The sequence below is a fragment of the Saccharothrix sp. NBAS 001 genome (assembly GCF_056640475.1).
Genome location: NZ_CM153251.1, coordinates 9,932,501 through 9,990,171, shown reverse-complemented (window position 1 = coordinate 9,990,171; position 57,671 = coordinate 9,932,501). Strand labels below are relative to the sequence as shown.

At 71.2% G+C, this 57,671-nt stretch carries 47 protein-coding genes and 2 rRNA genes (2 of these 49 running past the window's edge); 36 read left to right on the top strand and 13 right to left on the bottom strand.

The window, feature by feature from the left end; genetic code table 11:
- Together AC0HI0_RS45295 and AC0HI0_RS45290 are read left to right on the top strand one after the other, a co-directional pair.
- A protein-coding gene (locus AC0HI0_RS45295) for a S8 family serine peptidase (protein ID WP_480929623.1) crosses the window boundary here: on the top strand, positions 1-1,609 show its 3' portion. It extends 1,589 nt beyond the left edge of the window; only the last 1,609 of its 3,198 coding nucleotides appear in the window; the start codon falls outside the window, past its left edge; it ends in the stop codon at positions 1,607-1,609.
- A 244-nt stretch (positions 1,610-1,853) separates the two neighbouring features.
- The gene (locus AC0HI0_RS45290; protein WP_480929622.1) at positions 1,854-5,096 is read left to right on the top strand and encodes a S8 family serine peptidase; all 3,243 of its coding nucleotides are present in this window, start codon (positions 1,854-1,856) and stop codon (positions 5,094-5,096) included.
- 39 nt (positions 5,097-5,135) lie between these two features.
- Here AC0HI0_RS45290 and hemQ read toward each other — a convergent pair whose 3' ends face one another.
- The 3 genes from hemQ to hemE are packed head-to-tail and all read right to left on the bottom strand — an operon-like array spanning position 5,136 to position 8,317.
- Positions 5,136-5,828 carry a hydrogen peroxide-dependent heme synthase gene (hemQ, locus tag AC0HI0_RS45285; protein ID WP_480929621.1) on the bottom strand — a complete coding sequence of 231 codons (693 nt, stop codon included), beginning with the start codon at positions 5,826-5,828 and terminating at the stop codon, positions 5,136-5,138.
- A 12-nt stretch (positions 5,829-5,840) separates the two neighbouring features.
- Positions 5,841-7,268 carry a protoporphyrinogen oxidase gene (gene hemG / locus AC0HI0_RS45280; protein ID WP_480929620.1) on the bottom strand — a complete coding sequence of 476 codons (1,428 nt, stop codon included), beginning with the start codon at positions 7,266-7,268 and terminating at the stop codon, positions 5,841-5,843.
- A complete protein-coding gene (gene hemE, locus AC0HI0_RS45275) occupies positions 7,265-8,317 on the bottom strand; it encodes a uroporphyrinogen decarboxylase (protein ID WP_480929619.1) in 1,053 nt (350 codons plus the stop codon). The genes hemG and hemE overlap by 4 nt, the downstream gene beginning before the upstream one ends.
- Before the next feature lie 85 nt (positions 8,318-8,402).
- Between hemE and AC0HI0_RS45270 the strand changes: the two genes are divergently transcribed.
- The gene (locus AC0HI0_RS45270) at positions 8,403-8,951 is read left to right on the top strand and encodes a DUF3000 domain-containing protein (protein ID WP_480929618.1); all 549 of its coding nucleotides are present in this window, start codon (positions 8,403-8,405) and stop codon (positions 8,949-8,951) included.
- A gap of 46 nt (positions 8,952-8,997) precedes the next feature.
- On the opposite strand, the gene AC0HI0_RS45265 is transcribed toward AC0HI0_RS45270, so the two are convergent.
- Positions 8,998-10,170, bottom strand: coding sequence for a dipeptidase (locus AC0HI0_RS45265; protein ID WP_480929617.1), 1,173 nt, complete (start codon positions 10,168-10,170; stop codon positions 8,998-9,000).
- 254 nt (positions 10,171-10,424) lie between these two features.
- Here AC0HI0_RS45265 and AC0HI0_RS45260 point away from each other — a divergent pair, with 254 nt between their 5' ends.
- On the top strand, positions 10,425-11,141 hold the full coding sequence (locus tag AC0HI0_RS45260; RefSeq protein WP_015099292.1) for a response regulator: 717 nt from the start codon (positions 10,425-10,427) through the stop codon (positions 11,139-11,141).
- A gap of 67 nt (positions 11,142-11,208) precedes the next feature.
- A complete protein-coding gene (locus AC0HI0_RS45255) occupies positions 11,209-12,459 on the top strand; it encodes an HRDC domain-containing protein (protein WP_480929616.1) in 1,251 nt (416 codons plus the stop codon).
- A 37-nt stretch (positions 12,460-12,496) separates the two neighbouring features.
- Here the strand turns inward: AC0HI0_RS45255 and AC0HI0_RS45250 are convergent, their stop codons facing one another.
- Positions 12,497-13,159: a MerR family transcriptional regulator gene (locus tag AC0HI0_RS45250; RefSeq protein ID WP_480929615.1), complete on the bottom strand. Its 663-nt coding sequence runs from the start codon at positions 13,157-13,159 to the stop codon at positions 12,497-12,499.
- Positions 13,160-13,244: 85 nt separating this feature from the next.
- Here AC0HI0_RS45250 and AC0HI0_RS45245 point away from each other — a divergent pair, with 85 nt between their 5' ends.
- From AC0HI0_RS45245 to AC0HI0_RS45225, 5 genes are all read left to right on the top strand, one after another.
- Positions 13,245-14,144 (top strand): hypothetical protein, encoded by a 900-nt coding sequence (locus AC0HI0_RS45245; RefSeq protein WP_480929614.1) that lies wholly within the window; start codon positions 13,245-13,247, stop codon positions 14,142-14,144.
- A complete protein-coding gene (locus AC0HI0_RS45240) occupies positions 14,141-14,590 on the top strand; it encodes an ABA4-like family protein (protein ID WP_480929613.1) in 450 nt (149 codons plus the stop codon). Before AC0HI0_RS45245 ends, AC0HI0_RS45240 begins: the two co-directional genes overlap by 4 nt.
- A gap of 87 nt (positions 14,591-14,677) precedes the next feature.
- Complete coding sequence (locus tag AC0HI0_RS45235) at positions 14,678-15,898, top strand: thiolase family protein (protein ID WP_480929612.1); 1,221 nt, start codon at positions 14,678-14,680, stop codon at positions 15,896-15,898.
- The gene (locus AC0HI0_RS45230) at positions 15,895-18,006 is read left to right on the top strand and encodes a 3-hydroxyacyl-CoA dehydrogenase NAD-binding domain-containing protein (protein ID WP_480929611.1); all 2,112 of its coding nucleotides are present in this window, start codon (positions 15,895-15,897) and stop codon (positions 18,004-18,006) included. The genes AC0HI0_RS45235 and AC0HI0_RS45230 overlap by 4 nt, the downstream gene beginning before the upstream one ends.
- A 147-nt stretch (positions 18,007-18,153) precedes the next feature.
- Positions 18,154-18,606 (top strand): hypothetical protein, encoded by a 453-nt coding sequence (locus AC0HI0_RS45225; protein ID WP_480929610.1) that lies wholly within the window; start codon positions 18,154-18,156, stop codon positions 18,604-18,606.
- 145 nt (positions 18,607-18,751) lie between these two features.
- Here the strand turns inward: AC0HI0_RS45225 and AC0HI0_RS45220 are convergent, their stop codons facing one another.
- Both AC0HI0_RS45220 and AC0HI0_RS45215 read right to left on the bottom strand, forming a co-directional pair.
- Complete coding sequence (locus AC0HI0_RS45220; RefSeq protein ID WP_480929609.1) at positions 18,752-19,156, bottom strand: PIN domain-containing protein; 405 nt, start codon at positions 19,154-19,156, stop codon at positions 18,752-18,754.
- Entirely contained in the window at positions 19,144-19,428 is a 285-nt protein-coding gene (locus AC0HI0_RS45215) for a type II toxin-antitoxin system Phd/YefM family antitoxin (protein WP_480929608.1), read from the bottom strand. The genes AC0HI0_RS45220 and AC0HI0_RS45215 overlap by 13 nt, the downstream gene beginning before the upstream one ends.
- A 66-nt stretch (positions 19,429-19,494) precedes the next feature.
- On the opposite strand from AC0HI0_RS45215, the gene AC0HI0_RS45210 reads away from it, so the two are divergent.
- Positions 19,495-20,235, top strand: coding sequence for a DUF72 domain-containing protein (locus AC0HI0_RS45210; RefSeq protein WP_480929607.1), 741 nt, complete (start codon positions 19,495-19,497; stop codon positions 20,233-20,235).
- Positions 20,236-20,243: 8 nt separating this feature from the next.
- Here AC0HI0_RS45210 and AC0HI0_RS45205 read toward each other — a convergent pair whose 3' ends face one another.
- Positions 20,244-20,990: an arylamine N-acetyltransferase family protein gene (locus tag AC0HI0_RS45205; RefSeq protein WP_480929606.1), complete on the bottom strand. Its 747-nt coding sequence runs from the start codon at positions 20,988-20,990 to the stop codon at positions 20,244-20,246.
- Between AC0HI0_RS45205 and AC0HI0_RS45200 the strand changes: the two genes are divergently transcribed.
- Positions 20,989-21,777, top strand: a complete 789-nt coding sequence (locus tag AC0HI0_RS45200) for a DUF72 domain-containing protein (protein WP_480929605.1) — start codon at positions 20,989-20,991, stop codon at positions 21,775-21,777. The two genes, AC0HI0_RS45205 and AC0HI0_RS45200, sit on opposite strands and share 2 nt — an antisense overlap.
- Before the next feature lie 49 nt (positions 21,778-21,826).
- Positions 21,827-22,192: a peptidase inhibitor family I36 protein gene (locus tag AC0HI0_RS45195; protein ID WP_480929604.1), complete on the top strand. Its 366-nt coding sequence runs from the start codon at positions 21,827-21,829 to the stop codon at positions 22,190-22,192.
- Between the two features lie 7 nt (positions 22,193-22,199).
- Here AC0HI0_RS45195 and AC0HI0_RS45190 read toward each other — a convergent pair whose 3' ends face one another.
- Complete coding sequence (locus AC0HI0_RS45190) at positions 22,200-25,835, bottom strand: caspase, EACC1-associated type (protein WP_480929603.1); 3,636 nt, start codon at positions 25,833-25,835, stop codon at positions 22,200-22,202.
- A 151-nt stretch (positions 25,836-25,986) separates the two neighbouring features.
- On the opposite strand from AC0HI0_RS45190, the gene AC0HI0_RS45185 reads away from it, so the two are divergent.
- The 7 genes from AC0HI0_RS45185 (at position 25,987) to AC0HI0_RS45155 (ending at position 34,500) form a co-directional block, all read left to right on the top strand.
- Positions 25,987-26,139: a hypothetical protein gene (locus tag AC0HI0_RS45185; RefSeq protein WP_480929602.1), complete on the top strand. Its 153-nt coding sequence runs from the start codon at positions 25,987-25,989 to the stop codon at positions 26,137-26,139.
- Positions 26,140-26,144: 5 nt separating this feature from the next.
- Positions 26,145-26,975, top strand: coding sequence for a DUF6338 family protein (locus tag AC0HI0_RS45180; RefSeq protein ID WP_480929601.1), 831 nt, complete (start codon positions 26,145-26,147; stop codon positions 26,973-26,975).
- A gap of 210 nt (positions 26,976-27,185) precedes the next feature.
- Entirely contained in the window at positions 27,186-31,388 is a 4,203-nt protein-coding gene (gene pglW, locus AC0HI0_RS45175) for a BREX system serine/threonine kinase PglW (protein WP_480929600.1), read from the top strand.
- A 101-nt stretch (positions 31,389-31,489) separates the two neighbouring features.
- A complete protein-coding gene (locus AC0HI0_RS45170) occupies positions 31,490-31,858 on the top strand; it encodes a PE family protein (RefSeq protein ID WP_480929599.1) in 369 nt (122 codons plus the stop codon).
- A gap of 5 nt (positions 31,859-31,863) precedes the next feature.
- Positions 31,864-32,436, top strand: a complete 573-nt coding sequence (locus AC0HI0_RS45165) for a DUF3558 domain-containing protein (RefSeq protein ID WP_480929598.1) — start codon at positions 31,864-31,866, stop codon at positions 32,434-32,436.
- Between the two features lie 13 nt (positions 32,437-32,449).
- Entirely contained in the window at positions 32,450-33,724 is a 1,275-nt protein-coding gene (locus AC0HI0_RS45160; RefSeq protein WP_480929597.1) for a PPE family protein, read from the top strand.
- 8 nt (positions 33,725-33,732) lie between these two features.
- Positions 33,733-34,500, top strand: a complete 768-nt coding sequence (locus AC0HI0_RS45155; RefSeq protein WP_480929596.1) for an ESX secretion-associated protein EspG — start codon at positions 33,733-33,735, stop codon at positions 34,498-34,500.
- Between the two features lie 72 nt (positions 34,501-34,572).
- On the opposite strand, the gene AC0HI0_RS45150 is transcribed toward AC0HI0_RS45155, so the two are convergent.
- The gene (locus AC0HI0_RS45150) at positions 34,573-34,887 is read right to left on the bottom strand and encodes a hypothetical protein (RefSeq protein WP_480929595.1); all 315 of its coding nucleotides are present in this window, start codon (positions 34,885-34,887) and stop codon (positions 34,573-34,575) included.
- Between the two features lie 127 nt (positions 34,888-35,014).
- On the opposite strand from AC0HI0_RS45150, the gene AC0HI0_RS45145 reads away from it, so the two are divergent.
- From AC0HI0_RS45145 to AC0HI0_RS45090, 12 genes are all read left to right on the top strand, one after another.
- Entirely contained in the window at positions 35,015-35,875 is an 861-nt protein-coding gene (locus AC0HI0_RS45145) for a helix-turn-helix domain-containing protein (RefSeq protein WP_480929594.1), read from the top strand.
- Positions 35,872-36,045, top strand: a complete 174-nt coding sequence (locus AC0HI0_RS45140) for a DUF397 domain-containing protein (RefSeq protein WP_480929593.1) — start codon at positions 35,872-35,874, stop codon at positions 36,043-36,045. The genes AC0HI0_RS45145 and AC0HI0_RS45140 overlap by 4 nt, the downstream gene beginning before the upstream one ends.
- A gap of 58 nt (positions 36,046-36,103) precedes the next feature.
- The gene (pglX, locus tag AC0HI0_RS45135) at positions 36,104-39,976 is read left to right on the top strand and encodes a BREX-2 system adenine-specific DNA-methyltransferase PglX (protein WP_480929592.1); all 3,873 of its coding nucleotides are present in this window, start codon (positions 36,104-36,106) and stop codon (positions 39,974-39,976) included.
- A gap of 73 nt (positions 39,977-40,049) precedes the next feature.
- The gene (locus tag AC0HI0_RS45130; RefSeq protein ID WP_480929591.1) at positions 40,050-40,718 is read left to right on the top strand and encodes a hypothetical protein; all 669 of its coding nucleotides are present in this window, start codon (positions 40,050-40,052) and stop codon (positions 40,716-40,718) included.
- Positions 40,715-41,026, top strand: coding sequence for a hypothetical protein (locus AC0HI0_RS45125; protein ID WP_480929590.1), 312 nt, complete (start codon positions 40,715-40,717; stop codon positions 41,024-41,026). The genes AC0HI0_RS45130 and AC0HI0_RS45125 overlap by 4 nt, the downstream gene beginning before the upstream one ends.
- A 7-nt stretch (positions 41,027-41,033) precedes the next feature.
- Entirely contained in the window at positions 41,034-41,798 is a 765-nt protein-coding gene (locus tag AC0HI0_RS45120) for a hypothetical protein (protein WP_480929589.1), read from the top strand.
- Positions 41,795-42,301 (top strand): hypothetical protein, encoded by a 507-nt coding sequence (locus tag AC0HI0_RS45115; protein WP_480929588.1) that lies wholly within the window; start codon positions 41,795-41,797, stop codon positions 42,299-42,301. Before AC0HI0_RS45120 ends, AC0HI0_RS45115 begins: the two co-directional genes overlap by 4 nt.
- Positions 42,302-42,428: 127 nt before the next feature.
- On the top strand, positions 42,429-46,088 hold the full coding sequence (locus AC0HI0_RS45110; protein ID WP_480929587.1) for a BREX-2 system ATPase PglY family protein: 3,660 nt from the start codon (positions 42,429-42,431) through the stop codon (positions 46,086-46,088).
- Complete coding sequence (gene pglZ / locus AC0HI0_RS45105; RefSeq protein WP_480929586.1) at positions 46,085-48,712, top strand: BREX-2 system phosphatase PglZ; 2,628 nt, start codon at positions 46,085-46,087, stop codon at positions 48,710-48,712. Before AC0HI0_RS45110 ends, pglZ begins: the two co-directional genes overlap by 4 nt.
- Complete coding sequence (gene brxD, locus AC0HI0_RS45100; RefSeq protein WP_480929585.1) at positions 48,712-50,031, top strand: BREX system ATP-binding protein BrxD; 1,320 nt, start codon at positions 48,712-48,714, stop codon at positions 50,029-50,031. The genes pglZ and brxD overlap by 1 nt, the downstream gene beginning before the upstream one ends.
- Positions 50,024-52,132, top strand: a complete 2,109-nt coding sequence (locus AC0HI0_RS45095) for a DEAD/DEAH box helicase (protein ID WP_480929584.1) — start codon at positions 50,024-50,026, stop codon at positions 52,130-52,132. Before brxD ends, AC0HI0_RS45095 begins: the two co-directional genes overlap by 8 nt.
- A 44-nt stretch (positions 52,133-52,176) precedes the next feature.
- On the top strand, positions 52,177-52,824 hold the full coding sequence (locus tag AC0HI0_RS45090) for a class I SAM-dependent methyltransferase (protein ID WP_480929583.1): 648 nt from the start codon (positions 52,177-52,179) through the stop codon (positions 52,822-52,824).
- On the opposite strand, the gene AC0HI0_RS45085 is transcribed toward AC0HI0_RS45090, so the two are convergent.
- A complete protein-coding gene (locus AC0HI0_RS45085; protein ID WP_480929582.1) occupies positions 52,790-53,584 on the bottom strand; it encodes an NAD(P)H-binding protein in 795 nt (264 codons plus the stop codon). The genes AC0HI0_RS45090 and AC0HI0_RS45085 overlap by 35 nt on opposite strands.
- A gap of 71 nt (positions 53,585-53,655) precedes the next feature.
- Between AC0HI0_RS45085 and AC0HI0_RS45080 the strand changes: the two genes are divergently transcribed.
- The 4 genes from AC0HI0_RS45080 to AC0HI0_RS45065 all read left to right on the top strand — a co-directional run bounded on the left by AC0HI0_RS45080 (position 53,656) and on the right by AC0HI0_RS45065 (position 56,740).
- On the top strand, positions 53,656-54,561 hold the full coding sequence (locus AC0HI0_RS45080) for an AraC family transcriptional regulator (RefSeq protein ID WP_480929581.1): 906 nt from the start codon (positions 53,656-53,658) through the stop codon (positions 54,559-54,561).
- Positions 54,558-54,896 (top strand): nucleotide pyrophosphohydrolase, encoded by a 339-nt coding sequence (locus AC0HI0_RS45075; RefSeq protein ID WP_480929580.1) that lies wholly within the window; start codon positions 54,558-54,560, stop codon positions 54,894-54,896. Before AC0HI0_RS45080 ends, AC0HI0_RS45075 begins: the two co-directional genes overlap by 4 nt.
- A gap of 7 nt (positions 54,897-54,903) precedes the next feature.
- Positions 54,904-55,494, top strand: coding sequence for an LURP-one-related family protein (locus AC0HI0_RS45070; protein WP_480929579.1), 591 nt, complete (start codon positions 54,904-54,906; stop codon positions 55,492-55,494).
- Between the two features lie 310 nt (positions 55,495-55,804).
- Positions 55,805-56,740 (top strand): NAD(P)/FAD-dependent oxidoreductase, encoded by a 936-nt coding sequence (locus AC0HI0_RS45065; protein WP_480929578.1) that lies wholly within the window; start codon positions 55,805-55,807, stop codon positions 56,738-56,740.
- A 112-nt stretch (positions 56,741-56,852) separates the two neighbouring features.
- Here AC0HI0_RS45065 and rrf read toward each other — a convergent pair.
- Positions 56,853-56,969 (bottom strand): 5S ribosomal RNA (rrf, locus tag AC0HI0_RS45060).
- Positions 56,970-57,082: 113 nt separating this feature from the next.
- Positions 57,083-57,671 (bottom strand): 23S ribosomal RNA (locus AC0HI0_RS45055) (it continues 2,490 nt past the right edge of the window).

Below are 57,671 nucleotides of genomic sequence, written 5' to 3'. Positions count from 1 at the left end.
GGAGTTCACGGTGCCGGCGGGCGGTGAGGCGACGGTCGTGGTCACCGCCGACACGCGGCACGCGGCGACCGACGGCGTGTACGCGGGCGCGATCGTGGCGACCGGCGGTGCGACGCCGCTGCGCACCCCGGTGAGCGTGAACCGGGAGGTGGAGAGCTACGACGTGACGTTCCGGTTCGTGGACGCGGTGGGTCGTCCGGCGAAGGACTACTACGCCTCGGTCATCGGCTTGGAGAACGACACGTTCGTCTTCCTGTTCAGCGCGGACGGCAAGGTCTCGACGCGCGTCCCCAGGGGCGACTACTTCGTGGGCGCGGACGTCACCACCGACCGCAAGATCGCGCTGCTGCCCCACCCCGACCTGTCGGTCACGGCGGACACGACGGTGGTGCTGGACGCCCGGACCGCGCTGCCGGTGCGGATCACCGCGCCCGACACGGCGGCGGAGGAGGTGCTGGGCGACATCACCACGGCGCGGCGGCGCGGCGCCCGGTCGGCGAGCGTGACGACGGCGTTCCTGGGCGGGTTCGGCCCGGACGTGTCGATCGCCCACAACGGCCCGGTCCTGCCCGACGACCAGCTGACCGTGATGGTCGCCGCGCAGCAGAAGGGCACCCCGGTCGGGACGACACCGGTCTCCTACCGGTTCGCGTGGGCGCAGTACGGCCGGCTGCCGACCGGGTTCGCCCGCGCGGTGCCGGCCGCCGACCTGGCCGAGGTGCGCACGAGCTACGGCGCGGGCGCGGCGGGCTCGAAGTACGGGCACGTCGGCAACGCGTCCGCGCCGGACGGCGTCAACGGCTGGGGCTGGATGGCGGACGTGGCGGGCTCCTCGATCGACCGGGTGAGCGCCGAGGGCGTCGGCTGGAGCTGGGGTTTCCAGCAGACCGCCGCCGACGGCTCGACCGCGCTGTCGCTCAACGGCCCGCAGCGCGCCTACCGCGCGGGTTCCGCCGTCGAGGAGCGGTTCAACGACCCGGTGTTCTCGCCGGTGCTGCCGGCGGGCCGGGCGACCTGGCTGGCGCGCCGGGGCGACGAGATCGGGTTCGGGCTGCCGCTGTTCGGCGACGGCGCGGGCAACGGCGGCAGTTCGGCCGTGTCCTCGGCGCGCACCGCGCTGCTGCGCGACGGGGTGCTGGTCGGCGAGAACGGCCACCCGGCCAACGGCCTGTTCACGGTCCCCGGCGGCGCGGCCGGCTACCGGGTGGAGACCGAGGCGGCGCGGCCGGCGGGCGTGTCGGAGTTCGCGACCAAGGTCCGCGCGGCGTGGACGTTCCGCTCGGACACCGTGCCGGGCACCGAGTTCCGGCCGCTGCCGCTGACCGTCGTCCGGTTCGCGCCCGCGCTGTCGGCCGGCACCGCGCCGCGCGGCCGGGAGCTGCCGGTGCCGCTGGTGGTGCAGCGGCAGGCGGCGGACGGGCCGGTGCGGCTCGACGTCGAGGTGTCGTTCGACGACGGGTGGACGTGGTCGCCGGTGCCCGTCTCGGATGGCGTCGCGCGGGTCGCGAACCCGGACGCGGCCGGGTTCGCCTCGCTGCGGGTGACCGCGTCCGACCGGGACGGGAACACCGCCGAGCACACCGTGATCCGCGCGTACAAGATCGGCTGACGCGAGGGGTGCCCGGCTCGCCGGGCACTCTTCCGCACCAATCACACACCGTGCGTAACCCCCAAAACCCCCGATCCGGGGGGCAAAACATCCCTCAATGAGACGCTGATCTCACTCTGAGGGGTGGATAGCGTCGATGAGGTTGGGGGGCTTCGTCACTTCCGGTTAACCGCCGCCACCGGGTGTCGGGCGGCCTCCCGATCGCGCGTTCCACAGCGCGCACAACCAGATTCGGGAGGTATCTGTGTTGAGATCCGGAAAGCGTGGCGCGTGGGGGGCTGCCGCTCTGGCGGCCGGCCTGCTCGCCTCGGGGACGGCCGCGGCCACCGCCGCGCCCGGCCCGCACGACGCCGGCGCCCCGCCCGCCACCGCGGCGACGTCCACGGCCGTCACCCTCGTCACCGGAGACCGGGTCCTGTTCCGCGGCGACCGGCTGGAGTCGGTCGTCCCGGGCGAGGGCCGCGCGAACGCCCGGTTCCAGACCTACCGGCGCGACGGGCGGCTGCACGTCGTCCCGGTCGACGCCCTCGGTCCGCTCGGGCAGGGCAGGCTCGACCCGCGCCTGTTCGACGTGACCGGTCTCGCCGAGGCCGGCTACGACGACGCCCGGCGCGACGACGTGCCGCTGATCGTGACCGGCGACGCGGCCCGGCTGCGCGCCGCGTCCGGCCTGCGGGTCACCCACGACCTGCCGGCCGCCGGCGCGTTCGCCGCCCGCGCCGCCAAGGTCGGCGCGGCCGGCCTGTTCGACGCCCTCGTCGCCGACCCCGGCGTGGGCAAGGTGTGGCTGGACGGCATCCGGCGGACCAGCCTGGACCGCAGCGCCGCCCAGATCGGCGCGCCGACCGCCTGGAACGCCGGGTACACCGGCAAGGGCGTCAAGGTCGCCGTGCTGGACACCGGCGTGGACGCCGCGCACCCCGACCTCGCGGGCGTGGTGACCGGCAAGTCCAACTTCACCGAGGACCCCGACAACACCGACAACGTCGGCCACGGCACGCACGTCGCCGCCACCATCGCGAGCCGGCACGCCAAGTACCGGGGCATCGCGCCGGACGCCCAGATCCTCGACGGCAAGGTCTGCATCACCGGCGGCTGCGCCGAGTCCTGGATCCTCGCGGGCATCCAGTGGGCCGCCGACCAGGGCGCGAACGTGGTCAACCTGAGCCTGGGCGGCGGCGACACCCCGGAGGTCGACCCGCTGGAGGCGGCGATCAACCGGCTCTCCGCCGAGAAGGGCACCCTGTTCGTGGTGGCCGCGGGCAACGCCGGGCAGGCCGGCACCGTCTCCTCGCCGAGCACCGCGGACGCCGCGCTCAGCGTCGGCGCGGTCGAGCGGGACGACCGGCTCGCCCCGTTCTCCAGCAAGGGCCCGCGCGCCGGCGACGGCGGCATCAAGCCCGACATCACCGCGCCCGGCGTGGACATCGCCGCCGCCAAGTCCTCCACCGGCAGCATCGGCGCCCCGGTGGACGCCACGCACGTCGCGGTCTCCGGCACCTCGATGGCCACCCCGCACGTCGCGGGCGCCGCCGCCGTCCTGGCGCAGCAGCACCCGGACTGGACCGGCGCGCGGATCAAGGCGGCGCTCACCGCCTCCGCCAAGCACAACCCCGACCTGGGCGCGTTCGACCAGGGCTCCGGCCGGGTCGACCTGGCCAAGGCGATCACCACGTCGGTCACCACCGACCCGGTCAGCCTCGGCTTCGGGCTCCAGCAGTGGCCGCACGACGACGACGTGCCGGTCACCCGCGACCTCGTCTACCGCAACGCCGGCACCACCCCGGTCACCCTCGACCTCAAGGTGGAGGCGACCGGCCCGGACGGCAAGCCCGCCCCGGCCGGCGTGTTCAAGGTGAGCCGGAACCAGGTCACCGTCGCGGCCGGCGGCACCGCCGAGGTCACCGTCACCGGCGATTCGCGGGCGGGCACCCTCGACGGCGCCTACTCGGGCGCGGTCGTCGCGTCCAACGGCCTGCGCACCACGCTCGGCATCACCCGCGAGGTGGAGAGCTACGACGTGGTGCTGACCTACACCGACGCCGACGGCAAGCCCGCCGAGCTGGTCAGCAGCCTGCTCGCGGGCCTGGACAACAACACCTTCGCGTTCCCGACGCCGACCGCCGGCGTCGCGAAGGTCCGGGTGCCCAAGGGCGACTACTTCCTCTACAACAACGTGATCACCGGCACCGCCAAGTCCGCGCTGGTCGTGCAGCCGCTGCTCAAGGTGGCCGGCAACACCACGATCAACGCCGACGCCCGCACCGCCAAGCCGGTGCGGATCACCTACCCCGACCCGGCCACCGTCGAGCAGATCGGCGACATCGGGTTCAACCGCAGCTACGGCGGGCAGGCGCGGCTCGGCGTCGGCAGCATCTACTTCGGCGGGCTGGGTTCGGTGGGGCTGACCCACCTCGGCCCGCAGCTGCCCGCCGAGGAGTTCCACACCAGCGTCCACGCCGACGCCCAGGGCACGCCGGTCGGCGAGACCCCGGTCAACTACCGGGTCGCCTGGATCGAGTACGGCAAGGTGCCGGACGGGTTCACCCGCGTGCTCGGCAAGCGCGACCTGGCCAAGGTGGAGCAGCGGATCTTCCGGACCGCGCAGGGCCGGACCTACCGGTACGGCGGCATCCCGCTCGCGCCCGAGGGCGGCTCCGGCGGCACCCTGCTCACCGCGCCCGGACCGGACGGCCGGGCGATCGACTACATCACCACCCGGGGCCTGGTGTGGGACTGGATCGCGTTCCAGCTCGACGACGCGGGCCGGCTCCAAGGCAGGCAGTCCTCCGACGGGCACGAGTACCGCGCGGGCCGCGACTACCGGCAGCGCTACTTCCAGCCGGTGCTGTCCCCCCGCCTGTCCCCCACCGGGCAGCACGCGGCCCGGCTGGGCGACCAGATCGGGTTCGGCCTGTCGCTGTGGAGCGACCACGACGGCAACAGCGGTGACTTCACCGTGGCCTCCGCCCGCACCACCCTCTACCGCGACGGCGTGCAGGTCGGCGAGACCAAGAACCCCGCCAACGGCCTGTTCAAGGTCCCGCCGGGCAAGGCCGCGTTCAAGGTGGAGACCGAGGCGGTCCCGGTCGCGGGCGCGACCGCGTTCTCCACCAAGGTCTCGGGCGCGTGGACGTTCCGCTCGGACACCGTGCCGGGCACCAAGTACCAGCCCGTCGCGCTGACCGTGGTCAGGTTCGCGCCCGAGCTGGACGAGACGGGCGGCGCGCCCGCCGACAAGGTGCTGCGGGTGCCGCTGGAGGTGCGGCAGCAGGCGGGCGGCCCCGACGGCAAGGTCCGCAAGCTCGACGTCCAGGTGTCCTTCGACGACGGCAAGACGTGGAAGGACGTCCCGGTGACCGGGCGCGCCGCGCTGGTGCGCAACGGTGCCGCGGGCGGCTTCGCGTCGCTGCGGGTCAAGGGCTCGGACAGCGCCGGCAACACGTTCGAGCACACCGTGATCCGCGCTTACCGGATCGGGAAGTGAGCGGAGGGGGCGTCCCGCGCGGGACGCCCCCTCCCGGCGTCACGGCAGGTTGGTGACCAGCTCCGAGGCCGGGACCCGGGTCCCGGTGTAGAACGGGATCTCCTCGCGCACGTGCCGGCGCGCCTCGGTGCCGCGCAGGTGGCGCATCAGGTCCACGATCCGGTGCAGCTCGTCGGCCTCGAACGCCAGGATCCACTCGTAGTCGCCCAGCGCGAACGACGCCACCGTGTTCGCCCGCACGTCGGGGTAGTCGCGGGCTTCCTTGCCGTGGTCGGCGAGCATCTTGCGGCGGTCCTCGTCGGGCAGCAGGTACCACTCGTAGGACCGCACGAACGGGTACACGCAGATGTACTTGCGCGGCTCCTCGCCGGCCAGGAACGCCGGGATGTGGCTGCGGTTGAACTCCGCCGGCCGGTGCAGCGCGACCTGGCTCCACACCGGCACCGACGCGCGGCCCAGCGCGGTCCGCCGCAACCCCGTGTAGGCGGCCTGGACCTGCTCGATCTCCTCGGCGTGCCACCAGATCATGAAGTCGGCGTCGGCCCGCAGCCCCGCCACGTCGTACACCCCGCGCACCACCACGCCCTTGGCCGCCAGGCCGTCGAGGTACTCCTGCGCCTCGGCGGCGGCCGGGCCGCGGTCGTCGGGCAGCCGGCCGGGCTCGACCCGGAACACGGACCACATGGTGTAGCGGATGGTGTCGTTCAGCTCGGTGAAGTTCAGGCGGGCCATGCCCCCATCCTCTCACCCGGCGTCGCGCACCCGGCCGAGCACGTGTGCGGCGACACGGGCCGCCGCGGCGTCCCCGGTGGCGATGCACGCCGGGATGCCCACGCCGTGCAGGGTCGCGCCGGCGACCGCCAGGCCGGGCGCCCCGGCCACCGCGTCCTCGATGCCGCGCACCAGGTCGAGGTGGCCCACGCCGTACTGCGGCAGGCCGCCGCCCCAGCGGGTCACCGCGACGTCGACCGGCGCGGCGGTCACCCCGGTCAGCTCGGCCAGGTCGGCCCGGACCGCGGCGACCAGGTCTTCGTCGTCGCGTTGCAGCGACTCGACCTCGCCGTGCCGGCCGACGCTGCCGCGCACCAGCACCGGGCCGCCCGCCAGGTGCGCCCACTTGAGGCTGGAGAAGGTGAACGCCTTCGCGGTGAACGGGGTGCCGTCGGCGAACCGCTCGCCCTCGGCCAGCAGCACGCCGGAGCGCTGCGGCAGCACCGTGCCCGGCGGCAGCGCCAGCGCCACCACGGCCATCGAGGCCACCTCGACCTCGGCGAACCCCTTCGACGCGGCGGGCACCGCGGCGGCCAGCAGCTTGCGCGCGGCCGGCGCGGGCACGGCCAGCACGACGCCGTCCACGTCCAGGTGGGCGGGCGCGGAGGCGGAGCCGATCTCCAGCCGCCAGCCCTGCTCGCGGCGGGCCAGCCCGCGCACCGGCTGCCCCAGCCGGATCTGCGCGGCGGCCACCTCGGCCAGCCGCGCGACCAGCGTGGACAGCCCGCCGGTCAGGGTGCCGAACACGGGCGGCCGGCGGCCGTGCGGCTGCGGCGGCGCGGGCATGGTGGTCGCGGCGGCGGCGAGCAACGACCCGACGCCGGAGTCCAGCGCGCCGGCCAGCTGCGGCATGGTGGCGCGCAGCCCCAGCGCGTCCGGGCGGCCCGCGTAGACCCCGCCCAGCAGCGGCCCGACCAGCCGGTCGCCCACCTCGGGCCCGAACCGCTCGCGCAGCAGCGCGCCCACCGCGACGTCCGCGCCGTCGAGTTCGATCGGCGGCAGCGCCGGTTCGGCGGCCACCCGGCGCAGCCCCTCGGCGCTGAGCACCTGGCGGACCGCCTCCACCGACGCGGGCACGCCCAGCACGGTGTGCGCGGGCACCGGGCGGACCTGTCCGCCGGCCCGGATCGTCGCGGGCACGCCGGTCGGGTGCACCAGCCGGTCGGCCAGGCCCAGTTCGGCGACCAGCTCGGCGGCTTCCGGCCGGCGGTGCAGGAACGCCTCCGCGCCCACGTCGTAGGCCGACCCGCCGACCTCGCCGGTGCGCAGCTTGCCGCCCAGCCGGGAGGTCTGCTCCAGGACCGTGATCCGGGCCCGCGCGCCGAGCAGGCAGCGCAGCCGGTGCGCGGCGACCAGGCCGGAGATCCCGCCCCCGACCACCGCGACGTGGAGCGGTCTCATCGTGCCCGGTGCACCCACTCGACGGCCCGGGTGATCGCGTCCGGATCGGTGTCCGGCAGCACGCCGTGGCCGAGGTTGAAGATGTGCCCGGCCGCGGCCCGGCCCTCCTCGACGATGCGGTCGATCTCGCGGCGCAGCGCGGTGTCGCCCGCGAACAGCAGCGCCGGGTCCAGGTTGCCCTGCACGACCGGCTTGGGCAGGTGCGGCGCGGCGGCCTCCAGCCGGCGCACGGCCACGTCCAGCGGGGTGCGCCAGTCGACGCCGACGACGTCCGCGCCCGCCTCGCGCATCGCGGGCAGCAGCTCGCCGGTGCCCACGCCGAAGTGGATGCGCGGCACGGTGGTCACGCTCTCCAGCACGCGGGTGGAGTGCGGCAGCACGAACTCGCGGTAGTCGCGCTCGGACAGCGCGCCCGCCCACGAGTCGAACAGCTGCACCGCCTTGACCCCCGCCGCCACCTGCACCCGCAGGAACTCGGCGGTCAGGTCGGCGACCCGGCCCAGCAGCGCGTGCCACAGCTCCGGGTCGGCGTGCATGAGCGCCTTGGTGCGCTCGTGGTTCTTGCTCGGCCCGCCCTCGACCAGGTAGGACGCCAGCGTGAAGGGCGCGCCCGCGAACCCGATCAGCGGCACGTCGCCCAGCCGGTCGTCGAGCAGCGCGATCGCGTCCGCGACCGGCTGGAGCTGCTCGGCCCGCAGCACGGGCAGCGCGTCCACGTCGGCGCGGCCGGCGATCGGCTTGGCCACGACCGGGCCGGTGCCGGGCACGATGTCGAGGTCGACACCGGCCGCCTTGAGCGGCACCACGATGTCGGAGAACAGGATCGCGCCGTCCACGTCGTGCCGGCGGACGGGCTGGAGCGTGATCTCGCAGACCATCTCCGGGTCCAGGCACGCGTCGAGCATCGAGGTGCCCTCGCGCAGCTTGCGGTACTCCGGCAGGGACCGCCCCGCCTGCCGCATGAACCAGACCGGGGTGCGCGCCGGGACGCCGCCGCGCGCGGCGACCAGCAGAGGTGCGGTGGTGTTGTCGCTCATCTCGCTTTCCATGCTCCCACGACGAGTCGGCCGCCCGGTGCCCGGTCCCGGCGCGCCGCGCTCACTTAACGAGGTTTAGGGGCATACAGTCCGTGGTGTGACCGGACTGGCGGCGGAGCCCGAACTGTTCCGGCGGGCGGTGGCGACGCTCAAGTCGGTGCGAACCCGACCCGAGCTGGAGCCGACCGAGGTGCGCCCGCCACAGCGCTTGGCGCCCTGGGCGTTCGCGCTGACCGCGGAGGCCACCGGCCCGTCGGACGAGCTGTCGACCGGGCGGCTGGTGCTGCTGCACGACCCGGACGGCGTCGAGGCGTGGTCCGGGGTGTTCCGGCTGGTGGCCTACGTGCGGGTGGAGCTGGACCCGGAGCTGGCCGCCGACCCGCTGCTGCCCGAGGTCGGGTGGTCGTGGCTGGTCGAGGCGCTGGAGCTGGCCGGCGCGGGGTTCCTGGCGCTGGGCGGCACGGTGACCCAGACCTCGTCCGCGCGGTTCGGCGACATCGCGGGCCCGGCCCGCACCGACGACCTGGAGCTGCGCGCCTCGTGGACCGCGCGCGACGCCGAACTGGCCGCGCACGGCACGGCGTTCTACGAGGTCATGGCCACCGCCGTCGGCCTGCCGCCGGTCGGCGTGAGCACCCTGCGCTAGCCGCGACCCCGCCGGGGCCGGTGCCCGACGCGGTCGCGGCGGTCGATCAGCCGTCCCGGTCGCCGTCGTTGTCGCGCAGCACGCGCAGCGCGTTCGCCCCGGCGAGCTTGGTGCAGTCCGCTTCGCTCCACCCGCGTTCCAGCAGCGCCCCGATCAGGTTCGGGTAGGTGGAGACGTCGGCCAGGCCCTCGGGCTGGGACGGCACGCCGTCGTAGTCGCCGCCGAGCCCGATGTGGTCGATCCCGGCGACCTCGCGCGCGTGCTCGACGTGCGCGACGACGTCGTCCAGCGTCGCCGTGGGCGCCTCGACCTCCCACGTGCGCGCGAACCGCTCGCGCTCCCGCAGGTCGTTGTGCGGCTTCCCGGCGGCGGCCATGGCGTCCCTGAGCCGCCGGTCCCACGCCACGTGGGCGGCCGAGACGAACGACGGCACGAAGGTCACCATGCACACGCCGCCGTTGCCCGCCAGGCGCTCCAGCACGGCGTCGGGCACGTTGCGCGGGTGGTCGGAGACCGCGCGGCAGGACGAGTGGGTGAACAGCACCGGCCTGGTCGACGCGTCCAGCGCGGCGTTCATGGTGGTCTCGGCGACGTGCGAGAGGTCGACGATCATCCCGACCCGGTTCATCTCCCGCACGACCTCGACGCCGAACGGCGTGAGCCCGCCGTGCTCGGGGGTGTCGGTGGCCGAATCGGCCCACGGCGTGTTCTCGTTGTGAGTGAGCGTCATATAACGGACGCCGAGCCGGCGCAGCGCCCGCAGCGCGCCCAGCGACGAGTTGATGCTGTGCCCGCCCTCGGCCCCCAGCAGGGAGGCCGTCCGGCCGGACCGGAACACCTCCTCGGCCTCGTCGGCGGTCGTGGCGAAGCCCAGGACGTCCGGGTAGGCGGCGCACAGCTCCCGGACCAACTCCACCTGCTCCAGCACGGCGGTCACGGCTGCGTCGCCCGCGAGGGCGCACGGGACCCACACGGACCAGAACTGCATCCCCAACCGGCCCTGCCGAGACCGCAAAAAGTCGGTTTGGAGCGCGGGCTGGAGTACCCGGAGGTCCACCTGTCGGGCACCTGAAGACCAGTCGACGGGCGTTGACTTTTCACCGATTTGGGAGGCGAGGAGGAGTTCCCGGAGGGCCCAGGGGAGGTCGTTGTGACCGTCGACGAGGGGCACGCGGGCCAGCAGATCCTCGGCCCGGCCTCGAAGTGTGGTGCTCGCCACCGGCAACTCCTATGTGTCGTCGTGAGAGGAACTCGCGTTACGCCCACTATCCAGTTGTCAGCCGATCGTGTGACAACAGGGGCCATCAGTGACAACTCATTCGGGATAGATACCCGATTGATCGTCCCGTAGACCCGCTTGGGCGGCTACGCTGCCCCAGACGACACCACTTTCGGTCGATCAGTGGCGCGGCTGATTGGACGAAAGTCCCGGTGCCGGTCGGGGGGCACGACCGACTCCAGGGAGGTAGTGACGTGGCTGCCGTCGGCTTAGGTCAGGCCGTTCGTACCACGCCAGCCGGCTCGTTGCCGGCGAACATGGTCCCGCACCCGCGGGAGGAGCTTTTTTCAGTGCTGGTGGTCGACGACCACCCACTGCTGAGGGAGGCGATATCGGCTCGGCTCACCCAGATGGGAGCCGGGACAGTGCATGAGGCGGCTTCGGTCGCGGAGGCTCGGGCGCGGGCACTCGCAACCGGACCGTGCGATCTCGCGATCCTCGATCTGGGTCTGCCGGATGGCACCGGCATCGACCTGGTCACGGAACTCCGTGCCCAGGGCTGGCCCCGCATCGTGGTCCTCGCATCCTCCGACGACCCCTACGCGGTCAGGTCGGCCTTCCAGGCGGGCGCCCAGGCGTACCTCCTGAAGTCCGCCTCGCCGATGGTGGTCACCGACGGGGTGCGCAGGGTTCTCGACGGCGGCGTCTACGCAGATCCGAGCGTCGCGCCCGTGCTTGCCGCGGGCACCCGCGTGCCGGGCACCGACAACACGCCGCGGGAGCTTTCCGCGCGTGAGGTCGAGGTCCTCCAGCTGGTCGCCGATGGCCAGAGCAACAAGGAGATCGGCGAAGCGCTCAGCCTTTCCGCGCTGACGGTGAAGTCTCACCTGTCGCGGATCGGGCGCAAGCTGGGCACCGGGGATCGGGCTCAGATGGTCGCGCTGGCCATGCGTGCCGGCGTGATCCGCTGACCGGGTCGCCACACTGAACGGGCCGAACACACCCGCGAGTGGTGCGTTCGTCGTAGGGTCTTCCGCCGTGGACGTACCCTCCGACGAGCCAACCGAACCAACCGGAGCTGATCCGGTCCCGCTGACGGAACCCGCTGATGGGGTTCCGCCGGTGGTGGCCGACGCTCAGGCGCTCCGGCGTGCCGCTGACGCGCTCGCCGGAGCGACCGGTCCGGTTGCGGTGGACACCGAGCGAGCCTCGGGATACCGCTACTCGCAACGCGCTTACCTGGTGCAACTGCGCCGGGCAGGTGCCGGGACCGTGCTGGTCGACCCGATCGCCCTGGGCGGTCGGCTCGACCCGCTGGTCGCGGCGCTGGACGGGACAGAGTGGGTGTTGCACGCGGCGTCCCAGGACCTGCCGTGCCTCGCCGAACTCGACCTGCGTCCGAGCGTGCTGTTCGACACCGAGCTGGCGGGCAGGCTGGCCGGTTTCGAGCGGGTGGCGCTGGGCACGCTCGTGGAGCGTTTGCTCGGCTATCGGCTGGAGAAGGGGCACGGTGCGGCCGACTGGTCGCGCCGTCCCCTTCCCGCAGACTGGTTGAACTACGCCGCCTTGGACGTCGAGCTGCTCGTGGAGCTGCGCGACGTGCTGGAGGCGGAGCTGAAGAAGCAGGGCAAGCTCGAATGGGCCCTGGAGGAGTTCGAGGCGGCCCGCACGGCCCCGCTGCCCAAACCGAGGGCCGAGCCGTGGCGGCGCACCTCGGGCATCCACCGCATCCGCAGCCCGCGCCAGCTCGCCGCCGTGCGCTCCCTCTGGGAGACCCGCGATGCGCTGGCCCGGGAACGCGACATCGCGCCCGGCCGGGTGCTGCCGGACAGCGCGCTGGTCGAGGCCGCCGTCCGCAACCCGCCCGACGAGGCAGGCCTGCTGGCCCTGCCGGTGTTCCGGGGCCGGGCGCAGCGGCGCATGGTCGCCGTCTGGCTGGGCGCGCTGCAACGCGCCGCCGCCCTGCCGCGCGCCGAACTGCCGGAGTCCGCCCAGCAGCACGACGGGCCGCCGCCGGCGAACCGGTGGTCGGACAAGGACCCGGCCGCGGCCGCCCGGCTGGCCGCCGCCCGCACCGCGCTGACCGCCGTGGCCGAGGCGAACACCCTGCCGGTGGAGAACCTGCTGCTGCCCGACCTGGTCCGGCGCACGTGCTGGCAGCCGCCGGCGGACACCTCGACCGGGTCGGTGGCCGCCGTGCTGCGCGAGGGCGGTGCCCGCAACTGGCAGGTCGAACTCACCGCGCGGCCGCTGTCCGAGGCGCTGTCCGCGCCGACCCCCCCGAACTGATCAACGCGGGCCGCCCGATCCGGGCGGCCCGCCCGGTTCAGTCGTCCTCGACGCACTCCTGCCCGGCCCGGCCCGGCTCGCGCTCGAACGGGTCGCGGCGCATCGACAGCTCGCGGCGGGCCAGCCGGCGCACGGCGGCCAGCGCCGCGTCGCCCAGCACGGTCCCGACGGCGACGATCTCCATCGCGGCGTCCTTGGTGGGCGCGGTCATCACGTAGTCGAGGTCCTGCGCGGCCAGCGGCTCGCACGCCCGCGCGTAGCCGTCGAGCTGGTCGGGGAACGACGCCATCCCGATGTCCCGCGCGCTGGCCAGCACGGCCACCAGCGACTGGAACGCGTCCGAGCGGGGCCGGTAGCCCCACCCCTGCCGGGCGACGAACTCCCGCGCCTGCTCGTGCGCCACCTCGTCGTCGGAGGACACGCCGGTCCCGACGACGGCGGTCTCCACCGTCCCCATCGCCTTGTGCAGGGACTTCTCCGGGTCCTCCAGCGCGCCCAGCACGTCGCGCACGGCCGCGATGGACAGCCCGCCGACCTCCACCAGCGCGCGCACCAGCCGCAGCCGGTGCAGGTGCGCCTCGCCGTAGCGGGCCTGGTTGGGACTGGTCAGCTCGCCGGCCGGGAGCAGACCCTCCCGCAGGTAGTACTTGATCGTCGGCACGGGCACGCCGGTCCGGCGGCTCAACTCGGCGATGCGCATGGCCCTCTTCCCTGGACGGCCCCCAGTATGGATACTGTGCCTATCCGATAGTAGAAAGTGTTGCTATCCATCCTAGGAGACGCCCGTGCCCCGCTTCCTCAAGTGGCACCCGCCACTGGCCGTGTTCACCCTGCTCATGTCCGCCGTCACCCTCGTCTCGCTGGCGGGTCTGGTCCTGGACGACCGCATTCTGGTGGGATCCCCGATCTGGCTCAAGCCGCTCAAGTTCGGCATCTCGCTCGCGCTCTACGGCGCCACCCTGGCCTGGATGCTGACCTTCGCCACCCGGCTGCGGCGCACCGCGTGGTGGGCCGGCACCGCCGTCGCGGTCGGCGGCACCGTCGAGATGACGATCATGGTCGGCCAGGTGCTGCGCGGCAAGCAGAGCCACTTCAACGGCACCACCCCGTTCGACGCGGCGCTCTACCAGGCCATGGCGGTCACCATCGCCGCGGTCTGGGTCATGCACGCGGTGATCTCGGTGGCCCTGCTGCGCTCGAAGTTCGCCGACCGCACGGCCGGCCTGGCGGTCCGCCTGGGCCTGCTGCTCGGCCTGGCCGGGCTCGCCCTGGGCATGCTGATGACCAGCCGGAGCACCGGCATCGCGGGCGTCGTCGGCGCGCACACCGTCGGCCTGCCCGACGGCGGCCCGTACCTGCCGGTCACCGGCTGGAGCACGGCCGGCGGCGACCTGCGGGTGCCGCACTTCGTCGGCATCCACGCCCTGCAGGTGATCCCGCTGCTCACCCTGGCCTTCGGCCGGCGGGCGACCCCGAGACTGGTGTGGGTGCTGACGCTGTCCTACGCGGGCCTGGTGGCGCTGGTGCTGTGGCAGGCGCTGCGCGCCCAGCCGCTGTTCCGCCCGGACGCGACCACGCTGATCGCACTGCTGGGCCTCGCCGTGGCGACCGTCGCCGCGACGGGGTGGGCGCTGCGCGGACGTCCCGCGCCGTCCGAGCCCGTCAAGGAGGCCGTGGCCGCATGACCGAGTCCCTGTTCGAGATCACGTTCTGGCTGACCGTCCCGTTCTGGGCCCTGATGGTCTTCGCGCCGAAGTGGCGTGCGACGTCGCGGATCATGTCGTCGCCGTTGATCGCCTTACCGCCTCTCGTGGTGTACACGGCGCTGGTCGTCGGGCACCTGCCACGACTGTGGGCCACCATGAGCAGTCCGGACCTGGACACGTTGAGGGAGTTCCTGAACACGACATGGGGCGCGTCGGCGGTGTGGGCGCAGGTGATCGCGTGGGACCTGCTGATCGGCGCCTGGATGTACCGGGAGAGCCGGCGACTGGGCCTGCACCCGCTGCTGATGGGGCCGCTGCTGGTGTTCACGATCATCCTCTCCCCGTTCGGGTTCGCGCTGTTCCTGGCCATCAGGGCGTTCTGTGACACACCCGACAGGGCGACCACGGTGGTTACCGATGAGTAACATGGGCTAGAGTTGTGGTTACCGATCGGTAGGAGTCGCGACCCCCGGCCGGTGGATCGAAACGTCACCACAAGTGGAGGAGACGCCGTGGCCGCACCAGTAGCGCCGGCACGCGTTCGAAACGTGGTCTTCGTGGACGGCGTGCGCACGCCGTTCGGCAAGGCCGGCCCCAAGGGAATCTTCGCGGAGACGCGTGCCGACGACCTGGTGGTCAAGGTGATCCGCGAACTGCTGCGGCGCCACCCCGAACTGCCGCCGGAGCGGGTGGACGAGGTCGCCATCGCGGCCACCACCCAGATCGGCGACCAGGGCCTGACCATCGGCCGCACCGCGGCGCTGCTGGCGGGCCTGCCCAAGTCCGTGCCCGGCTACTCCGTCGACCGGATGTGCGCGGGCGCCATGACCGCCGTGACCACGGCCGCGAGCGGCATCGCGTTCGGCGCGTACGACGTGGTCATCGCGGGCGGCGTCGAGCACATGGGCCGGCACCCGATGGGCGAGGGCGTCGACCCCAACCCGAGGTTCCTGTCCGACAAGATCGTCGACCCGTCCGCGCTGGTCATGGGCTCCACGGCGGAGAACCTGCACGACCGGTTCCCGGCCATCACCAAGGACCGCACCGACGCCTACGCGGCGGCGTCGCAGGCCAAGTACGCCGACGCGGTGAAGAACGGCAAGATCGGCCCGGAGTTCGTGCCGGTCGCCACCCGCTCGGCCGAGCACGGCTGGGGCCTGGCCACCGCCGACGAGCCGCCCCGCCCCGGCACCACCGTCGAGGACCTGGCCAAGCTCAAGACGCCGTTCCGCCCGCACGGCCGGGTCACCGCGGGCAACGCGGCCGGCCTCAACGACGGCGCGACCGGCTGCATCCTGGCCGACGAGCAGACCGCGGGCGAACTCGGCCTGCCGGTCGGCATGCGCCTGGTCGGCTACTCGTTCCTGGGCGTCGAGCCCGAGGTGATGGGCATCGGCCCGGTGCCCGCGACGGAGAAGGCCCTCAAGCGCGCCGGCCTGACCATCGACGACATCGGCCTGTTCGAGATCAACGAGGCGTTCGCCGTGCAGGTGCTCGCCTTCCTCGACCACTTCGGCATCGCCGACGACGACCCCCGGGTCAACCAGTGGGGCGGCGCGATCGCCACCGGCCACCCGCTCGCCTCGTCCGGCGTGCGGCTGATGACCCAGCTGTCCCGGCAGTTCGCCGAGCGCCCGGACGTGCGCTACGGCATCACCACCATGTGCATCGGCATCGGCATGGGCGGCACGGTCATCTGGGAGAACCCCCACTGGAACGGAGACGCCAAGTGACCACGTTGACCGCCGACGAGGCCAAGGCCCTCTTTCCCGACGAGGTCGTCACGGTCGCGCGCACGCGGCTGATCACCGTGCCGGGCGTGACCGGGCAGGTCGCCCTGATCACCCTGGACAACGGCCACGACCACACCCGCCCGTCCACGTTCGGCCCGCAGTCGCTGGTCAGCCTGGACGCGGCGTTCGACGAGGCCGTCGCGGCGGTGCCGGCCGCGATCGCGGTGACCGGCAAGCCGTTCGTCTTCGCGGTGGGCGCGGACCTGACCGCCGTGGAGAACGCGTCCGGCCGCGACCAGGCGCTGGCCATCGGCAGGCTCGGCCACGACGTGTTCCGCCGGTTCACCGAGTCGACCGTGCCGACCTTCGCCTTCGTCAACGGCGCGGTCATGGGCGGCGGCCTGGAACTGGCGCTGTCCTGCCACTACCGGACCCTGGCGTCCAACGCGGCGGCCATCGCGCTGCCCGAGGTGTTCCTGGGCCTGTTCCCGGCCTGGGGCGGCACCCAGCTGCTGCCGAACCTGATCGGCGCGCACGACGCGGTCACCGTGATCTTCGAGAACGCGCTGAACCAGAACCGGATGCTCAAGCCGGAGCAGGCGCTGGCCCTGGGCATCGCGGACGTGCTGTTCGACTCGGCGGACTACCTGGAGCAGTCGCTGCTGTGGCTGGCCTCGGTGGTGCGCGGCGACGTCACGCCGGCCCGCCGCGAGATCGACCGCGGCGAGGCGTGGGACGCGGCCGTGGCCCGTGCCCGCGCGATCGTGGACGGCAAGACCAAGGGTGCCGCGCCGGGCGCCCTGCGGGCCCTGGAGATGCTGGAACTGGCCCGCGCCGACGACCTCGACGCGGGCTACGCGGCCGAGACCGAGGCGCTGGCCGACGTCGTGATGAGCGACGAGCTGCGGGCCGGGCTGTACTCGTTCAACCTGGTGCAGAAGCGGGCCAAGCGGCCGGCGGGCGCGCCGGACAAGTCGTTGGCGCGCAAGGTCACCAAGGTCGGCATCGTCGGCGCGGGCCTGATGGCCTCGCAGATGGCGCTGCTGTTCGCGCGGCGGCTGGAGGTGCCGGTCGTGCTGACCGACGTCGACCAGGCCCGGCTGGACAAGGGCGTCGGCTACGTGCACGGCGAGGTCGACAAGCTGCTGGCCAAGGGCCGTGTGTCGGCGGACCAGGCGAACCGGCTCAAGGCGCTGGTGACCGGGTCGCTGGACAAGGCGGCGTTCGCCGACGCGGACTTCGTGATCGAGGCCGTGTTCGAGGACCTGGACGTCAAGCGGAAGGTGTTCGCCGAGGTCGAGGAGTTCGTCTCGGCCGAGGCGGTGCTGGCCACCAACACCTCCTCGCTGTCGATCACCGACATGGCGGCGGGCCTCAAGCACCCCGAGCGGGTCGTGGGCTTCCACTTCTTCAACCCGGTGGCGGTCATGCCGCTGCTGGAGATCGTCCGCGCCGGGCAGACCGACGACGCGACGCTGGCCACCGCGTTCGCCGTGGGCAAGCAGCTCAAGAAGTCGTCCGTGCTGGTCAAGGACGCGCCCGCGTTCGTGGTCAACCGGCTGCTGACCCGGTTCATGGGCGAGGTCGTCAAGTCCGTCGACGAGGGCACCCCGTTCGAGGTGGCCGACAAGGCGACCGAGCCGCTGGGCCTGCCGATGTCGCCGCTGGTGCTGCTGCAGCTGGTCGGCGCGCCGGTCGCGCTGCACGTCGCGGAGACCATGCACGGCGCGTTCCCGGACCGGTTCGCCGTGTCGGAGAACATGAAGGCGTTCGTCGCGGCGGGCAAGAACGCCGTGTGGCAGTGGGACAGCACCGGCAAGCAGACGGTGGACCCCGAGGTGCAGGCGCTGTGGCGGTTCGGCGACCGGCCGTTGACCGGTGAAGAGGTCAAGGCGCGCGCGCTGGAGGCGCTGGCCGAGGAGATCCGGCTGATGCTCGACGAGGGCGTGGTGGCCGAGGCGCAGGACATCGACCTGTGCATGATCCTCGGCGCCGGCTGGCCGTTCTGGCTGGGCGGCATCACCCCGTACCTCGACCGGTCGGGCATCTCCGAGAAGGTGACGGGCAGGCGGTTCCTCGCCCCGGGCGTGGCCTCCGTGCCCGCCTGACCCCGCGTTCGGCCCGCGGCGCGCCCGGTTTCCCCCAGGGGAGGCCGGGCGCGCTGCGTCACGGGCGGGTAACCCGAGCGTGTGCTCTCACTGGCGCACCCGGGTGAGCAATGCTCATACCAGTGGGTCGTGGTCGATCTTGGAACCATGACGCCGCACCGCCGGAGAGCCCGTGCCCGACGTCCGCTGCCGGACCCGCTGCGGGTGGAGGAACTGGTCGCCTACCTGCGCGCCGACCGCGCGTGGCGCGACGAGGTGGCGCGCCGGCTGGTCGCCCGGCTGGACCAGCGCCTGGTGCGGTCCGCGAAGGCGTGCGGCTGCCGCCCGCTGGCCCACGTGGCGGAGGAACTCGACAGCCAGGCGTGCGTCGACCCGGGCCCCGGAGCCCCCTACCAGCTGGCGAAGGCCGTCTACGGCCAGGTCCGCCTGCGCGGCGCGGCCCGCCTGCGCCAGACCGCCCGCAGCCTCCGCGTGCTCGGCGTCTACCTGTGCGGCAACGACCTGGCCCTGTGCCCCTGCACCGCCGCCCTGGCCCGCGACCCGCAGCAGGACCAGGTCGACCGCGTCGTGACCGGCGCGCTCGACCGCGCGGGGTTCTGAGATCGGCACCGATCGCACAGGTGCGCGGACTTCCCGATGGACGGGAAGGACGCCCGGCCGCCGGGAGGCCGGGCAGTCGGGAGGTCGCCCCGGTGGTGTCCGGCGCCGCCGGGGCGACTGCCCCCGTCCACCCGCCGGATCCGGCTCACACCCCGACGACCTCGACCACGCGGTCCAGGCCGGTGAAGTCGCGCGGGTTCGTGGTGAGCACCGGCAGGCCGTGCGCGGCGGCCGTGGCGGCGACCTGGAGGTCCATGCGGCGCGGGCGGGGGCTGCGGCCGGCGCGGCGGACCAGCGCCGCCAGCGTGCCGTAGACCTTGGCCGCCGCCAGGGTGAACGGCAGCACCTCGAACCGGTCGAGGGCCGCGTAGTAGCGCTCGGTGCGGGCGAAGCGCTCCACCGGGTCGTCCACGTCCAGGCCGTAGGCCAGCTCGGCCACCGTCACCGTGCTGATCGCGGGCTCCGCGCGGGCCAGGTCGCCGAAGTCGACCTCCTCCAGCCGGATCACCACGCCGGTGTCCAGCAGGACCCGCCGGGTCACCGCAGCCACGGGTCCTGCGCCGGGTCGTCCGCGCCGAAGACCTCGTCGTCGGCGCGGCGGTCGGCGGCCCAGCGCTGCGCGTCGACCGGCGGCAGCCGGCGGAACTCGGCCTGGGTCTCGGCGAGCGTGCGCCGGGGCCGGCCGCCCTCGACGTGCGGCACCAGGTCGGCCACCGGCCGGCCGTTGCGGGTCACCACGAAGCTCTCCCCCGCCTCGACCCGCCGCATGATCTCGGCGTTGTCGTTGCGGAGTTCGCGCTGGCCGATCGATGCGACACCCATGACACAACTCTACCGAATGTGCTACAGACGTGCTACACGTTTCGCGAATCACCCGGGAGGGCACAATTGACTACCATGGGTGATATCCGGATCGGCACCTCGGGCTGGCGGTACCCGCACTGGCGGGGCGACTTCTACCCCCGCGGCCTCCAGCAGCGGCTGGAGCTGGAGTTCCTCTCGCGGATGCTCAACACCGTCGAGCTGAACGGCCCGTTCTACGGCCTGCACGAACCCGCCCACTACCGGTCGTGGTACGACCGCACGCCGGACGACTTCGTGTTCGCCGTCAAGGCGCACAAGGAGATCACGCACTTCCGCCGATTACGCGACGCCGACGAGGCAATCGACGAGTTCTTCGACTCCGGCGTCCTGGAGCTGCGCGACAAGCTCGGCCCGATCCTCTGGCAGCTCCCGCCCACCCTGCACTACCAGCCCGACCGGCTGGCCGCCTTCCTCGCCCACCTGCCCGGACCGCCGGTCCGGCACGCGCTGGAGATCCGCCACCCCACGTTCGCCGCCGCCGAGGTGACCGACCTGCTCACCGCGCACGGCGTGGCCCTCGTCGCGGCCGAGTCCGCGGGCCGCTTCCCGGAACCCGACGAGCCCACCGCCGACTTCGCCTACGCCCGCCTGCACGGCGACCGCGAGCTGTACGTCAGCGAGTACACCGACGTGGCGCTGCGCCGGTGGGCCGACAAGATCCGCACCTGGTCGGCGGACCGCGACGTGTTCGTCTACTTCGACAACACGATGCACGGCGCGGCCCCGCACGACGCCCGCGCCCTGGCCGAACTGCTCGGCCCGTAGCCACCGGCTCACGGTGCGGCCGGCAGCCGCGGCACGCGGTCCAGCACCACCCCGAAGTACTCCGCGTGCGCCGCGACGATCCCGTCGTCGTCCAACTCCTCCTCACGCCGCACGTCACCCTCGGTGACGATCAACCTGTTCCCCGCCACCGTCACCCGGCCGCCCGGCGTCGCCAGCGAACACGTCGCCACCTGCCGGAACTTCGACTCCGGCCACGTCTGCTGGTACCAGCAGGTCGCCCGGAACTCCTCCAGCGCGCGGGGCCGGGGCTCCAGCCGGTACTGCACCACCCCGTCGCGCAGCACGTCGAGATCGCCCCCGGGCGCGTCGGCCAACCGGAACACCCCGGCGGGGTCGACCTGGTCGGCGCGGCTGGTCAGGTCGAGCGGCCCCGACGCGAACCGCCCGAACCCCACGTCCACCAGGAGGTCGCCGACGCGCAGCGCCATGTGGTCGAACGGCGGCCCGAACACGCCGTCGGCGAACACCTTGGCGGCCAGCAGCTCCACCGGGTGCCCGAGCGCCCGGAGCAGCGCCGCGAACGCCCCGTTGAGCTCGTAGCAGAACCCGCCGCGCCGGCGGCGGACGATCTTGTCCACCAGCCGGTCGTCGGTGAGCGTGATGACCTCCCCCAGGTGGATGCTCAGGTTCTCGAACGGGACCGTGCTCAGGTGCCGTTCGAGCAGCTCGACGAGACCGCTGGAGCGCGTCGCGCCGATCCGGTCGAGGTAGGCGTCGACGGTGCTGGTGTCCATGAGGGACAAACTTGCACCCTGGACCCGGGTGGAGGTCAATGGTTCTGTGATCCGCATCGGCACTTCCGGCTGGACCTACCCGCCGTGGCGAGGCGTGTTCTACCCGGAGGGCCTGCCGCACCGGCGCGAGCTGGAGCACCTGGCGGGCGAGCTGAACTCGGTCGAGGTCAACGGCACGTTCTACGCCCTCCAGAAACCGGAGAGCTTCCGGTCGTGGGCCGCCCAGACCCCCGACGACTTCGTCTTCGCCATCAAGGGCAGCCGCTTCATCACCCACATGAAACGCCTGCGGGACCCCCACGACGCCCTGGGCAGGTTCCTGGACTCCGGAATGCTCACCCTGGGCCCCAAACTCGGCCCGTTCCTCTGGCAGCTCCCCCCGACCCTGCCCTACGACCGGGACCTGCTCACGGACTTCTTCGCCGCCCTGCCCCGATCCCACGAGGACGGACCGCTGCGGCACGCCCTGGAAGTCCGCCACGAGTCCTTCCGCGACCCGACGTTCCTCCCGCTGCTGGAGGAGCACGGCGTGGCCGTGGTCATCGCCGACACGGCGAACACGTTCGTCGAACTGGAAGCCGTCACCGCCGACTTCGTCTACCTGCGCCTGCACGGCGAGCAGGAGCTGTACGCCGGCGGCTACACCGACGAGTCCCTGGACCGCTGGGCCGCCAAGATCGAGACCTGGGCCCGGTCGCGGGACGTCTACGCGTACTTCGACAACGACACGAAGGTCATGGCCCCGCGCGACGCCAAAGCCCTCACCACCCGCCTGAACATCAAGTAGCCGATCGGGAGGCACCCCCGCACAATTCGACCTGGAGGTGCCCCCGGCGATGACGACGAAAAGCCTGCTGACCGCCCTGACGATCACCACGGCCGCCCTGGTCTCCAGCGGCACCGCGACCGCCCAGCAACCGTCCCCCACCTGCGACCGAGGCGAGTTCTGCGCCTGGTCCGGCACGAACTACACCGGCACCCTCCGACGCCTGGACCTGGAAACCGCCAACCCGAACGAGTGCATCCCGCTGGGCAACGACCTGGTGGCCCGCTCGTTCGTGAACAACCTGACCAGGGACACCTCGGTCTTCCAGGGAGCCACCTGCTCGACCGAAGCGGAGTTCACCACCTACCCGGGCAAGGGCACCTACGTCCCCGACGCCCCCTTCGTGGTCCGCGCCATCCAGGTCTGGGGCCCGTGACGCCCGTTCAGCAAAGCCACTGGCTGGGATGGACCTCCCGGTCGTAGAGACGCCACAAAGGCACCCGGACCGCCGAACGCCGGTCGGCCGGATCACCGAGCAGGCGGGTTCTGGCCAACGCGCGCCGCAACCGTGCTGCCGGGTCACCGCCCTCCGACCGGTCCAGGAAAACGGCCCGCCGCGCGTCGCCCGCGTCGAGCACGCCGTCGGCCAGGTAGCCGTTCACCGGCACCGCGAGCGCGGCGGTCATGTGCTCGACGGCGGACATGGCGTCGTACAGCCGTTGGGCCGACGGCCCGTCGACAACGCCGGCACCGTCCTCGGGGTTCGCGTCGACCGCCTCCGACAACGCGGCCCCGATCCCCCCTTGTGCCGTCCACAAAGCACGATCACCGACCACGACGAGGTGGGCGCGTGCCCTCGTCACCGCCACGTTCCAGAGGAAGCTCTGCCGTTGCAGCCACCCGATTGCCCCGGACGACATCCCGGGGGAGGCGACGAGCGAGAACACGATCGCGTCGCGCTCGCCGCCCTGGAACGTGTGCACCGTGCCCACCCGGACGTCGTCGACGCCGTCGAATCGGCGTTGCAGGGCGTCCTTCTGCGCTGCGAACGGAGTCACCACGCCGATACCGGCCCCTGCCGGGAGGACGGAGCGGAGGTGGCCGACGCAGCGCACCACCTCCTCGACCTCCTGGTCGTTGCGCCAGGACTTGCCGGAGGCGCGCCTGACGTCACCTCGGACGTCGTGCCAGGCGAGCGCGGGCAGGGATGCGCGTCGCTGCGCGGCCACGTCGGTGAGGACGGTGAGCCCCCGGTCGTAGAACCTCCGGTTGGACACGCCCGCGATGTCGGGGTGGCACCGGTAGTGCTCGTCCAGCAGGAGGCTGTCGCCGGCTGCACGTTCGGCGATGTGGAATGCGGAATGCCGGCGGTAGGTGGCCGCCACGTCCTCCAACCAAGCCGCGTTCACCCCGGACGCGCGCAGCGCGCCCTTCTCCGCCGAGACCGCCAGCCGCTGGACCGGCGGCAGTTGCATCGGGTCGCCGATGATCAACGCCCGCTTGGCCCGGTAGAGCAGCGGCAGGACGTGCGGGATGAGGCATTGGCTGGCCTCGTCGACGATCACCAGGTCGAACAGCCCTGGGTCGGTCGGGAACCTCCGCACGCTGAGGCTGGTGACGGCCCAGCCCCGCACGTGCGGCAGCACGCGCTTGACCTCCGCCCAGTCCGAGCGGGTGGCCTGCAACAGCGCGTTGATCGCCCGGGAGCCGCGCCGCGCGCCATCGGTCACCGCTGCAGTCAAGTCCGCCGTCGCGGCGGCCTGGACGGCACGGTCCGCGTGGTCGGCGGCGGCCGCCAGTTCGTCGTCGGTGCGCTGCCGCTCGGCGTGCGCCCTGCTGTCACGCCACGACAGTTCGGCGGCAACCCGCTCCGCAGCGCGCACGCACACTTCCCCGGCCGCGTTGCCGGTCCACCCGATGCCGCGCAGCAGACGGGCTCGTCGCATCCGGCCGAAGAACCGCGCACCGGCCAGCTTGCGGGCGCGTGCCACCCATTGGCCCCACGGCGTGTCGACTGGCAGCGACACGGTGTCGCCGCCGATCTCCACCCATCTCTCCAGCGCGGCCTCGCGCTCGCGCGCGATCCTCAGCAGGTGCTCTTCGAATCGCGCCTTCGCCCCGAATTCGGCCCGGACGGCCTCCTGCGCCGCCAGGGCCTGGTTGAGCTGTGCCCGGGTGGTGGCGGCGTTGCCCGGAGCCGGCCCCAGGGCAGCGAGGTCGGCCAGCGTGTTCGCTTCCCCCCGCCGGTAGTCGGAGCTGCCGGTGCGGACGACCGCCCCCGCGACCATCGCCCCGACCCGCTGCGACACCTCGTTGACCGCCTGGTTGTTCGTCGAGGCGACGAGCACCGTCTGGCCGTTGGCCACGGCGGTCGCGACGAGGTTCGCGACGAGTTGGCTCTTGCCGGTTCCGGGCGGCCCCGTCGCGACGGTCAGCCGACGGCCCATCGCCGAGGCGATCACCTCGCGCTGCCGGTCGTTCAGCGCGATCGGTGCCACCAGCTGCCACGCCGATGCGGTGCCAGACTGTCCCGGGTGGAGCAGCTCGGCCAACGCGGTGCCGGCGATCGTCCGGCTCTGCTGCCGGATGCGGTCGAGGTCTTTGAGCAGCCCTTTGGTGGCGTCGATGTCCCGGGGAGCCGCGAACAGCAACGCGGCGTTGCGCGCACCGCTGAGCGGGGTCTTGAGGTCGAGCCGGGGGTCGAGCGCGGACGGCTGGAGCTTGTGCACGTCACGGAGCTGATAGGGGTCGCCGAGGTGGAAGTTGATGTCCTTGACGAGCTGGCTGTGCGAACCCGCGTGCCACGTCGGTTCGTACTCGTCCGCGAAGGTCTGGGCCTCTTCCTCGCCGAGGAGCTTGTGGGCGAGCTTGCGATGGGGTTCGACCGGGCCGTACGGCTCCAGCCTCGGTCCTGTCGGGCCTTCGACGAGGGCGACGCGGCGGACGAACAGGGGTGCGACGTCCGCGACCCGGTCGGTGCCGCTGAGCAGCACGATCGCCGGGTACCCGTACCAGAGTTCGCAATCGTCCTCGGCCACTTTGCGGACCAGCCGCTCGGCACCGGGCGGTAGCTCGCAGGTTCCGTCGTCGTCCAGGAGCCCGGTCAGGACGCGCTCGGGACCCGGCACGCACACGAACGAGGTGCCCACCTGGTCCGTGCGCATCAGCATCGGCTCGGCGGCATCGGCGAGCATGCACCACCGGTAGTAGTCGATGAGCGCTTGCCACGGGTCCTCCGGCGCGCTCGCCGCCACGGCCCGCTTGCGGGGTGCACCCGCTGCGGTGGAGCGCGGGCCGATCGGCGCGAGCCGCAGCGTCGGGCCCCGCCACGTCTTCGCGATGATGATCTCGTCGTTCACCCCGAGCGCGGACTTCTCCGGGGTCTGCCTCGGGTGCTTGGCCCGGACCTGCTCGGATACGTGCCGGAACAGCTCGTCGACGCCGATGACCCCGTCTCCGTCCCGATCGGCCTGCCCGGTGGCCAGCGCCCGTACCAGCTCGCCGGTGAACAGCGACGGAGCAGGCAACCCCGCCGAGTCGACACCGCCGGTGAAGGACTCCTCCTCGGCGCTGGAGGACGACAGCACGTAGACCCCTCGGCTGCGCAGCAGCGAACCACGTGCGCCCTTGCTCACGCGGGTGGTGAAGCCCCTGGTGAAGCCACCGCTCTCGCAACAGTCCAAGACCGCGATCTTCTGCGCTGCGGCGCATTGTTCGAGCTGGTCGTTGACGTATTCGGAGCTGACCGCCGTGTCTTCCAACCTGCCGGGATCGGTGTCGGTCGTGGCGAAGAAGAACCTCCCGTCGCCGCTGATCGAGGCGTTGCCGTGGCCGGTGAGGAACACCACCACCTGCTCGCGGTTGCCGGCCGCGCCCAGGAACTCGGCGAGCCGGTGCCGAACCGTGCTGGAATCGGCGTCCTGGACGATCTCGACCTCGTCGAAGGCGCCGAGCGACGGGTGTTCCAGCACTTGGGCGAGCAACTGGGTGTCCGCGCGGGTGCAAGGCAGCGGGGAAAGCCTGGGGTCGCTGTAGTTCTCCGTGCCGATCAGCAGGGCTCGCTTGGTCAGCGCGGTCACGTAAGGTCTCCATGGTCTCGACGTGCAGACACCTGCGGAACACGATGGCCATACGATTCGACCGCGTCCCGAATTCCTTCGATCATCACCCGATCGAACCAATCACCATGCCATCATCAGGCACAACTCCTATCGAACACCGGGAAGACTCATGACCGATCCGCAATTCGGCGGAAAAGACCCTCAGGTCGACCGCCAGGGCAAGGGGATGGTGATCGACTCCTCGCAGCCCGTCGGACTCTCCGAGCCGGTGGAGCCACGACCACCCGCCCAACCCGAGCCCGCCGGTCCCGAGGAGTCCTGAGCCCGATGCCGACGACCCCGGTCGCCATCGGGATCTTCCTTCTCATGGTCGTCCCCGGCATCGCCTTGGAACTGCTCCGGCAACGGGCCCGTCCCGGTCGGCAGGACAGCGTGTTCGTGGAGACCAGCCGGGTGCTGCTCGGCGGTGTGCTGTTGAGCGGGACGAGCCTGCTGGTGCTGGGCCTGCTCCGCACCACGACCGCCGCACCGCTCGCCGACCCCCGCGAACTGTTCGCCCGGGCCTCGTACCTACCGGACCACCTCTGGCTGGTGGGCACGAGCGCCGCGCTGTTCGTGACGATCTCGATCACGTCGGCTTCGTTGTTCTACAGCCTGTTCCCCTACCGAGGACTCCAGGGCGAGGTCGCCCAGGAAAGCGCGTGGGTGACGGTGTTCGCCCGGCTGGCAGAACGGGCGGAAGCCGAGAACCGGGACGAACTCCGCGGCAAACGCCTGATCACCCAGGTCCAGGTCGACCTCGACGACGGAACCGGGTACATCGGTACCCGCGAGTCCTACTCGGCCGATGTCGCGGTGGAGAACCGCGAACTGGTGTTGGCCCGCCCCCTGCGCCGTGTCGACGCGGACGGGACCGAGCTACCCCTCGACGAGCGCTGGGAACGGGTGATCGTCGGCAACGACAAGGTGCGTGCGATCCGCGTCCTGTTCTCCGCGGTGGACAGCAGGACAAGCGCGCCGGCCCACCGGGTGACCACGAAGTCGTGGAGGGATCGCGCCATCGCGGTCGCGCGGTTCTGGACGACTGATCCGCGATGCCTGACGGCGCTGCTGGCCGCGCAGACGGCGATCCCCGCAGTGCTCGGCGTGCTTCGCTGATACCTCTTTGGCGTGACGCCGGAAACAGGTCAGTATCTGTGCCAAGGCGCCCGCGCGCCGGTGGTTACGGCGCCCCGTGCCCCGATCAGGCCACCGGCGGCGTGGAGTGGGCGGGTGTTCGTGCTCGCGGCCGGACGACGAGCCCGGTTCGGGCACGGACCTGGCACGATGGATCGGACTGAACGGCGGTCAGGGAGGCACGAAGCCTAAGTGGACGAGAAATCGAAACGGTGGCACGAGATCACGCAGTCGGCGTTCGGCCACGAGCGCGCCGCGCTGCGACAGGTCCGCGACCTGCTCCCGGACCGTCACCCGTTCGAGGCGTGGTCGAACTTCACCTTCACCTCCCAGCACGGGCACGTACGCGAAGTCGACCTGCTGGTCGCCACACCGAGCGGGCTGCACCTGGTCGAGATCAAGAGCCTCCAGGGCAGGCTGACCAACCAGGACAACATCTGGGTCCAGCACCGCCCCAACGGTCGGGTGCGCACGTTCGACAACCCGTTGGCGTTGGCGAACCAGAAGGCCATGGAGCTCAAGAGCCTGCTGCTCCAGGCCGCACGCCGGGACGGGGTGCACGTCCCGTACGTCGCCGCGGCGGTGTTCCTGTCCGAGGCCGGGCTGGACTGCCGACTGAGCGAGTCACAGCGGCACGGTGTCTACGGCCCCGAGCACGGCACCCCCTTGGCGAAGATCGGCTCGGACCTGCTCACCGGCCAGGTGAGCCGCTCACCGGTGCCACCGGAGTTCTTCATCGCCCTGCCCCGGCTGCTGCGCGGCATCGGGATCCACCCGACGCGGCGCAGCGTGACCGTCGGTGCGTGGCAGATCGAACCGCGCCCGTACGAGAGCGGTCCGACCTGGCAGGACCACCGCGCGACCCGGGAGGACATGCCCGGCGAGTACCGCCGGGTGCGGATCTACCTCTACGAGCGCGAGGCGGACCGGGACAAGCGCGAATCGATCCGGGCCGCGGCGGAGCGCGAGTTCCGGGCCTGCCAGGGCATCCGGCACCCCGGCCTGCTGCGCCCGGTCGACTTCGTCGCGCACGAGCTGGGACCGGCGCTGCTTCTGGAACAGCAACCGGAAGCGATCCGGCTGGACCACTACATCGCCCAACACCACGCCGCGCTCGACCTGCCGACCCGGCTCGACCTCGTGCGCCAACTCGCCGAGGCGGTGAACTACGCCCACGAGCGCAGGCTGGTGCACCGTGCGTTGTCCCCGCGCGCGGTGATCGTCCAGCCGACCGGTGGCGACTGGCTCCGACCGCAGCTCCAGGTGGGTGAGTGGCAGGCTGCCGCGCGCGGGCTGTCGGGACCGACCACCGGTCACCGCCTGCGCCCCAGCAGCGGTGCCGCCGCGCACATCGAAGCCGCGGCGACGCCCTACCTGGCCCCGGACTTCACCGACGACCCGGACGGCACGGTCGCCATCGACGTCTTCGGCGTCGGTGCCATCGCGTACCTGGTGCTCACCGGGCAGGCTCCCGCCGCGCGCGCCGACCGCGCCCAGGACCACGACGGCCTGCACCCGCAGGCCGTCGACGACAGCATCCCCGACGACCTGGACGCGGTGATCGCGCTGGCCACCACCCCCGTGGTGGCCGACAGGTTCCCCGACCTCGCGCTGTTCCTGGAGGAGCTGGCCGACGCAACCCGGCTCGACGCCACCGGCGCGGAGCGGGAGGACCCGTGGGACGCCGGCCTCGGCCAGCGCCTCGCGGACTCCGACTACGTGGTGCGCAAGGTGCTGGGCACCGGCGCGACGGCCCGCGCGTACCTGGTCGACCACGACGGCATCGACACCGTCGTGAAGGTGTCCCGGTCGGCAGAGGCGGAAGACCGGCTGGTCGACGAAGCGCACTCGCTGGAGCACCTGCGCCACGACCACATCGTCGTGCTGCGGCGCAGCCTGTTCCCCCTGGGCAGCCGGCACGCGATCGAGATCGACTACGCCGGGGAGCGCTCGCTGGCGCAAGTGCTGCGCGATGAGGGTGCCCTGCTGCCGGACAAGCTCCAACTGCTCGGCGACCAACTGCTCGACGCGCTGTCCTACCTGGAGCGCAAGGGTGTCGTGCACCGCGACATCAAGCCGGACAACCTCGGCCTGCGCAGTCACCCGAAGACCGGGCAGGCGCTGGTGCTGTTCGACTTCTCGCTGGCAGGCGCGCCGCCCAACGACGTGCAGGCGGGTACGCGCGGCTACCTGGACCCGTTTCTCGGCACCGACCGGCGGCCCGGCTACGACACCCACGGCGAGCGCTACGCCGCGGCCGTCACGCTCCACGAGATGGCCAGCCTGGAACTGCCGACGTGGGGTGAGGACGGCACCAACCCGAGATTCCACGGTCACCCGGCCACCATCGCGAGCGAGCTTTTCGAAGCCGGCCTGCGCGAACCGCTGCGGACCTTCTTCGGCAAGGCGCTGCACCGCGACGCCGAGCAGCGGTTCACCTCCGCCGCCCAGATGCGCGAGGCGTGGCGGCAGGTGTTCACCGCGCTGGACGAGACCGGTCCCGCCGCGATCTCGTCGTCGGGTTCGGACGACCCGGCCGAGCTGCGGCAGGAGGCCGCCGAGCGGGCGAGCCTGGACACCGCGCTGGACGCGGCCGGTCTGACCTTGCGCGCGGTGGCCGTGGCGAACAGGTTGGGCGCCAACACGGTCGGAGACCTGCTGGACCTCCGGGTGAACGAGGTTCGCCGGGCGCGTGGGCTGAGCCGGAAGACGCGGACGGAGCTGCTCGACCGGATCGCCGCGTGGCGCACCCGGCTGGTGTCGGACCCGGCCGCGATGCGCCCGCTGCAGCTGCCGGAGGACGGCGACTCCGGTCGCCTCCCGCTCGACGCGATCGTCCCGCTGCTGCTGCCGACGGCCAAGCGCCGCAACGACACCCAGGCCGCGATCAGCCGCCTGCTGCTGGGGTTGCCGGACGCGGACGGAGCGCTGCCCGCCACCAGGTGGCCGACCAATCGGGCGGTGGCCGACCGCACGAACGTGACGCCGGGGCGCATCGCCCAGGTGTTGACCGCCCGCCGCAGGGCGTGGGCCGAACTGGACGTACTGGAGGGCGTACTCGACGAGGTGGTCGACGCGCTCGCGTCGCTGCGCCGGGTGGCCGCCGCGGAAGAACTCGCCGAAGTGCTGCTCGCCCGGCACGGCTTCGCCGACACGACGGACCCCGGGCTGCGGACGGCATACGCGTACGCGGTGCTCCGGGCCGTCTACGAGGCGGACTCGATCCGGGACGAGAGCAGGCTGGTGCTGCGCAGGCACCACGACCGCCTGCTGCTGGCGTTGCAGGTCGGCCAGGACGAGCCGGTCGAGACGCCGTCGGACGAGGCGTTGCTCGACCTGGCGACCGCACTGGCGGACGCGGCGACCACGCTCGCCGCGCAGGACCCCCTGCCCACGCCGACCGCGGTGGTGCGCGAACTGGCCGCGTGCGTGGAGCGGTTCGGCGAGGCGTTCGACGAGAAGCGGCTGGTCCGCTTGGCTGCGGCGGGGTCCGGGGCAGTCCTGTCGAACGTGCGCATGGAGCTGTACCCGCGCGACCTGCCGGTGGTGCGGGCACTGCGCCTGGCTCAGGCCGGTGCCGGGCTCCCGGCGGACGGCCTGAGCGCCGAAGCGGTGCAGCGGCGAGTCGACAACCGATTCCCCGGCCTCGACCGGCTGCCGACCGGGCGGGCGCTCAAGGAGTTGCTGGTCGAGGCGGGCTTCTCGGTGCGGTGGAACGGGGAGCGGTTCGGTCCGCCCGAGCCGCAGCTCACCGCCGTCACGCCGGATCTGTTGTCGTCCACGGGCTCGGTGAGCCGGCCCTTGGTCGAAGGGACGGCCGCAGGGGACGTGGACGCCCGGTTGGCCGACGTCGCCCGGCGTGGCGGCATCCGCGTCGTCACCGTCCGGCTCAAGCGGTGGGCGCGGGCGCGGGTGGCGGTGGAACTCGCCCTGGGACTGCCCGTGGTGGACGTGACGAGCGCGTTCGTGGCCGCCCTGCGCGAAGTCGCGAAGGAGCTGCGCATCCCGGACTTCGACCGGGTGTTGCGCGCGGACGCGGCGGAGGCGGGCAGCAACGACCAGCTCAACCTGCACCGGGTGGTGGAACAGGCGTGCCGGCGACTGGAAGCCGACTGGACGGGCCGCCAGGTACTGGCCCTGGACGGCCTGACCCCGCTCGGGCGCTACCCGGCCGCGCAGGCGCTGCTGGAGAAGCTGTGCGACCGCGCCCGCTACGGCCGGACGGCGGGCGGCCCGCCCGGTCCGGACACGGTGGTGCTGCTGTGCCCGGCGGAAGACGAGACGAAAGCCCCTCACATCAATGGCTACGTCATCAGGGTGAATTCGCCGGAAGAGTGGATTATCGCCAGATCTCCTTGGCCGCCGGCCGGAATACTGCACCCACAAGCGGGCTGAGAGTCACGTGTCGCTCGGGCACGTGACTCTCGCACGCCCGCAAGCGAACACGCACAGCGACGATCGCTGGGCGCAACGTGACCGGGGCGGGAGAGGGATTCATGCCGTTCGTGGCCGATGGCGGTGGCGGGGCGGGCGCTCCAGCCCCCGCCCCGGTGTTCATGCAGGTCGCACCGGAGCGGATCCTGGCGCTCAAGGCCAGGTACGAAGAGGTCCGGGACGAGGTCCAGGGCTTCCTCGACCGAGAGGAGTGGAGCCTCGTCCGCCAGGAGGCGGTGGCCGGCGACGAAGTCTCGGCGGACGCCGCGAGCACCTTCGCCGGCAATGCCTCCACGGCCGTGGAGGTCACCAGGCTGTTCCTGGTCGAACTCGTCCGCAACATCGAACAGCTCGGCAATGCCGCGAAGACGTATCGGCTGGTGGAAGACGTCAACACCGATGCCATGCACCAGCAGAGCCGGGGGATCTGACCGCCATGCGACGATCTCTGTTCGCGGTGGCGGCTGTCGCTCTCGTACTCGTGCTCGGCGCTTGTGCGAACGAGGGCGGCCGACCTCGCCCCGAGACGAACACGACGCCGACTCCCGCGTCGTCCGCACCCTCCACGTCCGCCGGGCGGCCCCGCGAGGTGAAACTCGACGGCCGGAAGCCCTGCGAGTTGTTGACGTCCGTGCAGTTGACGAACTTCGGCATCGACCGCTCCGGTCAGCCCCTGGACGTGCCGGCGCTCAACGCGACCGGCTGCACCTGGACGGTCAACGGTGCTTCCAATCTGATCGTGCCGGTCGTCGCGGACGGCATCGAGGTGTGGACGGAGGGCAAACGCGTCGGCAAGCCGACCGAAATCGACCCGATCGCGGGTTTCAAAGCCATCACCGTGACCACGACGCTGAACCCGAGCCGGTGCGACGTGGTCGTCGACACCGCCGCCGGGCAGTACCTGGCCGCCGGGTTCTCGCTGACCACCGACAAGCCGGAGCAGTTCCCGAAGCCGTGCGACCGGGCCCGGCAGCTGGCCGAGGCCGTGATGCAGAACCTGCTGAAGTGAGAGGGGGCCGCTGATGGGAATCGGTGAGCACAACTTCGACGCCCAGTCGCACCGCGAACTCTACGACAAGATCCACGGCGGTCCCGGGCACTCGGCCGCCCGCACGGTGGACGACGCGTGGAACAACTTCCGGGCGGTCATGGGCAACGCCAAGTCGAACCTGGAGTCCGCGATCCGCGACGCCAACGCGGTCTGGATCGGCGCGGCGGGCGAGCAGTTCAGCGCGAGTTCCGCGCCGTTGGTGAAGTGGGCCGACGATCTGCGCACGGCGGGCGTGAAAACGCACGACGCCTTCTCCTCGCAGACCTCGTACTACAGCGGCGCCAAGACCGCCATGCCGGAGCCGGTCCAGGTGACGTCCACCGCCAACGACGACTACTGGGGCATCCCGTCGGGTTTCCAGCACCTCGTCGGCGGGCAGACCGACCAGGACATCCAGGAGCGCGCGGCGAACGAGGCCAAGCGCGAGGCGGTCCGGGTGATGAACGGGTACCGGGACGACGCCGCCTCCGCCGTCGACGCGCTCGGCGAGTTCGTGCCACCACCTCAGGTCGTCACTCAGGTGGCGGAACCGACCGTCGAACAACCCTGGGCGCACGACCAGTACACGCCGCAGTTCTCCGACCCGGCCTCGGTGGGCACGACCTCCACCTCACAACACCAGCAGGCGCAACCCCCGGTCACCACGCCACCGACGTTCTCGTCGGGTGACGACACGCACACCTCGGTCGCCCAACCGCCCGCAGACGTCGCTCCCCGTCCGACGCCGTCACCGACACCCGCGCCCCCTCACCCGGTGCCCGGACCGACCCCGCCGGCTCAACCGCCAGTCTTCAGGCCGCTGCCCAACCCGCCCGGTCAACGGGATCGGCAGGCCGTCCGGCCGAACCCGCCACGCCCGCCCGCTGATGTTCCCCGTCACGCGCGCGAACCCAGGCCACCGAGTGGCACGCGGATCGGCCCGCCCGCCGGTTCGCAGACCGGCGGCACACCCCGGTTCGGCGGCGGCTTGCCGTCGACCCCGGGCCAACCGTTCGGTCCCGGGAACTCGTCGGGCATCGCGCCGGACGCCCAGTCCAACCGCACCGGCACGGCCGGGAGTCAGGTTCGAGGCGCGGCAAGTCCGTCGCCGATGGCGGGTGGTCTCGCGGGTGCGCCGCAACGCAGCCAGGGCGAAGACGACATCGAGCACAAAGCCGCGCCCTACTTGGAAGAACTCGCGGACGTCTGGGGCGAGGAGAGCCTGCCGAACGTCGCGCCCCCGGTGATCGGGGACGACCACCGGTGAGGTTCGCGTTGTCCCGGCTGGAGTTCGACCTGTGCTGGGAGCACCTGAAGCTGGGCGAGCACCCGACGATCCTGACGATCTCCTCACACGGCGCGACTTCCGAGGAACGGCGGGCATTGCTGGCCGAAGCCTGGCACGGCCTGGCCGCTCGAGGTCTGGTCGAGCGCGGCGAGCTGGATCCGAGGCTCGCGGGATGGCTGGAACTGCTGGCCCGCCCCGACCGGGAGGTCGACGCCCGGCTCCGGCTGGACGACGGACCCAGGGTCCGCGCGGTGGCCGCAGCCCGGCGCGGTCACGCGGTGCTCGCGACGTTGACATCGGAAACACTCGTCCTGCAACGGATCGAGGAAAGCGGCCTGGCCGATGCAGTGGTGTCGCTGCTGCCAACGCACCAGACTCCCCGATCGCGCTCGATCAGCCTGCTCGCGGCCGATCTGGAACAGGCAGCTTCGGTGGCGGGCGCGTCGGCGTCCAAGATGGAGCTGGCGTTGCGGGACAACGGTGTGCCGCGTCCCGATGCGCAGAAGATCGCCTCGGTCCTGGGTGGTGTGACGAGGATGGGCCAATTCGGCACGGCGGTCCGGCCGCAACGCAACGGCAGCCCCGGGCCACGGGTCCGAGGCCCGTACGCGGTGTCGTTCTACGACACGGCGGAAGGGCGCTGGCAGTTCACCCGACGCCCGTCAGGCGACGGTCGGGACTGGTCCACCTTGAGCCCGGCCGACCATCAGCGACTGGTCCACTCCGTGTCGGAACTGTTGTCCGCCACCGACTGAGCGCGTTCGGCGGGCTCCTGGTCGACCTGGTTGGCCAGGAGTTCCGCCACATCCATCTCCCCGAGGGGCTTGTCAGGCGTCATCGCCAAGACCGTACGCGGCGAGCCAGAGCACGTCCTCCTCTGCCGACGTGCGCGGACCGTCGCCCACCGGCCGCAGCACCAGCCGGATGTCCCGGCGCAACAGGCAATCCGCCGATCCGCACGTCCCGCACCGACCCAGACCGTCCAACGGGTGGCCGTTGAGGCACAGCGCGAGCGCCTCGACAAGTCGGTAGGTCTCCGAACGCGCCACGGTCAGGGCCAACTCGTCCGAGCCGTCGGTGACGCCGATGAGCACCAGAGCCAGGTGTTCGCAGATCAGTTCGTCGACCGCGATTCCATTCATGATTCCGAGAGTTGCATCACCGATTCCCGCGCGCAAGGCGCTACGCTCATTCAATCGGGTGAGTTCTTCAAGCTAAAAACCAATTCTGCCCGACTATTTTTTCAACCCTTGCAAAGGAGTCGATCTCGTGAAGCAGCAGTCCGGGGTCAGCACCAGGGGAATCGGCTTCGAACTCGAACAGTTGCGCCGGGACGCCGAGTTGACCCTGCAAAACGTCGCCACCGCGCTCGGCGTCTCGATCAGCACGGTCAGCAGGCTGGAGAACGGCAAGCGGGAGGCCACGCCCGAGGAGGTCTCGGCGATCCTGGCGGTCCTGGGCGTGATCGGCCCGACCCGCACCAGGCTCCTGGACCGCGCTCGCGGAGGTGACGGTTCAGGTCTGGTCGAGGCCGCGAACCCGACCGTGCAGAGCCGCACCTACCTGAACTTCGAGACCCGCGCGAGCGTCATCACCGATTTCGAACTGATGCTCATCCCGGGGCTCGCACAGACCCCGGAGTACGCGCACTCGATCATCTCCGCCATCCAGGTGGACGAGGGGGAGCCGACCGTCGAGGTCCGGGTCGGCAGGCGGATGGCACGTCAGGCCATCCTGGCCCGCAGCACACCGCCCACCGTCAACCTGATCCTCACCGAGGCCGCGCTCCGCCTCCCGATCGGCGGCCCGAAGGTGATGGCACGGCAACTGCGGCACCTGACCGACCTGTGCGAACGACCGAACACCTCCGTCCGGGTGATCCCGTCGGCCGTCGCCGGGCACGCCGGTCTGCTCGGCCAGTTCGTCATCCTGGATTTCCCCGCCGATCGGCCGGTGGTCTTCGTCGAAGATCGCACCACCGGCCTGTTCTTGGACGACCCGGCGCTGGTCGCGCTCTATAGGCTGACGGTCGAGAAGCTGACGACCGTGGCGTTGGACGAGACCGGCTCAGTCGACCTGATGTCGTCCATCGCACGCGAGTTCACCGCGAGCGAGGAGGAACTCCGATGACCGCGTCCGACTGGCGGAAGAGCAGCTACAGCGGGAATGACGCCAACTGCGTGGAAGTGTCGCAGGGGCCGATGACCGGCTTGCGGGACTCGAAGCACCCGGAATCGGGCCACATCGCGATCCCCGCACCGGCGTTCCGCGCGTTCGTCCGGTCACTCAAGGAGAACTGAACGGGCTGCGGGGTGGTTCCGGCGCCCGGCCCACCCCGCTCCCCTACTCTGGCTCCTTGTGACAACGCCCTCTCTCGATCGCTCCGCGCTGCTGGCCGACCTGCAAAAGCAGGTGCTGCTCCTGGAGAACGACCTCCGCGAACAGGTCGACCGCGAGCCCGATGTCATGGCCGATCTCACGGCCAGGCACGAGGCCGCGCTGACGTCGGCGACGCTGGGCACGTTCATCGGCGAGCAGGTCACCCAGGCGGCTGTGGCGTGGGTGCTCGGCACCGTGTTCGTGCGGTGGAGCGAGGACAACGACCTCGTCCGCCCGATGCTGTCGGGCTCGGGTGACCGACTGGCCCAGGCGGAGGACGCGCAGGGCGCGTTCTTCCGGCAGGAGCCGCACGCCACGGACGCGGACTGGGTCGAGCAGACCTTCGACTCACTGCGCCGCAGCGACGCCGGCGAGGCGCTGTTCGACCGCAAGCACAACCCGGCCTACCTGATCCCGATGTCCCACGACGGCGCGAAGGCATTGATCCGCTTTTGGCGTACGCGCAGGCCGGACGGCTCGCTGGTGCACGAGTTCCGCGACGACACGTGGGACACGCGTTTCCTCGGCGACCTGTACCAGGACATGTCACAGGCAGCGAAGGACAAGTACGCACTCCTCCAGACTCCGGACTTCGTGGAGGAGTTCATCCTCGACTACACCCTGAAGCCCGCCCTGGACGAATTCGGGCTGGAGGGCTTCCGGCTGATCGACCCGACGTGCGGCTCGGGCCACTTCCTGCTCGGCGCGTTCACGCGGTTGACGAAGGCATGGCGGGAACAGGACCTCAACCTGAGCGACACCGAGATCGCCCGCAAGGCGCTGGACTCGGTGCACGGCGTCGACATCAACCCCTTCGCGGTAGCCATCGCCCGGTTCCGGTTGACGTTGGCCGCGTGGTGGTTGGCAGGCGTGCGGACGATCGACCAGGCGGCGGGCCAGCGCTGGGCGGTCACGGTCGCCATCGGCGATTCGTTGCTGGCGAAGAAGAGCGACACGTTGGCCGGGCTCGACCAGTTCGTGGGAATTCAACTGGAGTCCGAGGACGTCGAGGACTACCCGACGTTGCTGGACGAGGGCTCGTACCACGTGGTCGTCGGCAACCCGCCGTACATCACGGTGAGCGATGCGAAGCTGAACACCGAGTACCGCCGGTACTACACGGCGTGCCACCGGCAGTTCCAGTTGACCGTGCCGTTCGCGCAGCGTTTCTTCGACCTGGCGCGTAGGGCAGGCTCGGACCGCCGCGGGTCGGGGTACGTCGGCCAGATCACGTCGAACGGCTTCATGAAACGCGAGTTCGGCACCAAGCTGATCAAGGAGTTCTTCCCGACGGTCGACCTGACCCACGTGATCGACACGTCGGGCGCCTTCATCCCCGGTCACGGAACCCCGACGGTAGTCCTCGTCGGCCGCCGCCGTACACCGGACCGGAGCCAGCCGGTACGTGCGGTGCTCGGCATCCGAGGCGAGCCCGGCCAACCGGCCGATCCAGCGAACGGCGTCGTGTGGACGGCGATCACCAGCCAGATCGATCAGGCGGGCAGTGAGTCCGACTGGGTCAGCGTCACCGACTTCCCCCGCGAACGTCTGTTCCAGCACCCCTGGTCCCTCAGTGGCGGTGGCGCGGATACACTTATGGCAGAAATTGGGAGAAATTCCCGCCGAAAGCTCGATCAACTGTGTGAACTTATCGGGTTCATGGCAGTAACCCGCGAAGACGATGCATACGTACTCGACTCCGCAGTAGCACGCCGACTCTCACTTGCAGATACAGTACAAACTTTTGCAACCGGAGCCGAAGTACGAGATTGGGATCACTCGCACGAATTTGATACAGTCTTCCCGTACACCGCAGACGCTCGGTCAACTCAGCTTACCCAAGCCTCAAAAAAGCACTTGTGGCCGAACCGGACGCTCCTTTTTCGCAGGCGAGCACTTTCCGGATACCACATCGACCGGGACATCGACTGGTTTGCGTACTCAGATTTTCATCCAGTACGCTGGCGCTCACTTTTTCTGATCACCTTCGCTTTTGTCGCTACGCACAACCATTTCACACTCGATCGCGGTGGAAGGGTTTTCACCCGAACTGCCCCTGTGATCAAATTGATTGCCGAAGCGACCGAAGACGACCACCTCAGGCTCATCGGCGTGCTGAACTCATCCACCGGCTGCTTTTGGATGAAGCAGGTCAGTCATCTGAAGGGTGGCAGCGGCGTCGGACGTGGCGTACAGGACGAAGCCTGGGAAGGGCGCTTTGAGTTCACTGGCACACAACTGGAGCAGTTCCCATTGCCTGTAAGGCTTCCGCTAGAGCGTGCACGCAGCCTCGACTCGCTGGCCCAGCAACTCGCGAGCAGCACCCCGCAAGCCCTCGCCAACGCGGAAATCCCCAACCGCGACCTCCTCTCCCGAGCCCACGACGACTACACGACCTTCCGCGCCCGGATGATCACCGAGCAGGAAGAACTCGACTGGGACGTATATCAACGCTACGGCCTGCTCTCCGACTCCGAGGCCGCCCGAGTCGTCATCCCCGACCCGTCCACCGTCCCCGCCCTCAACCTCGGCGAACGGGCCTTCGAAATCGTCCTCGCGCGCACCGTCGCAGCAAGCGAGACCGACACCCAGTGGTTCGTCCGCCACAACTCCACCCCGATCACCGAACTACCCACCCACTGGCCCGACGACTACCGCCGCGTGGTCGAGGCCCGCATCGACCTGATCTACAAGCGCCGCGACATCGCCCTCATCGAACGCCCCGAGTGCAAGCGCCGCTGGTCCGTAGAACCCTGGGACAAGCAACAAGAACGCGCCCTCCGAGAATGGCTTCAGGATCACCTCGAAGCCCGCCACCTCTGGTACGCCGAGGACGCCAACGGCACCGAGCAACCGACCATGCGGTCGGTCTCCGAACTGACCGACCTGCTCCGCGCCGACACCGCGTTCACCGGCGTGGCCCGTATCTGGGCCGCCGACGCGCTGGGCAACCAGGACGTCGACCTCGCCGAGATCGTCGCCGCTCTCGTGGACGACGAGCACGTCCCGTTCCTCCCCGTCCTGCGCTACAAGCCCGCCGGCCTCCGCAAGCGCGCCGACTGGGAGCACGTCTGGGACCTCCAGCGCCAAGAGGACGAAATCGCCGCCGAACTCGGCAAGGAAGTCACCGACCAGACCGTCCGCAAGGAAGTCGAGACCCGTCTCGGCACGATCCCGGTCCCGCCGAAGTACGGCTCTGGCGATTTCCTGCGCAACTCCTACTGGCGACACCGGGGCAAGCTCGACGTTCCCAAGGAACGCTTCGTCTCCTACCCCGGCGCAACACGCGACGGCGACGGGAGCCTCCTCCTCGGCTGGGCGGGCTGGGACCACCGCGAGCAGGCGCACGCGCTCGCCGTGCTGATCAGCCACCGCCACACCGAGGAAGGCTGGCCGGCCGGCCGTCTCACCCCGCTGCTCGCCGGTCTGCACGAGGTGCTCCCGTGGGTGAAGCAGTGGCACGGCGACGTGGACCCGGTATTCGGCGAGTCCCCTTACGTGATCTACGAGGGTTTCCTCGAAAGCCAACTCGGTGAGTCCGGCATCGCCCGCAGCGACCTGGCGACGTGGCAGCCCGCAACCAAGTTGGACGTCTCGCCGCTCCCCCGTCGAGGCACCCGACGCCCCGCCACCAAGCAGACCAAGGTGGACAGGGGGTTCACCGCCGAGCAGTTCGCCGCGGTCCTGGACTTCGCCGCGAACGGTCCGCTGACGACACCCCAGACCGCCGAGGTCACCGGACTGTCCGCCGCGCTGGCCCGAGACCTCCTCAAGCAGCTCGTGGAACGCGGTGAGCTGATCCAGACCGGGCAACGTCGCGGCACCCGCTACGAGTTGCCGTCCACTCGATAACGCTGCGCACCTCCCCCTGCCGTCGATACAGTCAGCAGTCAGGCGACTACTCGACGCGACAGCAGGGGGAGATGTGGGCGGAGTTCTCCGGTTGGGGTTCGAGGAGGACGACGAGCACGACCGTCCACCACCGAGCGGCCTGCCGACGGCCCAGCACCCGGCGGAATCGCTCAGCGGTCACACCGACGGCGTGACCGTCACCGTGGACGAGGCCGCCGAAATCCGCGAGGTCTCGCTGGACCGAGGCTGGCGGCGGCTGGTGGACCCTCGCCGACTCGGCGACGCCGCGATGGTCGCAGCGAACGAAGCCACCATGCGTGCCCTGGCCAAGCAGGTCGAGCAGCCGGCCGAGAGCCCGGACGCACCGGCACCACAGCCGTACCGGCCCATCACCCCGCAGGACGCCGTGCGGCTGCTGGACGAGGTCACGGCGGACCTCACCGCGTTCACCCGCCGCCTCGCCGAGGCAACCGGCCCGGTGTCCGTCGAGAGCCGAGGCGGGCACGTGCACGGCACCTCCCACGGCGGCCGGGTCACGGCCTTGCGGGTCGACCCCCAGTGGGCGAACCAGGCACGCGATTCCGAGTTGATCGCCGAACTGCGGGAAGTGCTCGCCGGACTGCGCGCACGAAGCGCGCCCGCGCACCTCACCGCCGGCCTGGACAGCCCTGCGATCACCGAACTCAACGCGCTGGCGCGTCACCCGAACACCCTGTTGCGCGGATTGGGGCTGCTGCCATGACCGATATCGCCGTCGCCCTCGAAGCCATGCGGTCCGACGCTGCGGCGTGGGAATCCGCAGCCGACCGCGTGGACGGTCCGCGCTCGTCGATCGACCGGTTCACGCTCACCGGCGCGGACGTGTCGAAGTGGGCTGTGGACAGCGGTTTGGACCGCACCTACGACGATGCCCGGCGGACCATGGAGAGCCTGCTCGCACAGGCTTCGGCCACGTTCCGCCTGATCGGCACGCAGTTGCGAGCCGCTGCCGATACCTACGAACGCGAAGACGAAGCGAACATGCACGCGCTGAACAAGATCGTCGAGTGAGGGCACCGTGAACGAGTTAGCGGAGCAGGCCAACCAGCAGTCACGGGACATCGACGCACGGATCCGCGAGTTCGTCGACCAGGTGAACGGGGTGCTGAGCTGGGTCCCGCCCGGTCTCGGGCACCTCGTGATGCCCATCCACCACGGGATGAACGCCTTGGCGGACCTGGCACAGGAGTTCTGGGACCGGGTCACGCTGCTGTGGGACCAGCCGGGCAACTCGGAACGGCTCAAGCAGGTCGGTGACCAGTGGGTCGCAGAGGTCGGGAACGTGCTCGGCGACATCGCCGGCACGCTCGGCCTGGACAAGCTCCGCACGACCGCGGAGTGGGAGGGCCGCGCGTCCCGCGCCTACCGCGACGCGATCCCGGCGCAGGTGGCCGGCCTGAACTCGATCAAGGACGTCGCGAACCAGGTCCGCACCTCGCTGGCCGGCCTGGCGAACTCCATCGACAGCTTCTGGCTCGCGATCAAGTGGGCGTTCGGGGTGTTCCTCGTCGGCGCGGTCGGTGCGATCGCGGCGGCGTGCACGATCGTCGGCATCCCGGTGGCCATCGCCGCGCTGTCCACGGCGGTGTCGGTGTCGCTGGGCCTGGTCGTCACCGCCGTCGTGGCGCTGGAGGCGCACACCAACACCGTGGAGATGGAACAGGCCGCCATCCGGCAGAAGGTCCACGACCTCGGCTCGACCTGGTCGACACCGGAGGCCGGGACCATCTCCGACGCGAGCGTCCTGGACGGCGACCCGTCCGATTGGCGACCCGGGTCGTGACCGGGCCGACCTGGCTCTGGGTCTCCGCACCGCGCGCACGGGAACTGCGCACGTCCTGCACCCGGCTCGGCGTGGTGTTCATCGGCGCGGCGGTGGCACTGGCGCTCCTGCTGGTGGCCGTCGGGGTGAGCCTGCGCACGCCGGGTAACGCCCTGGACGCCACCGCGTGGATCTTCGGGCCGGTCAGCGTGCTGCCGCTGGTCCTGGCGGGCGCTGTCCTGGTGAACGCCCGGGTGCACGTACGGGGCGAGCACCTGGACGTGGCAGGTGCCCGCAAGGTGCGGCGCGGACTCGCGGTGTTGTGGGCGTGCACCCTGCTGTCCTCCGGGTTGGCCGCCGGGGCCAGGCTCTCCGCGATCGACCTCGCGTCGGGCGGCCGGTCCGGGGCGGTCTCCCCCGCGAACTGGATCTACCTCCTGCTCCTGCTCGTGGTGGTCGGGCTCGGGGGCGCGGCGTTCGCCGCTGGGCGCACTACACTCCGCTTCTCTACGCCAACCGGGTGACTGTGTGAAACGGTCCTTGCCGACGGTCCTATATCGACAGTGCGATGGGCGGAGGCCGGCGGGCGGAACGCTACGGTGAACGGCTACCGTCGGTTTCGCCACCGAACGAACCAGGGGGATCCACAGCGTGACCACCGCCGCGTCGGGTACCGCGCCGTTGCTGCGTGAGCTGATCGACATCCCGGAGGGCGTCCACCGGGGCGATTTCGTCCTCAAGCTCACCGAGGGTGTCGACACCAAGCGCGATGACGCGCTCCGCAGTTACGTGGTCACCCCGCAGTTGCGGGTGGCGTTCGGCGAGGCCCTGAAGCTGATCAAGTCCGCGCTGGACGAGCACAGCTCCAAAGCCGCCTACCTGCACGGTTCGTTCGGCTCGGGCAAGAGCCACTTCATGGCGGTCCTGCACGCCCTGCTGGACGGTGACACCCGGGCACTGGACCGGCCCGATCTCGCCGAGGTGACGACCCGGCACCGGTGGCTGGGCGACAAGCGCTTCCTGCTCGTCCCCTACCACCTCACCGGCTCGGAGAGCCTGGAAGCCGCGATCCTCGGCGGCTACGTCGACCACGTCCGCCGACACGAGCCGACAGCCCCGATTCCCCAGGTCTACCGGGCGCAGGGGCTGCTGGACGACGCGCGGAAACTGCGCGAGAAGCTCGGCGACGAGCAGTTCCTCTCCGGTTTCCCCAACGAGGCGGACACCGGCTGGGGCGATCTGGGCGCGGTGATGACGCCGGAGAAGCTGGACGAGGGGTTCGACGCGCCGATCGGCAGCCCCGCCTCCGACAACCTGATCACCAAGGTCGTGCAGGCGTACTTCCCCAACTACGTCGACTCGGTGCGCGGCGCGGCCAGCGCGTTCAAGCCCTTGGACCAGGGCCTGGCGGAGATCAGCCGGCACGCCAAGTCGCTGGGCTACGACGGCATCGTGCTGTTCCTGGACGAGCTGGTGCTGTGGCTCGCGGGCAAGATCGGCGACCAGGCGTTCATCAGCCGGGAGACCGAGAAGGTCGCCAAGCTGGTCGAAGCCGGTGACGCGCACCGGCCCGCACCGATCATCAGCTTCATCGCGCGCCAGCGCGACCTGCGGGAACTCGGCATCGGAGCGGAGCGCACCGGAGCGGAACTCCAGTCCTTCCACGACCGCCTCAACCACTGGGACGGCCGCATCGAGAAGATCACCCTGGAGGACCGCAACCTCCCGGTGATCGCCCGGGAACGGGTGCTGCGCAGGCTGCCCGGCGGCGAGGAGAAGGTCCGGCATGCGTTCCAGCGCACCGGGGCGCTGCCAGGATCAGTGCGGGACGTGCTGTTGGGCAGCGGGGACGGGGATTCGTTCGAGCGCACCTACCCGTTCAGCCCGGCGTTCATGGACACGCTCGTGCACGTGTCGTCGGCTCTCCAGCGGGAGCGCACGGCGCTGCTGCTGATGCGGCAGATCCTGGTCAACCGGCGGGACGACATCAAGCTGGGCCAACTGGTTCCACTGGGCGACCTGTTCGACGCCGTCGCGGACGGCGCCGACCAGCCGTTCACCGAGCAGCTCAAGCACGAGTTCGACGAGGCGCGCCTGCTCTACCAGCGCACCCTGCGGCCGATGCTGCTGCGGGACCGCACCTTGCGCGAGGAGCAGGTCGCCGGCCAGGCACCAGTCGAGCCTGCGGTGCTCCAGGCATTCCGCAGCGACGACCGCCTGGTGAAGACGCTGCTGCTGGCAGCACTCGCCCCTGACGTGGACGCGCTGCGCGACCTGACCGCCCGACGGCTGGCCGCCCTCAACCACGGCACGATCACCACCCCCATCCCCGGCCAGGAAGTCGCCGAGGTGGTGCGCAGGCTGCGCAGCTGGGCCAGCCGGGTCGCCGAACTGCAGCTCGGCGAGGGCTCGGACCCGAACGTGCGGCTGAACCTGGTCGGCGTCAACGTCAACGCGATCCTGGAGCGGGTCACCACGCTCGACCAGCAGCCGGCCCGCCGCAGGCTGGTGCGGGACCTGCTGTTCACCGAGCTGGGAGTCACCGACACGGGGACCACCCCGATCGAGCACCCGGTGGCGTGGCGGGGCAGCCGGCGGACGCTGGAGATCGTCTACGGCAACGTGCGGGACCAGCAGGATCTGCGGGACGACCTGTTCGAGCCGTCCTACGACGATCGCTGGCGACTGCTGCTGGACTACCCGTTCGACCCCGACAGCACCTCGGCCGCGGACGACTACAACCGGGTGGTCCGGCTGCGCGCGGAGAAGGGCAATCGGTCCGCCGTCGCCTGGCTGCCCGGCTTCTTCACCTCGGACGTGCTGGACAAGCTCGGCCGGTTGATCAAGGTCGAGTACCTGCTCCAGGACCGGACCCGGTTGGAGGAGCACACCCGCACGATCGGCGCGGAGGACCGGCAACGCGCCCACGACCTGCTGAAGAACCTCCAGGGCTCGTTGCACTCGGAGCTGAGGGAAGCGCTCAAGAACGCCTACGGCCTGGTCACCAGGCCGAAGGAGGAGATCGTCCAGGACTGGCACGACCACCTGGTGAGCCTCGACGCCACCGTGACGCCCCGCGTGGACGCGGGCCGCTCGTTCGCCGAAGCACTGAAGTCGCTGGTCGACCAGGTGCACTCGATGACCTACCCGGACCACCCGGACTTCGACCCGCAACGCAAGGGCGACCTCGTCCGGGACGCGGACCTGCGCACGACGCTCACCATCGTCCGGCGCGCCGCCGACGCCCCGGAGGGGCGGGTCGAGGTCGACCGCCCGCACCGCGAGGCCCTGCGCCGCATCGCCCACCCGCTCAAGCTCGGCGAAGAGCACAACGGGCCGTTCGTGCTCAGCCGGCACTGGGCGGACGAGTTGGAGCGGCGGGCCGCGCGGGAGCACGAGCCGGACGCCGACCTGCCGGTGCGGACGGTGCGCGGCTGGCTGCGCGAGCTGGGCATGGAACGCCGGGTGGAGAACCTCGTCATCGCCACGTTCGCCGAACTCACGCACCGCGCGTGGCGGCACCGCGAACGCCTGGTCGACCCGCCGGAGACCCCCGAAGCGGTCGCCGACGACATGGTGCTGTACCGGCAGGCGCTGCCGACCCCCGACCAGTGGGACCGGGCCTGCCTGCTCGCCGCCGCGCTGACCGGCACGGACTTGCGCACCGCAGTGATCTCCCCGCGAGCGGTGGCCCGGTTCGCCCGCACGGTCGGCAAGAAGGTCGACCAGCTGCGCCTGCCGGCGGTCGGCCTCGTGGAACTGCTCGACCAGCACAGCGGGCGACTGGGTCTGGACCGGTCGGCGTCCCAGGGCCGCTACGCCACGGCCACGGTCGCGAGCGACCTGGTGACCGAACTGCACACCGTCACGGATCCGACCAGGCTGGTCGCCGCGGTCGCCGCGACCGACCTGCACGACATCGACCCGATGGTGATCAGCCGATCACTGGAAACGGCGGAAGAGGTGTCCACGGCCCTGCGCGCCGCGGACTGGGCGATCTTCGACGTGCTGGACGACCCGGCCGCTGCCGACATCGCGGCCGAGCTGCGGCAGGGCGTGAATGCCAACGAGCACGCCACCCCCCTGCGGCGTGCGCTCGACCAGGCGAAGCGTCGGCTGATCGCGCTCATCAGCAAGCCGACGCCGCCCCCCGCACCACCCGTGCCAGGACCGACTCCGCCGAATCCCGGTGGCGGTGTGCACCAGGCGACCGGCAGGCTCACCGACGTGATGGCGGAGCTGACGAGGTTCGGCGAGGAGCACCCCGACGCGACCATCGAGGTGACCTACCGGATCCTGGAACGCGGATGACGCCGGCAGACCTCGACTCGGCCGTCGAGAACGCGGTCGTCAGCCGGGTGTCCGACATCGTGGAAGGTCTCGACAAAGACCCGGATCCCGTCGGTCGCCGGGTCGTGATCGGCGTGCGCACCCGACGCGAACCCGTGTGGCACGGAGACCACGACGGCGAGATCCGCGGGCACTCCGTCCGGTACGTCGCGTGCCCGTCCGTGCTGTCGGTGCTGGACGCCCTTGCGGCACCGCCCGCCGCCACGGCCGCGTACGAGGTGCTCGTCGTGCTCACCGATCGCGACGAGCGGGAACTGGGTGAGGCCGTGATGGCCCGCCTGCACCGCGCCCACCTGCACGACGTCAGCAAGTACACCCTGCTCCAAGACCTGCTCAAGGTCCGGCAGCTCGACGCCCGCCTGCGCGGCCGGGAAAACGGCTGGCTGGTCGACGCGCTGGTCGACCTTGCCCGCACAGGCCAACTGCCGAACACCACCGGGCTGTCGTTCGGCCGGGAGGTGGCGCTGCGGCACGTGGTGCGCGCCAGGCTGTCCGTGGACTCCACGGCGCTCGACCTCACATCCCTGATCACGGCGGCGGACGTGCCCGGCAACCGGGCGCGCTGGCAGGCCCTCGACCCCACCGAACGGCTCGGCATCACCGCCCACCTCGTGGAGCGGTTGGGCGCCGCGGCCGATGTGGTGCTGCGGTTGGCGGCGGCCCGCGACGACGTGCTCGCGGAACTTCTGGTCGCCGACGTGCTGACCGGCGCGCCGCAGGACGACCTGACCGCCGCCCACGCGCTCGGTGCGTTCACCCACTCACGCTTCGGCCCCGACGAACCCGGCCGTGCGGCGATCGCCACGGCCGCTGCGGCGGCGGTCGAGATCGCCACCGGCACGGACTCCCCTGAGGTGTGGTCGCGGATCCGTCACGCGGACGCGTTGCTCGCCCAGCTCAACGGCTCCACCATCGCCTACGTGAGCCGCGTGCTGCCCAGCGGCTTCACCTCCCGGCTGGAACGCGCGGCCAAGACCCTGGAGGACAAGGACCTCGCGGCTGTCAAAGAGCACCACTACGCCAACGAGAAGTCCGCGCAGGTGCGCCGGCTGCACGCGGCGGTGCGACTGCGCCGCTGGCTGGATTCCCGACCACCGGAGATCACCACGACATCGGACGCGTTGCGGCGCCACGCGAGGGACCTGGCCTGGGTGGACAGCGAGCTGATCAGGGTGCGCCACGGCTCGTCGTCCCCGGAGGTCGCCAAGGCGTTCGAGCGGATCGCGTCCCGGGTGGGCAAACGCCGCGCGGAACTCGACAGCCGGTTCGCCTCCACCCTCCCCGAGGCCGCCTACACGGTACCCAGCGGCGTGCCGGCCGTGGAGACCGTGCTGCCGAAGGTGATCGCCCCGCTCGTCCGCCGGCACAAGGTGCTGTTGATCGTGGTGGACGGCATGTCCGGAGCGGCGGCGGCGGAGATCACCTCGTCGATCGCGGACAACCCGAGGCTCGGTTGGACCGAGGTCGTGCGGGCCGCGGACGGCGGACGGGAGGCGGTGCTCGCGGCGTTCCCGACCGAAACGGCCTACAGCCGCACGTCGCTGCTGACCGCGGCACTGTCCAGTGGCAACGCCGACACCGAACGACGTGCGTTCCCCAAGCACTCGTTCTGGCCGCCGCGCACCAGGGCCACCCTCGTGCACAAGGCCGGTGTCGCCGGCACCTCGGGCCTGGACCTCGGAGCGGACCTCGACGCAGAGTTCGCGCCGAGGCCGGAACCGCAGGTGCTGGCGGTCGTGCTGAACACCGTCGACGACGCGCTGGCGAAGGGCCGGCAGTCCGACGACCCGGGATGGAACTACCGCGACGTCGCCTACCTGCCGGCGCTGCTGGAACGGGCTGCGGAGAACGGCTGGGTCGTCGTGCTCACCAGCGACCACGGCCACGTGCTGGAGCACGGCTCGCGACACCGTCCCGACTCGACCGGCACCGCCCGCTGGCGGCGACCGGGCGACCAGGTCCAGGAGGACGAGGTCCTCCTGACGGGACCACGGGTGCTGGTGGACGGCGGCACCGCGGTGCTCGCCGCGACGGAAGCCGTCCGCTACGGGTCCCGTTCCCACGGCTACCACGGCGGGGCATCGCTCGCCGAGGTCGCCATCCCGCTGGTGGTGCTGCTGCCACCCGGTACCGACGAACTCGACGGCTGGGCCGTCCACTCCCAGGGCCAGCCGGACTGGTGGACGGGCAGGGAACCCCGCAAGCCCACCCGCCCGCCTCGGACCAAACGGGAGCCCACGCCCGCTCAGCCGGACCTGTTCGCGCGGGACGAATCACGCGGCACCCGACTGATCGCCGGCGAGACGTTCGTCAACACCCACCGGGGGCAACCGGCCAACCGGGTGCTCAAGGCCGAGGTGTTCCGCAACGTCGTGGACGCGGTACTCGCCGCAGGAGGGCGGCTGCCGGTCGCCGAAGCCCTCCAGGCCGCCGGGACGCCGGGACGCAATCCGCGCGGCCTGGTCGCCGCGCTCGGCCGCGTGCTGAACATCGACCAGTTCCCGGTCGTGGACCTGATCGACGGCGGGCGCACGCTCGTGATCAATGAGAAGCTGCTGGACGAGCAGTTTCCCGAGGGGCGCTGATGACGACGGTCAGTCCGGCACGAAGGCGGGCGGTGCTGGCCGCGCTGCGCCGCGGCACCGTGCCGGAAAGCGGCTTGGACCTGTTCGCGGTCGGCTTGGACCGGTTGGCACCCACCCTGGACGAGGAACTGTCCGCGTGCGCGTCGGGTGCCGCCGAGTTCAAGGCCGTGCGCGGCGAGTACGGGGCGGGCAAGACCTTCCTGGCCCGCTGGCTGGCCGAACGCGCCAAAGCCGCGGGCATGGCGGTGAGCGAAGTGCAGATCTCGGAAACCGAGACACCGCTGCACCGGCTGGAAACGGTCTACCGGCGGCTGTGCGAGAACCTGACGACCGCCGCCGCGCCACCCAGTGCGTTCCGCGCCGTGCTGGACAGCTGGCTGTTCGCGCTGGAGGAGGACGTGCTGGCCGAGGGCGAGGTCGACGCGTCCGACGCACAGCGCCTGGGCTCGGCGGTGGACGACCTGCTGGAGCTGAGGCTGGGCGGACTGGCCCGAACCACACCGGGCTACGCGGCTGGCCTGCGCGGCTACCGGCGAGCAGTGGCCGAGGGCGACACGGACACCGCCGACGGCTTGGCCGCCTGGCTGGCCGGGCAGCCCCACGTGGCCGCCTCCGCGAAACGCGCCGCAGCGGTGAAGGGCGACATCGACCACTTCCAGGCGTTGGGGTTCCTGCAAGGGCTGCTCACCGTGCTCCGCGACGCCGGACACCCCGGACTGCTCCTGGTGCTGGACGAAGTCGAGACCCTGCAACGGGTCCGCAGCGACGCGCGGGCCAAGGCGCTCAACGCCCTGCGCCAGTTGATCGACGAGATCGACAAGGGCCGCTTCCCCGGCCTCTACCTGATGGTCACCGGAACACCGGCTTTCTTCGACGGACGCCAAGGCGTGCAACTGCTCCCGCCGCTGGCGGATCGGCTGCACACCGACTTCGGCGCGGACGACCGGTTCGACAACGCGCGCGCCCCGCAGGTCCGGCTGACCGGCTTCACCCTCGACCGCCTGGTCGAACTCGGCGGCCGGGTGCGGACCCTCTACGCGAACGGATCCCCTGCGGCACAACGCATCCTGGACTTGGCCGACGACGCCTACCTGCGGGACTTCGCCGCATCGGTGGCCGGCGGCCTCGGCGGCAGAGTCGGTGTCGCACCGAGGTTGTTCCTGCGCAAGCTCGTGCTGAACGTGTTCGACACCATCGAGCTGCACCCCGACTTCGACCCGCGCAGCGACTACACGGTCGCGATCGAACGGGCCGAACTGACCAGCACCGAACGGGAAGCCGCCGCCACGTCGGCGGACGACGTCGACCTCGATGTCTGACCCGGCCGCAGCGCTCGCCGCGCTCCACCCCGCGGTCCAACACCACGTCGTGAACACCCTGCGCTGGCCCGGCCTCCGACCGTTCCAGGCGGCAGCGGTCGGTCCGGTGCTGTCCGGAGTGGACTGCCTGCTGCTCGCCCCCACCGCCGGCGGCAAGACCGAGGCGGCGATGCTGCCGACGCTGACCCGCATGGCGTCCGAACGGTGGTCCGGCATCTCCGTGCTCTACGTCTGCCCGCTGCGGGCCCTGCTCAACAACCTGGCACCACGACTGGCCGGATACACCGGGTGGCTCGGGCGCGGTGCCGAGGTCTGGCACGGCGACGTCGGTCAAGGACAACGGCGCCGGATCCTGCGGGACCTGCCGGACGTCCTGCTCACCACACCCGAGTCGCTGGAAGCCATGCTGGTGTCGGTCAACGTCGACAACCAACGCACCTTCCGCGACCTGCGGGCCGTCGTCGTGGACGAGGTGCACGCCTTCGCGGGCGACGACCGGGGATGGCACCTGCTGGCACTGCTGGAACGACTGGCCCGGGTCGCGGGGCGTGAACTCCAGCGCATCGGGTTGTCCGCCACGGTGGGCAACCCGGACGAACTACTGGCCTGGCTCCAGGGGGGCGCTCGACACCGGCCCCGCGAGGTGGTCGCGCCCGAGACCACCACCTCCGTCACCCCGGAAGTCACGCTCGACCACGTCGGCACGGTCGACAACGCGGCGAAAGTGATCTCCGCGCTGCACCGGGGCGAGAAACGACTCGTCTTCGTCGACAGCCGCCGCCGGGCCGAAGAACTCGGCGCGGCCCTGCGCACGCGCGACGTGACGACGTTCCTCTCGCACTCGTCGCTGTCCGCGAACGAGAGACGCCGGTCCGAAGAGGCGTTCGCCGAGGCTCGGGACTGCGTCATCGTCGCGACCTCGACGCTCGAACTCGGCATCGACGTCGGCGACCTGGACCGGGTGATCCAGATCGACGCACCGCGCACCGTGGCCTCGTTCCTGCAACGGCTGGGTCGCACCGGCCGGCGGCCCGACAGCACCCGCAACTGCCTGATCCTGTGTCTGGGCCAGGAATCCACGCTGACCGCCGCAGGTCTGCTGGACCGGTGGGCAGCAGGCTGGGTCGAGCCGATCACCGCGCCCCCCTCGCCGCGGCACATCGTCGCCCAGCAGCTCATCGCGTCGGCATTGCAGGAGAACACGATCGGACTGCGGACGTGGAGGGAGCGATGGGCAGGACTGCCGGTCTTCGGGGACGACTCTCCGCAGATCTTCGCCCACCTGCTGGACGCGGGATTCCTCGACCACGACGGGGATCTCGCGTTCGTCGGCCCCGAAGCCGAACGCAGGTTCGGCCGGCGGCACTTCTCCGACATCACCGCTGTGTTCACCGCGGCACCCGAGTTCCTGGTCCTGTCCGGACGCGAAGAAATCGGCCAGGTGGGCGACGACGTCCTGCTGGCCGACGTGGACGGCCCACGGGTGCTGCTGCTGGCCGGCCGAACGTGGCTGGTGACCCACGTCGACTGGGCGCGGCGGCGGTGCCAGGTGCAGCCGACCGACCTGCCCGGCCGGGCGCGGTGGGGTGGCGGAGGCGGCGGCATGTCTTACGACGTCACCCAGGGCATGCGCGACGTCGTCCTCGGACACGACCCAGCCGGGGTGCACCTCACCCGGCGCGCGGTATCCGCACTGGCCGAACTGCGCGAACGGCACAGCGCCCACACCGCTGCCGATGCGACCGTTGTCGACTGGTCCTCCACCGGCGAGGCGCATTGGTGGACGTGGGCGGGCACCGCCACCAACCGGACGCTGCACGCGTCGCTCCCCGATCTGGTCGACCCGCGGCAGCGGATCGGCGACCACTCACTCCGGCTCCGCCCGGACCTCACCGTCGACGAGGTGCGCCGTTCCCTGTCCGCGTGCGAACTCCGCCCGCCCGAGGTGAACCCGAGCGCGGTCTCCGGGCTGAAGTTCGCCGCCGCCCTCCCCGAAGACCTCGCCATCGCGACCGTCGCCGAGCGCCTGGTCGACCTCGCCGGTGCACGAGCCACGCTCGACACGCCCCGACGCCACATCCGCGAGTCGACCGGACCATGATCGGCGGAACCGGACTGCGCAATCACGATCTGGAGGTACCGGAAGTGGACCGACCGCTCACCGCCGCCGAACTGTTCGACGCCGTCGGCCGCGGCTACGAGGAGGCGTTCGGCCGACCGCCCATCGTGGACGCCGGCATCCGACTGCTCCTGGACCGCCTGCCCGACAGCGCCCGCGTGCTGGACATCGGCAGCGGCACGGGCAAGCCCGTCGCCGCCGACCTCACCGCCGCCGGCCACCGGGTGATGGGGGTCGACGTCTCCGCCGAGATGGTCGCGATCGCCCGGGAACAGGTCCCCGACGCCGACTTCGTGCACGCCGACATCCGGGAGTGGAACTCCGCCGACGGGTCGTGGGACGCCGTGTGCGCGTTCTTCCCGTTCCTCCAGATGTCCCGCGCCGACGCCGTGCGGGTGCTCGCCGACATCGCCCGCTGGCTCAAGCCGGACGGGGTCGTCGCGCTGATCACCGTGCCGATGGACGTCGAGGGCCTCGAAGTGCCGTTCCTCGGCCACACCGTCCACATCACCAGCTTCGCCGCGCCCGACCTGCTCCGCCACGTGGAACAGGCCGGGCTGGACGTCGTCGAGACGCACCGCGCCGTCTTCTCCCCCGACCGCGAGGGCCAGCCGGACGAGGAGCACCTGCTGGTGCTGGCTACGCCCACGCGCCCGACGACGCCGCGGCCTTGACGTAGTCCCCGAACGGGCGCGGCTCGCGACCCAGGACGTCCTGGACACCGGTGGACAGGGCGGCGTCGTGGCCGTCCCGGATCGCCTCCAGGGCGTACCCGAGCACGGCCGCGTACTCCTCCGAGAAACCGCCCGCCCGCAACGCCTCGGCGACCGCCGCGCCCGGCACGTCGACCAGCGCGATGTCCCGCCCGGACGCCTCGGCGACCAGCGCGACCGCGTCCCGGAACGAGACCGCCTCCGGGCCGGACAGCTCGTAGACCTTGCCGGCGTGGCCGTCCCGGGTCAGCGCGGCCACGGCCACGTCTGCGATGTCCTGCGCGTCGATGAACGGGTGCCCGCCCGCACCCAGCGGCAGCGTCACCTCGTCCGCCAACACCATGGACACCAGGAAGTCCTCGGTGAAGTTCTGGTGGAACCACGTCGGCCGCAGGATCGTCCAGTCCACAGTGGACGCCCGGACGGCGGCCTCGCGGCGGTCCTCCGGGTCGATGCCGCGCGCGGACAGCAGCACGATCCGCGTCACGCCCGCCGCGACCGCGCGCGGCACGAACGCGGCCACCTCGGCGGCGTCCAGGTTCGTCGAGGGCGGCACCAGGTAGACCGCCGACGCGCCGGCCAGCGCGGCGTCCCAGGTGGACTCGTCGGACCAGTCGAAGCGCAGCGCGGACGACCGGGAAGCGGGACGGGCGGCGGAACCGAGGGTGGCGGCGACGCGGCGGCCGGTCTTGCCGGTCGCTCCGAGAACCAGGATTGTCATGCCACCACCCAACCAAGACCGTGCTGGACGGGACATGGTCGAGACGCCCGATCGCATGTTCAATCGTCTCTGTGGACGCTCTCACCGATCTGCTGCGCGGGGTCCGCGCCCAAAGCGCGCTGATGTGCCGTTCCTACGCGTCACCGCCCTGGTCGATGCGCTGGGCCGGCTCGGCGCCGCTCACCGCCGTGATGACCACCAACGGCGACGCCTGGCTCACCGCCGACGGCCGGCCGCCGATCCGGCTGCGCGCCGGCGACATCGGACTGGTCCGCGGGCCGCGCCCGTTCGTCGTCGCCGACGACCCGGCGACACCGCTGCAACTGGACACCACCCTGCCGGGCTGCGACAAGTGGGCCGTCGGCACCCGCACCTACAGCCTCGGCGGCACGGCCGGGACGCTCATGCTGACCGGCAGCTACGAGGTCGAGGGCAGCGTGTCCGACCGGCTGCTCAACGCCCTCCCGCACGCGTTCGTCGTGCCGTGCGGCCCGTGCTCGACCGTCGACCTGCTGTCCGAGGAGATCGCCAAGGACCAACCGGGCCAGGAAGGCGTGCTCGACCGGATGCTCGACCTGCTGCTGGTGTTCGCGCTGCGCGAGTGGTTCGACCGCCCCGAGGCGAACCCGCCCGGCTGGTACCGCGCGCTCGGCGACCCCGTGGTGGGCCCGGCGTTGCGCGCCATCCACGACGAACCCGCGCGCACCTGGACCGTCGGCGAACTCGCCGAGCGGGCCAAGGTGTCCCGCGCGGTGCTGGCGAAGCGGTTCACCGCGCAGGTCGGCGTCCCGCCGCTGACCTACCTGACCGAGTGGCGCATGACCGTCGCCGCCGACCTGCTCGCGAAACCCGACGCGACCGTGCACTCCGTGGCCCGCGCGGTCGGCTACCGGGACGGCTTCGCGTTCAGCACCGCGTTCAAACGGGTACGCGGCGTTCGGCCCAGCGACCACCGTGTGGTAGCTCTGCGGGCATGAGCCACAGCCTCGAAGACCTGCGCGACGCGCTCCGCCGGTTCGCCGCCGCACGCGACTGGGACACCTACCACACGCCCAAGAACCTGGTGATGGCGCTGTCCGGCGAAGTGGGCGAGCTGACCGACCTGTTCCAGTGGCTCACGCCCGAAGAAGCCGCGAACGCCATGCACGACGAAGAACTTGCCTGGAACGTCCGCGACGAACTCGCCGACGTGATGCACTACCTGGTGCGCCTGGCGGACAAGCTGGACGTGGACCTCGTGGAGGCCGCGTTCGCCAAGATCGACCGCAACGAGCGGCGCTTCCCGACCGGAGACCTCCGGCCAGTCGAATGAGGGGGCCATGGACATCCAGTCCTTGGACACGCTGCACCTGCACCAGAAGATCACCATGATGGTGAACCGCTACGAGGCGTTCGCCGACGACGGCCACGGCGCGCCCGGGCAGCCGGTCGCGTTCGTCGAGCAGAAGCGCATGGCGTTCAAGGAGCAGGTCACGATCTTCACCGGCGCGGACAAGCAGTACGTCCTCGCCGGCTTCAAGGCGCGCAAGGTCATCGACCTCGGCAGCGGCTACGACGTGACCGCGGGTGACGGGCAGCCGATCGGCCTGTTCCGCAAGGACTTCGGCAAGTCCCTGGTGAACTCCACCTGGCACGTCGAGCAGCCCGGTGCCGGCACCACCACCGGCCGCGAGCGCAACCAGGGCATCGCGGTGCTGCGCCGGATCTGGGGCTTCCTGCCGTTGATCAACGACCTGCCGTTCCCGTTCCGCTACCACTTCGACTTCGTCCGCGACGGCGTCCCGGTGTTCAGCGTGGACAAGAAGACGTGGCTGCGCGACCAGTACCTGATCCGCATCCAGGACCCCACCGTCGACCGCCGCCTGGTGATCGCGCAGGCCGTGGCCGTGGACGCGCTCCAGTCCCGTTAGACCGTCCTACAGGTAGGTCAGCAGCAATAAGACCAAGGCCACCAACAGGATCACCGCGAGCAGTGCGGAAACCCACGTGGGCGAGGTCGGTGACGGCCTCGCCCGCGCGTGTCTCCCCGAACGCCTACGCGGTCGCCAACGCACCGCAGCCTCCCCCGCACCCACAGCGTCCCAACCACGACTGTTCATGCGCCCCACGCTAAGGAGAGGGAAGAGGAGCGGGCCTCACGTCACCCGGTCGCGCCATCCGGATCGCTCGGACAGCGGTACGGACCACCGAACCCGTGACCGGCTCTGAGAGGATGGGTTCGTGCAGGTGACGGTGGTCGGTGCGGGTATCGCTGGAGTGGCGTGCGCGCGGACGCTGACTGCCGCCGGAGTGACGGTCCGTGTGCTCGAACGGGCGCACGTGTGCGGCGGACGGATGGCGACCAAACGGTACGACGGCCGCCGCACGGACATCGGCGCGGGCTACTTCACCGTGTCGTCACCCCGGTTCGCCGCAGTGGTCGAGCGGTGGCGGGAGGTCGGCCTGGCACGCCCGTGGACGTCGACCATGGCCGTGCACTCACCGTCCGGTTGGGACACCACGACCGGCCCGGAGCGCTGGGCCGCGCCCGGTGGCCTGCGGACCCTGGTCGAAGACCTCGCGGACGGCCTGGACGTGCGGACCCAGCGCGCCGTGGAGTGGGTCGACGCCGGCCCCAGGGTCGACGGCGTGCCGGCCGACGCGGTCGTGCTGGCGATGCCGGGCCCGCAGGCCGTGCGCCTGGTCGACCCGAACCTGAGCCGCACCGCACAGGCCGCGCTGAACCGCGCGTGGCTGCCGTCCCTGGTCGCGACCTTGCGCTTCGACCGGCGAGCGTGGGACTTCGTCGGTGCGTTCGTCAACGAACACCCCGTCCTGACCACGTTGTTCGACGACGGCAGCCGCCGAGGTGACAACGCACCCGTCCTGGTCGCCCACACCACCGCCGAGTTCGCCGACCAGTTCGTGGCCGACGCCGACGCAGCCGCCGACGAGGTGGAGTCCGCCGTCCGTGAACTGCTCGGACTGCCCGCCGCCTTGTCCGTGGCCGTGCACCGCTGGACCTTCGCCCGTCCCGCGGAGCCCGGCGAAGCCCCGTTCCACTACAGCCCGGAACGCGTCGGCATAGCCGGTGACGCCTGGGGCCAACCGAAGGTGGAAACGGCGTGGCTCTCCGGCACCCTGCTGGCCGAAGCCATCATCGCCGACCTGAGCTGACCACGGCTTTCAGCGGTCGAACACACCGCCGAACACACCCAGAAAAATCCCTCAGAACGCACAAAAGCCTTCAGGGGTACCCGGCGGACCGGGTACCCCTGAAGGAATGATTGTTCGGCGGCGTCCTACTCTCCCACACCCTCACGAGTGCAGTACCATCGGCGCTGGAAGGCTTAACTACCGGGTTCGGAATGGGACCGGGTGTTCCCCAACCGCTATGACCACCGAAACACTATGAAATTACCAACCCGTAGGCACCACAACCCCGGACAACCCTCGTCCAGGACCGTGGTGGTCCGGTTCGGTTCCTTCAGAACCGCACAGTGGATGCGTAGCATGTTTGTGAGCAAGTCCTCGGCCTATTAGTACCGGTCAACTCCAGCCGTTACCGGCCTTCCATCTCCGGCCTATCAACCCAATAGTCTCTTGGGGGCCTTACCCCACAAAGGGTGGGATACCTCATCTAGGAACAGGCTTCCCGCTTAGATGCTTTCAGCGGTTATCCCTTCCGAACGTAGCCAACCAGCAATGCCCTTGGCAGGACAACTGGCACACCAGAGGTCCGTCCGTCCCGGTCCTCTCGTACTAGGGACAGCCTTCCGCAAGTATCCTACGCGCGCGGCGGATAGGGACCGAACTGTCTCACGACGTTCTAAACCCAGCTCGCGTACCGCTTTAATGGGCGAACAGCCCAACCCTTGGGACCTACTCCAGCCCCAGGATGCGACGAGCCGACATCGAGGTGCCAAACCATGCCGTCGATATGGACTCTTGGGCAAGATCAGCCTGTTATCCCCGGGGTACCTTTTATCCGTTGAGCGACCACGCTTCCACAAGCCATGGCCGGATCACTAGTTCCGACTTTCGTCCCTGCTCGACCTGTCGGTCTCACAGTCAAGCCCCCTTGTGCACTTGCACTCGACACCTGATT

Coding starts and splice junctions, on each gene's coding strand:
- AC0HI0_RS45205 (WP_480929606.1), bottom strand. CDS start 20,990: ATGGACACCAGCACCGTCGACGCCTACCTCGACCGGATCGGCGCGACG.
- AC0HI0_RS45240 (WP_480929613.1), top strand. CDS start 14,141: ATGACCGAGTCCCTGTTCGAGATCACGTTCTGGCTGACCGTCCCGTTC.
- hemG (WP_480929620.1), bottom strand. CDS start 7,268: ATGAGACCGCTCCACGTCGCGGTGGTCGGGGGCGGGATCTCCGGCCTG.
- AC0HI0_RS45070 (WP_480929579.1), top strand. CDS start 54,904: ATGGACATCCAGTCCTTGGACACGCTGCACCTGCACCAGAAGATCACC.
- brxD (WP_480929585.1), top strand. CDS start 48,712: ATGACGACGGTCAGTCCGGCACGAAGGCGGGCGGTGCTGGCCGCGCTG.
- AC0HI0_RS45170 (WP_480929599.1), top strand. CDS start 31,490: ATGCCGTTCGTGGCCGATGGCGGTGGCGGGGCGGGCGCTCCAGCCCCC.
- AC0HI0_RS45150 (WP_480929595.1), bottom strand. CDS start 34,887: ATGAATGGAATCGCGGTCGACGAACTGATCTGCGAACACCTGGCTCTG.
- AC0HI0_RS45180 (WP_480929601.1), top strand. CDS start 26,145: ATGCCGACGACCCCGGTCGCCATCGGGATCTTCCTTCTCATGGTCGTC.
- AC0HI0_RS45250 (WP_480929615.1), bottom strand. CDS start 13,159: ATGCGCATCGCCGAGTTGAGCCGCCGGACCGGCGTGCCCGTGCCGACG.
- AC0HI0_RS45125 (WP_480929590.1), top strand. CDS start 40,715: ATGACCGATATCGCCGTCGCCCTCGAAGCCATGCGGTCCGACGCTGCG.
- AC0HI0_RS45215 (WP_480929608.1), bottom strand. CDS start 19,428: ATGGGTGTCGCATCGATCGGCCAGCGCGAACTCCGCAACGACAACGCC.
- AC0HI0_RS45225 (WP_480929610.1), top strand. CDS start 18,154: ATGACGCCGCACCGCCGGAGAGCCCGTGCCCGACGTCCGCTGCCGGAC.
- AC0HI0_RS45160 (WP_480929597.1), top strand. CDS start 32,450: ATGGGAATCGGTGAGCACAACTTCGACGCCCAGTCGCACCGCGAACTC.
- AC0HI0_RS45185 (WP_480929602.1), top strand. CDS start 25,987: ATGACCGATCCGCAATTCGGCGGAAAAGACCCTCAGGTCGACCGCCAG.
- hemQ (WP_480929621.1), bottom strand. CDS start 5,828: ATGGCCCGCCTGAACTTCACCGAGCTGAACGACACCATCCGCTACACC.
- AC0HI0_RS45075 (WP_480929580.1), top strand. CDS start 54,558: ATGAGCCACAGCCTCGAAGACCTGCGCGACGCGCTCCGCCGGTTCGCC.
- AC0HI0_RS45085 (WP_480929582.1), bottom strand. CDS start 53,584: ATGACAATCCTGGTTCTCGGAGCGACCGGCAAGACCGGCCGCCGCGTC.
- pglZ (WP_480929586.1), top strand. CDS start 46,085: ATGACGCCGGCAGACCTCGACTCGGCCGTCGAGAACGCGGTCGTCAGC.
- AC0HI0_RS45165 (WP_480929598.1), top strand. CDS start 31,864: ATGCGACGATCTCTGTTCGCGGTGGCGGCTGTCGCTCTCGTACTCGTG.
- AC0HI0_RS45200 (WP_480929605.1), top strand. CDS start 20,989: ATGAGGGACAAACTTGCACCCTGGACCCGGGTGGAGGTCAATGGTTCT.
- hemE (WP_480929619.1), bottom strand. CDS start 8,317: ATGGAAAGCGAGATGAGCGACAACACCACCGCACCTCTGCTGGTCGCC.
- AC0HI0_RS45095 (WP_480929584.1), top strand. CDS start 50,024: ATGTCTGACCCGGCCGCAGCGCTCGCCGCGCTCCACCCCGCGGTCCAA.
- AC0HI0_RS45140 (WP_480929593.1), top strand. CDS start 35,872: ATGACCGCGTCCGACTGGCGGAAGAGCAGCTACAGCGGGAATGACGCC.
- AC0HI0_RS45195 (WP_480929604.1), top strand. CDS start 21,827: ATGACGACGAAAAGCCTGCTGACCGCCCTGACGATCACCACGGCCGCC.